The 57140-nt window shown below is 71.9% G+C and carries 54 protein-coding genes and 1 pseudogene (1 of these 55 running past the window's edge); 30 read left to right on the plus strand and 25 right to left on the minus strand.

Annotated elements, in window-relative coordinates; all coding sequences use genetic code 11:
- Nucleotides 1–108 precede the first annotated feature (108 nt).
- The 4 genes and pseudogenes from ASG70_RS07995 to glpX all read right to left on the minus strand — a co-directional run.
- Nucleotides 109–457 (minus strand): annotated as a pseudogene (locus ASG70_RS07995) (beta-class carbonic anhydrase); the annotation flags it as partial.
- Nucleotides 458–585: 128 nt separating this feature from the next.
- Nucleotides 586–2292 carry a fumarate hydratase gene (locus ASG70_RS08000; RefSeq protein WP_056883331.1) on the minus strand — a complete coding sequence of 569 codons (1707 nt, stop codon included), beginning with the start codon at nt 2290–2292 and terminating at the stop codon, nt 586–588.
- Nucleotides 2293–2327: 35 nt separating this feature from the next.
- Complete coding sequence (locus tag ASG70_RS08005) at nt 2328–3245, minus strand: PfkB family carbohydrate kinase (protein ID WP_056883332.1); 918 nt, start codon at nt 3243–3245, stop codon at nt 2328–2330.
- The gene (gene glpX / locus ASG70_RS08010) at nt 3245–4294 is read right to left on the minus strand and encodes a class II fructose-bisphosphatase (RefSeq protein WP_056883333.1); all 1050 of its coding nucleotides are present in this window, start codon (nt 4292–4294) and stop codon (nt 3245–3247) included. The genes ASG70_RS08005 and glpX overlap by 1 nt, the downstream gene beginning before the upstream one ends.
- Nucleotides 4295–4392: 98 nt before the next feature.
- Here glpX and ASG70_RS08015 point away from each other — a divergent pair, with 98 nt between their 5' ends.
- Nucleotides 4393–4947, plus strand: coding sequence for a DUF4245 domain-containing protein (locus ASG70_RS08015; RefSeq protein ID WP_056883334.1), 555 nt, complete (start codon nt 4393–4395; stop codon nt 4945–4947).
- A gap of 39 nt (nt 4948–4986) precedes the next feature.
- Here the strand turns inward: ASG70_RS08015 and ASG70_RS08020 are convergent, their stop codons facing one another.
- Together ASG70_RS08020 and xseA are read right to left on the minus strand one after the other, a co-directional pair.
- Entirely contained in the window at nt 4987–5235 is a 249-nt protein-coding gene (locus ASG70_RS08020; RefSeq protein WP_056883335.1) for an exodeoxyribonuclease VII small subunit, read from the minus strand.
- 11 nt (nt 5236–5246) lie between these two features.
- Nucleotides 5247–6509: an exodeoxyribonuclease VII large subunit gene (gene xseA / locus ASG70_RS08025; RefSeq protein ID WP_056883336.1), complete on the minus strand. Its 1263-nt coding sequence runs from the start codon at nt 6507–6509 to the stop codon at nt 5247–5249.
- Between the two features lie 84 nt (nt 6510–6593).
- Here xseA and ASG70_RS08030 point away from each other — a divergent pair, with 84 nt between their 5' ends.
- Together ASG70_RS08030 and ASG70_RS08035 are read left to right on the plus strand one after the other, a co-directional pair.
- On the plus strand, nt 6594–7619 hold the full coding sequence (locus tag ASG70_RS08030) for a 4-hydroxy-3-methylbut-2-enyl diphosphate reductase (protein ID WP_056883337.1): 1026 nt from the start codon (nt 6594–6596) through the stop codon (nt 7617–7619).
- A gap of 80 nt (nt 7620–7699) precedes the next feature.
- The gene (locus tag ASG70_RS08035; protein WP_235531401.1) at nt 7700–8977 is read left to right on the plus strand and encodes a cytochrome P450; all 1278 of its coding nucleotides are present in this window, start codon (nt 7700–7702) and stop codon (nt 8975–8977) included.
- Here ASG70_RS08035 and ASG70_RS08040 read toward each other — a convergent pair.
- The gene (locus ASG70_RS08040) at nt 8917–10110 is read right to left on the minus strand and encodes a DNA recombination protein RmuC (RefSeq protein ID WP_056884070.1); all 1194 of its coding nucleotides are present in this window, start codon (nt 10108–10110) and stop codon (nt 8917–8919) included. The two genes, ASG70_RS08035 and ASG70_RS08040, sit on opposite strands and share 61 nt — an antisense overlap.
- Before the next feature lie 65 nt (nt 10111–10175).
- Here ASG70_RS08040 and ASG70_RS18850 point away from each other — a divergent pair, with 65 nt between their 5' ends.
- The 5 genes from ASG70_RS18850 (at nt 10176) to ychF (ending at nt 16480) form a co-directional block, all read left to right on the plus strand.
- A complete protein-coding gene (locus ASG70_RS18850; protein ID WP_082590333.1) occupies nt 10176–11084 on the plus strand; it encodes an NUDIX hydrolase in 909 nt (302 codons plus the stop codon).
- 160 nt (nt 11085–11244) lie between these two features.
- On the plus strand, nt 11245–11919 hold the full coding sequence (locus ASG70_RS08050) for a hypothetical protein (protein ID WP_056883338.1): 675 nt from the start codon (nt 11245–11247) through the stop codon (nt 11917–11919).
- Between the two features lie 21 nt (nt 11920–11940).
- Nucleotides 11941–14448 (plus strand): hypothetical protein, encoded by a 2508-nt coding sequence (locus ASG70_RS08055; protein WP_156399892.1) that lies wholly within the window; start codon nt 11941–11943, stop codon nt 14446–14448.
- Nucleotides 14449–14518: 70 nt separating this feature from the next.
- The gene (locus ASG70_RS08060; RefSeq protein WP_056883339.1) at nt 14519–15382 is read left to right on the plus strand and encodes a thioesterase family protein; all 864 of its coding nucleotides are present in this window, start codon (nt 14519–14521) and stop codon (nt 15380–15382) included.
- Nucleotides 15383–15394: 12 nt separating this feature from the next.
- Nucleotides 15395–16480: a redox-regulated ATPase YchF gene (ychF, locus tag ASG70_RS08065; protein ID WP_056883340.1), complete on the plus strand. Its 1086-nt coding sequence runs from the start codon at nt 15395–15397 to the stop codon at nt 16478–16480.
- Nucleotides 16481–16534: 54 nt separating this feature from the next.
- On the opposite strand, the gene ASG70_RS08070 is transcribed toward ychF, so the two are convergent.
- The 5 genes from ASG70_RS08070 to ASG70_RS08090 form a co-directional block, all read right to left on the minus strand.
- Nucleotides 16535–18268 carry an alpha/beta hydrolase gene (locus tag ASG70_RS08070; protein ID WP_156399893.1) on the minus strand — a complete coding sequence of 578 codons (1734 nt, stop codon included), beginning with the start codon at nt 18266–18268 and terminating at the stop codon, nt 16535–16537.
- Nucleotides 18269–18403: 135 nt separating this feature from the next.
- Nucleotides 18404–19252, minus strand: coding sequence for a glycosyltransferase family 2 protein (locus ASG70_RS08075; RefSeq protein WP_056883342.1), 849 nt, complete (start codon nt 19250–19252; stop codon nt 18404–18406).
- Complete coding sequence (locus tag ASG70_RS08080) at nt 19249–20271, minus strand: glycosyltransferase (RefSeq protein ID WP_056883343.1); 1023 nt, start codon at nt 20269–20271, stop codon at nt 19249–19251. The genes ASG70_RS08075 and ASG70_RS08080 overlap by 4 nt, the downstream gene beginning before the upstream one ends.
- The gene (locus ASG70_RS08085; protein WP_056883344.1) at nt 20268–21335 is read right to left on the minus strand and encodes a glycosyltransferase; all 1068 of its coding nucleotides are present in this window, start codon (nt 21333–21335) and stop codon (nt 20268–20270) included. The genes ASG70_RS08080 and ASG70_RS08085 overlap by 4 nt, the downstream gene beginning before the upstream one ends.
- Nucleotides 21323–22417, minus strand: a complete 1095-nt coding sequence (locus ASG70_RS08090) for a glycosyltransferase family 1 protein (protein ID WP_156399894.1) — start codon at nt 22415–22417, stop codon at nt 21323–21325. Before ASG70_RS08090 ends, ASG70_RS08085 begins: the two co-directional genes overlap by 13 nt.
- 279 nt (nt 22418–22696) lie before the next feature.
- Between ASG70_RS08090 and ASG70_RS08095 the strand changes: the two genes are divergently transcribed.
- Nucleotides 22697–23338 carry a GNAT family N-acetyltransferase gene (locus ASG70_RS08095; RefSeq protein WP_056883345.1) on the plus strand — a complete coding sequence of 214 codons (642 nt, stop codon included), beginning with the start codon at nt 22697–22699 and terminating at the stop codon, nt 23336–23338.
- Between the two features lie 42 nt (nt 23339–23380).
- Here the strand turns inward: ASG70_RS08095 and ASG70_RS08100 are convergent, their stop codons facing one another.
- The gene (locus ASG70_RS08100; protein ID WP_056883346.1) at nt 23381–23719 is read right to left on the minus strand and encodes a helix-turn-helix transcriptional regulator; all 339 of its coding nucleotides are present in this window, start codon (nt 23717–23719) and stop codon (nt 23381–23383) included.
- A gap of 43 nt (nt 23720–23762) precedes the next feature.
- Here ASG70_RS08100 and arsM point away from each other — a divergent pair, with 43 nt between their 5' ends.
- From arsM to ASG70_RS08150, 10 genes are all read left to right on the plus strand, one after another.
- Entirely contained in the window at nt 23763–24701 is a 939-nt protein-coding gene (arsM, locus tag ASG70_RS08105) for an arsenite methyltransferase (protein ID WP_235531402.1), read from the plus strand.
- A 17-nt stretch (nt 24702–24718) separates the two neighbouring features.
- Nucleotides 24719–25792 carry an ACR3 family arsenite efflux transporter gene (gene arsB, locus ASG70_RS08110; protein WP_156399970.1) on the plus strand — a complete coding sequence of 358 codons (1074 nt, stop codon included), beginning with the start codon at nt 24719–24721 and terminating at the stop codon, nt 25790–25792.
- Nucleotides 25785–26204, plus strand: coding sequence for an arsenate reductase ArsC (locus ASG70_RS08115; protein WP_082590337.1), 420 nt, complete (start codon nt 25785–25787; stop codon nt 26202–26204). Before arsB ends, ASG70_RS08115 begins: the two co-directional genes overlap by 8 nt.
- Before the next feature lie 58 nt (nt 26205–26262).
- Nucleotides 26263–27102, plus strand: a complete 840-nt coding sequence (locus ASG70_RS08120; RefSeq protein ID WP_056883349.1) for a pyruvate, water dikinase regulatory protein — start codon at nt 26263–26265, stop codon at nt 27100–27102.
- Nucleotides 27103–27174: 72 nt separating this feature from the next.
- Entirely contained in the window at nt 27175–29568 is a 2394-nt protein-coding gene (gene ppsA / locus ASG70_RS08125; protein WP_056883350.1) for a phosphoenolpyruvate synthase, read from the plus strand.
- On the plus strand, nt 29558–30277 hold the full coding sequence (locus tag ASG70_RS08130; RefSeq protein ID WP_056883351.1) for a VOC family protein: 720 nt from the start codon (nt 29558–29560) through the stop codon (nt 30275–30277). The genes ppsA and ASG70_RS08130 overlap by 11 nt, the downstream gene beginning before the upstream one ends.
- A 126-nt stretch (nt 30278–30403) precedes the next feature.
- Nucleotides 30404–31495, plus strand: a complete 1092-nt coding sequence (locus ASG70_RS08135; RefSeq protein WP_082590339.1) for a DUF1524 domain-containing protein — start codon at nt 30404–30406, stop codon at nt 31493–31495.
- Between the two features lie 118 nt (nt 31496–31613).
- Nucleotides 31614–31850, plus strand: a complete 237-nt coding sequence (locus ASG70_RS08140) for a PLD nuclease N-terminal domain-containing protein (protein ID WP_056883352.1) — start codon at nt 31614–31616, stop codon at nt 31848–31850.
- 4 nt (nt 31851–31854) lie between these two features.
- Nucleotides 31855–32799: an ABC transporter ATP-binding protein gene (locus tag ASG70_RS08145; RefSeq protein ID WP_235531404.1), complete on the plus strand. Its 945-nt coding sequence runs from the start codon at nt 31855–31857 to the stop codon at nt 32797–32799.
- Nucleotides 32789–33589, plus strand: a complete 801-nt coding sequence (locus ASG70_RS08150; RefSeq protein ID WP_056883353.1) for an ABC transporter permease — start codon at nt 32789–32791, stop codon at nt 33587–33589. The genes ASG70_RS08145 and ASG70_RS08150 overlap by 11 nt, the downstream gene beginning before the upstream one ends.
- Before the next feature lie 69 nt (nt 33590–33658).
- On the opposite strand, the gene ASG70_RS08155 is transcribed toward ASG70_RS08150, so the two are convergent.
- The 7 genes from ASG70_RS08155 to ASG70_RS08185 form a co-directional block, all read right to left on the minus strand.
- On the minus strand, nt 33659–34387 hold the full coding sequence (locus ASG70_RS08155) for a VIT family protein (RefSeq protein WP_056883354.1): 729 nt from the start codon (nt 34385–34387) through the stop codon (nt 33659–33661).
- The gene (locus ASG70_RS08160) at nt 34380–34688 is read right to left on the minus strand and encodes a 4a-hydroxytetrahydrobiopterin dehydratase (RefSeq protein ID WP_056883355.1); all 309 of its coding nucleotides are present in this window, start codon (nt 34686–34688) and stop codon (nt 34380–34382) included. The genes ASG70_RS08155 and ASG70_RS08160 overlap by 8 nt, the downstream gene beginning before the upstream one ends.
- Nucleotides 34689–34833: 145 nt before the next feature.
- Nucleotides 34834–35991 (minus strand): ABC transporter ATP-binding protein, encoded by a 1158-nt coding sequence (locus ASG70_RS08165; RefSeq protein WP_056883356.1) that lies wholly within the window; start codon nt 35989–35991, stop codon nt 34834–34836.
- A complete protein-coding gene (locus ASG70_RS08170; RefSeq protein ID WP_056883357.1) occupies nt 35988–37022 on the minus strand; it encodes an ABC transporter ATP-binding protein in 1035 nt (344 codons plus the stop codon). The genes ASG70_RS08165 and ASG70_RS08170 overlap by 4 nt, the downstream gene beginning before the upstream one ends.
- Nucleotides 37023–37030: 8 nt before the next feature.
- Complete coding sequence (locus ASG70_RS08175; RefSeq protein ID WP_056883358.1) at nt 37031–38044, minus strand: ABC transporter permease; 1014 nt, start codon at nt 38042–38044, stop codon at nt 37031–37033.
- A 6-nt stretch (nt 38045–38050) separates the two neighbouring features.
- On the minus strand, nt 38051–39061 hold the full coding sequence (locus ASG70_RS08180) for an ABC transporter permease (RefSeq protein ID WP_056883359.1): 1011 nt from the start codon (nt 39059–39061) through the stop codon (nt 38051–38053).
- A gap of 98 nt (nt 39062–39159) precedes the next feature.
- Nucleotides 39160–40836: an ABC transporter substrate-binding protein gene (locus ASG70_RS08185; RefSeq protein WP_056883360.1), complete on the minus strand. Its 1677-nt coding sequence runs from the start codon at nt 40834–40836 to the stop codon at nt 39160–39162.
- A gap of 177 nt (nt 40837–41013) precedes the next feature.
- On the opposite strand from ASG70_RS08185, the gene ASG70_RS08190 reads away from it, so the two are divergent.
- From ASG70_RS08190 to ASG70_RS08215, 6 genes are all read left to right on the plus strand, one after another.
- Nucleotides 41014–41451: a (deoxy)nucleoside triphosphate pyrophosphohydrolase gene (locus ASG70_RS08190; RefSeq protein ID WP_056883361.1), complete on the plus strand. Its 438-nt coding sequence runs from the start codon at nt 41014–41016 to the stop codon at nt 41449–41451.
- A gap of 64 nt (nt 41452–41515) precedes the next feature.
- On the plus strand, nt 41516–43399 hold the full coding sequence (gene typA / locus ASG70_RS08195; RefSeq protein ID WP_056884076.1) for a translational GTPase TypA: 1884 nt from the start codon (nt 41516–41518) through the stop codon (nt 43397–43399).
- A 16-nt stretch (nt 43400–43415) separates the two neighbouring features.
- On the plus strand, nt 43416–45152 hold the full coding sequence (locus ASG70_RS08200) for an ABC transporter substrate-binding protein (RefSeq protein ID WP_056883362.1): 1737 nt from the start codon (nt 43416–43418) through the stop codon (nt 45150–45152).
- A gap of 4 nt (nt 45153–45156) precedes the next feature.
- Nucleotides 45157–46083, plus strand: coding sequence for an N-acetyl-1-D-myo-inositol-2-amino-2-deoxy-alpha-D-glucopyranoside deacetylase (gene mshB, locus ASG70_RS08205; RefSeq protein WP_056883363.1), 927 nt, complete (start codon nt 45157–45159; stop codon nt 46081–46083).
- Nucleotides 46080–46574, plus strand: coding sequence for a flavin reductase family protein (locus ASG70_RS08210; RefSeq protein ID WP_369818889.1), 495 nt, complete (start codon nt 46080–46082; stop codon nt 46572–46574). The genes mshB and ASG70_RS08210 overlap by 4 nt, the downstream gene beginning before the upstream one ends.
- Nucleotides 46575–46579: 5 nt before the next feature.
- Entirely contained in the window at nt 46580–48256 is a 1677-nt protein-coding gene (locus ASG70_RS08215) for a VanW family protein (RefSeq protein WP_056883364.1), read from the plus strand.
- Nucleotides 48257–48259: 3 nt separating this feature from the next.
- On the opposite strand, the gene ASG70_RS08220 is transcribed toward ASG70_RS08215, so the two are convergent.
- Nucleotides 48260–48667, minus strand: a complete 408-nt coding sequence (locus tag ASG70_RS08220) for a VOC family protein (protein ID WP_056883365.1) — start codon at nt 48665–48667, stop codon at nt 48260–48262.
- 42 nt (nt 48668–48709) lie between these two features.
- Nucleotides 48710–49783 (minus strand): GNAT family N-acetyltransferase, encoded by a 1074-nt coding sequence (locus ASG70_RS08225; RefSeq protein WP_156399896.1) that lies wholly within the window; start codon nt 49781–49783, stop codon nt 48710–48712.
- Nucleotides 49784–49804: 21 nt separating this feature from the next.
- On the opposite strand from ASG70_RS08225, the gene fdxA reads away from it, so the two are divergent.
- The 3 genes from fdxA (at nt 49805) to ASG70_RS08240 (ending at nt 52647) form a co-directional block, all read left to right on the plus strand.
- A complete protein-coding gene (fdxA, locus tag ASG70_RS08230; protein WP_056883366.1) occupies nt 49805–50131 on the plus strand; it encodes a ferredoxin in 327 nt (108 codons plus the stop codon).
- Nucleotides 50128–51246: a succinyldiaminopimelate transaminase gene (gene dapC / locus ASG70_RS08235; protein ID WP_056883367.1), complete on the plus strand. Its 1119-nt coding sequence runs from the start codon at nt 50128–50130 to the stop codon at nt 51244–51246. Before fdxA ends, dapC begins: the two co-directional genes overlap by 4 nt.
- A gap of 102 nt (nt 51247–51348) precedes the next feature.
- On the plus strand, nt 51349–52647 hold the full coding sequence (locus ASG70_RS08240; protein ID WP_056883368.1) for a citrate synthase: 1299 nt from the start codon (nt 51349–51351) through the stop codon (nt 52645–52647).
- 180 nt (nt 52648–52827) lie between these two features.
- Here ASG70_RS08240 and ASG70_RS08245 read toward each other — a convergent pair whose 3' ends face one another.
- The 3 genes from ASG70_RS08245 to dapD form a co-directional block, all read right to left on the minus strand.
- The gene (locus ASG70_RS08245; protein ID WP_056883369.1) at nt 52828–53727 is read right to left on the minus strand and encodes an endonuclease domain-containing protein; all 900 of its coding nucleotides are present in this window, start codon (nt 53725–53727) and stop codon (nt 52828–52830) included.
- Nucleotides 53728–53888: 161 nt separating this feature from the next.
- Entirely contained in the window at nt 53889–54785 is an 897-nt protein-coding gene (locus ASG70_RS08250) for a hypothetical protein (protein WP_235531405.1), read from the minus strand.
- 2 nt (nt 54786–54787) lie between these two features.
- On the minus strand, nt 54788–55720 hold the full coding sequence (gene dapD / locus ASG70_RS08255) for a 2,3,4,5-tetrahydropyridine-2,6-dicarboxylate N-succinyltransferase (protein ID WP_056883370.1): 933 nt from the start codon (nt 55718–55720) through the stop codon (nt 54788–54790).
- Between the two features lie 56 nt (nt 55721–55776).
- Between dapD and dapE the strand changes: the two genes are divergently transcribed.
- Complete coding sequence (gene dapE / locus ASG70_RS08260; protein ID WP_056883371.1) at nt 55777–56895, plus strand: succinyl-diaminopimelate desuccinylase; 1119 nt, start codon at nt 55777–55779, stop codon at nt 56893–56895.
- A 115-nt stretch (nt 56896–57010) separates the two neighbouring features.
- A protein-coding gene (locus tag ASG70_RS08265) for a TIGR00730 family Rossman fold protein (protein WP_056884079.1) crosses the window boundary here: on the plus strand, nt 57011–57140 show its 5' portion. The gene runs 590 nt beyond the window's last position; only the first 130 of its 720 coding nucleotides appear in the window; the start codon lies at nt 57011–57013; the stop codon falls past the right edge of the window.

Here is a 57140-nt window from a genome sequence, read left to right on the forward strand (position 1 = left end):
ACGCAGAGGGCGGGGTACGGCGCGTGCTCACCACGCGCCGTACCCCGCCCTCCGTCGTGTGCCGGGCCCTCAGAAGAGCTGTTCGATCAGGCCGCTGTCGACGTCGTNAGAGAAACCCGCCGACCTTGATCGTGTCGGGGATGAGTGGGTGGCTGCGCACGGCGGCCACGTCGGCGGCGAGGGCGGTCCGCTGGTCGGTGACGACGTGGAAGCCCTGCCACGAGGCGTCCTGCCCGGCGGACGCCCCGACGCGCTCGCGCAGCTCCTGCTCGGAGCTGCTGGCCATGGCGCATCGGGTGTGGGGGACGATGAGCACGCGCTCGACGCCGAGCAGGTGCACGCCGAGGACCAGCGCCTCGAGGGCGTTGAGCGTCACGCGGCCACCGGGGTTGCGGAAGATCTTGGCGTCACCGGGCTTGAGGCCGACGAGTCGCAACGGGTCGATGCGCGAGTCCATGCAGGTGACGATGGCGACGCCCGCATGGGCGATGCCGTCGAACCCGCCGGTGGTGAACTCGGTCTCGGCGTACCGCTGGTTGGCAGCGATCAGGTCGTCGAAACCCGTTGCCTTGGTGGATGTCTCGTTCACAGCAGGCCCGCTCTCTTCGGGATGGACATGGCCATCGGCTTGGTGGTGGACGCGAAGAAGTCGTTGCCCTTGTCGTCGACGACGATGAAGGCGGGGAAGTCCTCGACCTCGATCTTCCAGACGGCTTCCATGCCGAGCTCGGGGTACTCGAGGACCTCGACGGAGCGGATGCAGTCCTGGGCGAGGCGCGCCGCAGGACCGCCGATCGACCCGAGGTAGAAGCCGCCGTGCCTGGCGCAGGCGTCGGTGACCTGCTTGGAGCGGTTTCCCTTGGCCAGCATGACCATCGAGCCGCCGGCAGCCTGGAACTGGTCGACGTAGGAGTCCATCCGGCCGGCCGTCGTCGGGCCGAACGAGCCGCTGGCGTAACCCTCGGGCGTCTTGGCCGGGCCGGCGTAGTAGACGGCGTGGTCCTTGAGGTACTGCGGCATCCCGTCGCCGGCGTCGAGGCGCTCCTTGATCTTGGCGTGCGCGATGTCGCGGGCGACGACGAGGGGTCCACTGAGCGAGAGCCGTGTCTTCACAGGGTATTTCGCGAGCTCTGCACGGATGTCGTCCATCGGCCGGTTGAGGTCGATCCGGACGACGTCGTCCTCGCCCTCGAGGTGCTCCTCGGCCGTCTCGGGCAGGAAGCGGGCCGGGTCCTTCTCGAGGACCTCGATGAAGACACCCTCGGGCGTGATCTTGCCGAGGGCCTGCCGGTCGGCGGAGCAGGAGACTGCGATGGCGACGGGGAGCGACGCGCCGTGGCGGGGGAGCCGGACCACGCGGACGTCGTGGCAGAAGTACTTGCCGCCGAACTGCGCGCCGATGCCGAAGTTGCGCGTCAGCTCGAGCACCTGCTCCTCGAGCTCGGTGTCCCGGAAGCCGTGGGCGCTCATCGAGCCCTCGCGAGGAAGCTCGTCGAGGTACTTCGCGCTCGCGTACTTGGCTGTCTTCAGGGCGAACTCGGCACTCGTGCCGCCGATGACGATGGCCAGGTGGTAGGGCGGGCACGCCGCGGTGCCGAGCGAGCGCAGCTTCTCGTCGAGGAACGCGAGCATGCGCTCGGGGTTCAGGATCGCCTTGGTCTCCTGGTAGAGGAAGGACTTGTTGGCGCTGCCGCCGCCCTTGGCCATGAAGAGGAACTTGTAGGCGTTCTCGTGGCCCTCGGCGGTGTCGGCGTAGAGCTCGATCTGCGCGGGGAGGTTGGAGCCGGTGTTCTTCTCCTCCCACGTGGTGAGGGGCGCCATCTGGGAGTAGCGCAGGTTGAGCCGGGTGTAGGCGTCGCTGACGCCGCGCGCGATGGCCCGCTCGTCGGTGCCGGCGGTGAGGACGTGCTGGCCGCGCTTGCCCATGACGATCGCGGTGCCGGTGTCCTGGCACATCGGCAGGACACCGCCGGCGGCGATGTTGGCGTTCTTGAGCAGGTCGAGCGCGACGAACTTGTCGTTGTTGCTCGCCTCCGGGTCGTCGATGATCCGGCGCAGCTGGGCGAGGTGCGCGGGTCGGAGGTAGTGCGCGATGTCGTGCATGGCCGTGTCGGTCAGCAGCCGCAGCGCCTCCGGCTCCACCTGCAGGAAGGTGCGGCCGCCCGGGCCCTCGACCGTGCTCACGCCCTCGGTCGTGAGCAGGCGGTACTCGGTCTGGTCGGGGCCGATGGGCAGCAGGTCCTCGTAGGGGACCCCGGCCTCCGGGTCGAACTCCGGGTCGAACTCCGGCATGGTGCTCCTGTTCCTCGGGTCGCCGCGGCGGGCGACTACAGCTCGTCGAGGCTGGGGGCGTAGGCCCCGGCCCTGCCGACGGTGACTCCACTCGTGGCGAGGCCGCGCTCGATGGCGGGCCCCACGTCCTCCAGTGTCGCGTCGTGCAGCCGCTGCCGTGCACCCGGGTCGCCCAGGAGGCCTGCGGCCACGAGGCCGGACACCAGTCCGGCCATGAACGAGTCGCCGGCGCCGACGGTGTCGACGACGCCCTTCACCCGCGCGCGCTCGCGGCCGGTGCGCTCCTCGGAGGCGACGCGGAAGGCGACGCCGTCGGCACCCAGGGTGACGACCGCCAGGCCGGCGCCGAGCCCCACCCACCGGGCCATGACCTGCTCCGGCGACTCGGCGGGGTACAGCAGCGCGAGGTCGTCCTCGCTGGCCTTGACCACGTCCGAGAGGGCGACCAGCTCCTCCACGCGCAGCCGTACGGCGCCGAGGTCGCCCATGATGCTCGGGCGGATGTTGGGGTCGTAGGAGACGGTGCCCTGCTCACGGACCGCGCGCAACACTGACGTGACACTGTCGGCGCCCGGCTGCAGCACCGTCGCGATCGAGCCGGTGTGCACGTGCCCGGTGCCCTGCGGGAGCGCCACCTCGGGCAGCTCCCAGTGCAGGTCGAAGTCGTAGGTCGCCGCGCCGGACTGGTCGAGCCTGGCTGCCGCCACCGACGTGGGCGAGGAGCCGAAGCTGTCGGCCAGCACGGTGACGCCATGGCGGCGCAGGTGGGCGGCGATGCGCTCGCCGCGCTCGTCATGGCCGAGCCAGGTGGCGAAGTCGACCGGGTGGTCGAGCCGGGCGAGGCCGACCGCGACGTTGGCAGGGCTGCCGCCGACGTGCTCGGCGGACTCGCCGCTGGCGTCGGTGACGATGTCGACCAGGGCCTCGCCGACCACCAGCAGCCGGGGGTGCATCAGGCGTCCTGGGCCGAGGGGATGGCGTGGTCGAAGTCGATCGAGCTGTAGGCCCGCAGCTTGGCCAGCTGGTGGTGGCTCTCGATGAGGCGGATGGTCCCCGACTTGGAGCGCATGACCAGCGAGTGGGTCGTCACCCCGCCGGCGCGGTAGCGGACGCCCCGCAGCAGCTCGCCGTCGGTGATGCCGGTGGCGACGAAGAAGCAGTTCTCGCCCCGGACGAGGTCGTCGGTGGACAGCACGCGGTCGAGGTCGTGCCCGGCGTCGACGGCCTTCTGGCGCTCCTCGTCGTCGCGCGGCGCGAGCCGGCCCTGGATGACGCCGCCGAGGCACTTGATCGCGCAGGCGGTGATGATGCCCTCCGGGGTGCCGCCGACCCCGAGGAGCAGGTCGATGCCGGTGTCGTCACGGGCCGCCATGATGGCGCCGGCCACGTCACCGTCGGAGATGAAACGCAGCCGGGCGCCCGCGCTGCGCACCTCGGCCGCCAGCTTCTCGTGGCGCGGACGGTCGAGCATGACCACCGTGACGTCCTCGACGGTCTGGCGCTTGGCCTTGGCGACGCGGCGGATGTTCTCGGCCACGGGGAGCCGGATGTCGACCGAGTCGGCGGCCTCGGGCCCGGTGACGAGCTTGTCCATGTAGAACACGGCGGACGGGTCGTACATGCTGCCGCGGTCGGCGACGGCGAGGACGGCGACCGCGTTGGACTGGCCCTTGGCCGTGAGGGTCGTCCCGTCGATCGGGTCGACCGCGACGTCGCACTCGGGGCCGTTGCCGTCGCCCACCTCCTCGCCGTTGTAGAGCATCGGGGCGTCGTCCTTCTCGCCCTCGCCGATGACGACGACGCCCTTCATGGAGACCGTGGAGATGAGGGTGCGCATCGCCTCGACGGCGGCGCCGTCGGCGCCGTTCTTGTCGCCCCGGCCCACCCAGCGGCCACCGGCCATGGCGGCGGCCTCGGTGACGCGGACGAGCTCGAGGGCGAGGTTGCGGTCAGGCGCCTCGACGCCGACCCGCAGGGCGGAGGGAAGGTGCTGCTCGGACACTGGTTCTGATCCTTCACGCGGCGGCGGGTGAGTGCCCGCAGACTACCGGGGGCGGGGGCAGTTGGCGCCGACCGGTCTGCGTCAGGGACGATGGGCACGTGAGCACCCCGGCCCCCCGCAGTTCGTACGCCAACGGCTCCGTGGCCAACATGGTCCGTTCGCTGCTGGTGATCGGTGCGCTGGTCGCCGTCCTCGTGGCGGTCGTGCCGCGCGTCAACAACGTCAGCCAGCCGCCGGTGGACGTGACCGGGGCGTCCGTGGAGGTCGCCCGCGACAGCGGCTGGGCCATCGAGCGCCCGGAGGGCCTGCCGGACGGGTGGAAGGCCACCAGCGTCCGCTACGTCCGCTCCACCGACGGCCTCATGACCTGGCACGCCGGCTACCAGTCACCGACCGGCAACTACGTCGCGATCGAGCAGACCAAGGACGCCACCTCCGGGTGGGTGGAGGCGCAGACCAACCGGGCGGCCAGGACGGGCACGACGCAGGCCGGTGGCCGGACGTGGGACACCTACGTGCGCAACGGCAAGGTGCAGAACAGCCTGGTCAACAAGGGCGCCACGGGGCAGCTCACCACGATCGTCACCGGCACGGGCACGTTCCCCGAGCTCACGGCCTTCGCCGACAGCCTTCGCCCCGTCCCCAAGAGCTGACCGACCGGTGCGGGCTGGTCCCGCGACCGTGGCGCGCCCCTACTTCGGGTCGTCCTCGGTGAGCGCGGCCTCGGCGCCGTCCAGCCAGGTGCTGCAGTGGGCGGCCAGGGCCTCGCCCCGCTTCCACAGCCGCATGCTCTCCTCGAGGCCGACCTGGCCGCCCTCGAGCTGGGCCACGATGTCGATGAGCTCGTCGCGGGCCTGCTCGTAGGACAACTCGGCGACGTCCGCGAAGTCGTCGGCGCCCCCGGACGCGGCAGCGGACGGCTTCTGCTCTCCCTTGGCCATGGGGAAGGAGCCTAACCGGCGTCGGCGGCCAGCCCCACGACCCGGGTCGCGAAGTCGCCGCGGGCCACGCGGACGCGCAACAGCTCGTCGGGCACGACCTCGTCCTGGTCCATGACCACGCGGCCGTCGCGGTGCTGCACCACGGCATACCCACGCTCGAGGGTGGACAGCGGGGAGAGCGTGCGCACCTGCGCCCGGAGGTGGCCGACCTGGTCGGCCGCCCGGTGCACCGACCCGAGCACCCGGCGGGTGGCGCGGTCGGTCAGGGCGTCGAGCTCGGCCCGCCGGGCGTCGATCATGGCGGCGGGGTTGGCCACCACGGGGCGCGAGCGCAGCGCGACGAGGTGGCGGCGCTCGCTGGACACGTGGGCGGCGAGGGCTCGCCGGGCGCGGGCCCGGGCCTGGCGTATGCCGTCGCGCTCGGCCTGCGCGTCCGGCACCACGCGCTTGCCGGCGTCGGTCGGGGTGGAGGCGCGCCAGTCGGCGACGTGGTCGAGCAGCGGGGTGTCGACGTCGTGGCCGATGGCCGACACCACGGGGGTCCGCGCCGCCGAGACGGCCCGCAGGAGGGCCTCGTTGCTGAAGGGGAGCAGGTCCTCGACCGACCCGCCGCCGCGAGCGATCACGATGACGTCGACCCCGTCGAGGCCGTCGAGCTCCTTCAGGGCGCCCATGACCTCCTGCACCGCCGCGGGACCTTGCACAGCGACCTCGCGGATCTCGAAACGCACCGTCGGCCAGCGGCGACGGGCGTTCTCGACGACGTCCTTCTCCGCCGCACTGGCGCGGCCGCAGACGAGCCCGACGGTGCGCGGCAGGAACGGCAGGGGGCGCTTGCGCCGGGGGTCGAACAGCCCCTCGGAGGCCAGCGTGCGCTTGAGGTGCTCCACCCGGGCGAGCAGCTCGCCGACGCCGACGGGACGGATCTGGCGGGCGTCGAGCATGAGCGAGCCGCGCTGGGTCCAGAACACCGGCTTGGCCTGCAGGACGACGCGCGCGCCCTGCGCGACCGGCACGGGCATCGCGTCGAGGGCGTTGGTCGAGATCGCCACCGACAGCGACATGTCGACGTCGGGGTCGCGCAGCGTGAGGTAGGCGGTGCGCGAACCGGGGCGGCGGGTCAGCTGCACGACCTGGCCCTCGACCCACAGCACCGACATCTTCTCGACGTACTCGGCGATCTTCATGCTGAGCAGCCGGACCGGCCAGGGCGACTCGGCAGTGGTGTCGCCGGCTCGCTCCGGGAGGTCGGGGCGCTGGTCGGGGCCGGTCACGGGCCCACTCTAGGAGGTGGAGCGTGGCCCTCCGCCGCACGACGCGGATTGGGGTGGCAGAGAGGCGCCACCTACCATGGAGGCATGACTGAGACCACCGAACGACCCACCAAGCGCGTGCTGCTGGCCGCGCCCCGCGGGTACTGCGCGGGCGTCGACCGCGCCGTGGTCACGGTCGAGAAGGCCCTCGAGCTCTACGGTGCCCCGGTCTACGTCCGCAAGGAGATCGTGCACAACAAGCACGTCGTGACCACCCTGGAGAAGCGCGGCGCGATCTTCGTCGAGGAGACCGACGACGTGCCCGAGGGCGCCACCGTCATCTTCAGTGCCCACGGGGTCGCCCCGGTGGTGCACGAGGAGGCGAAGGCGCTGAGCCTGAAGACGATCGACGCCACCTGCCCACTGGTCACGAAGGTGCACCGCGAGGCCGTCCGCTTCGCCGGCGACGACTTCGACATCCTCCTCATCGGCCACGAGGGCCACGAGGAGGTCGTCGGCACCGCAGGTGAGGCACCCGACCACATCACGCTGGTCGACGGACCGGACGACGTCCCCAACATCACCGTCCGCGACCCCGAGAAGGTCGTCTGGCTCTCGCAGACCACGCTGTCGGTCGACGAGACCATGGAGACCGTGCGGCGCCTGCGCGAGCGGTTCCCCGCGCTGCAGGACCCGCCCAGCGACGACATCTGCTACGCCACCCAGAACCGCCAGCTCGCGGTCAAGCAGATGGCTCCCGAGTGCGACCTCATGGTCGTCGTCGGCTCGCGCAACTCCTCCAACTCCGTGCGCCTCGTCGAGGTCGCCCTCGAGCACGGCTCCCGGGCAGGGCATCTCGTGGACTACGCCGACGAGATCGACGACTCGTGGCTCGACGGCGTCACCACCGTCGGTGTCACCTCCGGCGCCTCCGTGCCCGAGGTGCTCGTGCGTGACGTGCTCACCTACCTGGCCGAGCGCGGGTACGGCGACGTCAGCCCTGTGGTGGCGGCCGAGGAGAGCCTGCTGTTCTCCCTGCCCAACGAGATCCGCCGCGACCTCAAGGCGCGTGGGCTGGGCGACAAGATGCGCCACGACGCGAGCTTCGAGGAAGCCGGCTCCCTGCACTGACCCGCTCCGCCGGGTACGGCGTGCGGCCGGTACGGCGCGGGTCCTGTCGATCCGGGGGCACCGCCGGTAGCGTCGGGACCGTGATCGACCTGGCGACGACGCGGCGGCGCGTGCTGCAGCGCCTCGTGGCCCGCAGCCCCGGCGTGGTCGACCTGTCGACGCTCGACTCGGTGCCGCGCCGGCTGCTGCGCCCCCTGCGTCGCGACGGGCTCGACCCGGTGGCGCGGCTGGGGACGACCGTGCCCGATCCGGTGCACCGCCTCGCGCACATGTTCGGGATGAACATCTGGCTGGTCTCCGGTCAGGAGGAGGGACGAGCGGTCCTCGCCGAACAGTCCCGCTTCAGCAACGACCTGCGCCCGTACGTCGGCAGCAGCAGCTCCAACGTCGGCGGCCTGGGCTTCACCGACCCCCCGGAGCACACCCGGCTGCGCTCGCTGCTCACGCCGGAGTTCACCATGCGCCGGATCAACCGGTTGGCCCCCCGCATCGAGCAGATCGTGGACGCCCAGCTCGACGAGCTGGCGGCCGCCGGCCCCGAGGCGGACCTCGTCGGCGGGTTCGCCTTCCCCATCCCGTTCCTCGTGATCTGCGAGCTGCTCGGCCTGCCTCCTGAGGACCGCGAGCGGTTCCGGGCGCTCAGCCACGCCCGGTTCGACGTCTCGGCGGGGGGCGCGGGCGCCTTCGGGGCGATCTCGTCCTCGCGGAGCTTCCTGCTCGAGGCAACCCGCCGCCAGCGCGAGAGCCCGGGCGACGGCCTGCTCGGCCGGATCATCGCGGCGGTGGGCGACGAGGTCGGCGACGAGGAGATCGCCGGCCTGGCCGATGGCGTCTTCACCGGTGGCTACGAGACGACCGCGAGCATGCTGGCGCTGGGGTCGCTCGTGCTCCTGCGCGACCGGCAGCACTTCGACCTCATCCGTGACGACGACGCCTCGGTGGACCCCGTGGTCGAGGAGATGCTGCGCTACCTGTCAGTGGTGCAGATCGCGTTCCCCCGGTTCGCGCTGGAGGACCTCGACCTGTTCGGCCGCCGCATCCGCAAGGGCGACGTGGTCGTGGTCGCCCTGAGCCGCGCGGACCGCGACGGGCGCATCGGCCCCGACCTCGACCGCTTCGACCCGACCCGTCCGCCGTCGCCGCACCTGGCCTTCGGGTACGGGTTCCACCGCTGTGTGGGCGCCGAGCTGGCGCGGCTCGAGCTGCGGACAGCGTTCCCGCGACTGGTCCGCCGCTTCCCCGAGATGCGCCTGACGGTCGACCCGTCGTCACTGCGCTTCCGTGACCAGTCGATCGTCTACGCGGTGGACTCCCTGCCCGTCCACCTCGGCGCCGACTCCGCCTCCAGGTCGAGCTGAGGCCTGGCGTCCTGCGCGGTGGCCGCGTCGAGGAGCTCGACGGCGGTGAGCACCCGTGGGCCCGTCTCAACAGGTCGGGGTGTGGCCAGGGTGTCCTCGACGATGTCGAGCTCGTGCATCTTGCGGGCGGTGACCAGGACCCGTGACTCCAGCGCCCCGACCAGCTGGTTGTAGGTCTCGACCGAGCGCTGCAGGGCGGTCCCCATCCGCGCGGCGTGACCCCCCAGGGTGCCGAGGCGGTCGTAGAGCTCGCGGCCGACCGTCATGAGCTCGCGCGCCCCGGCGGTGAGCGCGTCCTGCTGCCAGGTGAAGGCCACCGTGCGCAGCAGGGCCATCAGCGCACCGGGGCCGACGAGCACCACCCGACGGGCCATGGCGTCCTCGTGCAGGCTCGGGTCGGCGGCCAGGGCGGCGGAGAGCATCGCCTCGCTGGGCACGAAGCACACCACCATCTCCGGGCTGCTCTCGAACGCCGACCAGTAGTCCTTGGCCGCCAGGGCCCGCGCGTGTCCCTGCAGGGTCGTGGCGTGCTCGCGCAGCAACCGGGTGCGGTCCTCCGCGGACAGGTCGTCGGCCTGGGCCCGCAGGAACGCGACCATGGGTGCCTTGGAGTCGACCACGAGGTACTTGTCGCCGGGCAGCCGGACGACGACGTCCGGGCGCACCTGGCGGTCGTGACGGCTGACCCGGTGCACCTGCTCGTCGAAGTCGCACCGGGCGAGCAGGCCCGCGTGCTCGAGGACGCGGCGCAGCTGGACCTCCCCCCAGGCGCCCCGCACGGTCGAGGCGTTGAGGGAGCCCGCCAGGCTCTGGGTCTGGCGCCCGAGCGCCGTGGTGGACGCGTGCACCTGGGCGATGGTCTGCTCCAGTGCCGCGAACTGGTGGGTGCGGTCGCGCTCCAACGTGCCCACCTGCTGCTCGACCCGACCGAGCGCGTCGCGCAGGGGCGCCAGGGCGGCGGCGGTCTGGGCGTCGTCGGACAGGGCAGCCTCGAGGTCGACGACCCGCTCGCGCAGCAGGTCCCGCTCCGCGGCCACGCCGGCGGCACGCGCCATACCGAGCTGGTGCACGACGAACGCTGCTGCGGCGGCGCCGAGGGCGAGTCCGGCGAGGAGGGCGAGGGCGAGTTCCATGGCGAGGACCATGCCACCCCCCACCGACAGGATGGCGCAGGGGCCGCGGAGGTAGCGTGCCGGACATGCCCGACCACCTCCCCGCGCCGGAGCCCCTGCTCGTCGACGACGACCTCGTCCTGCACGGGCTCGACGACGAGACCGTGGGTGACGGCGTCGTCGCCTTCGAGGCCATCTGGCAGCACGAGCGGGTCGGTCGCGTCGAGCTGCTGCACGGCGATGCCGGCGACGCCGAGCTCATCTGGCTGTTCGTACCCGAGTACCGCGCCGTCGGCGTCGTCGAGCGGGCCCTGCGGCTCGTGCTGCGCTGGGGGTTCGACGAGCTCGGCCTGCGCCGGGTCGAGACCCGCGTCGAGGACGAGGACCGCGGCGCGGTGCGCTCCGCCATGCGCGCCGGGCTGCGCAAGGAGGGTGTCAGCCGGGCCGTCACCGTCCCCGGCGGTCGCGGCGACGTCATGGTGCTCAGCGCCCTGGACGACGACGCCCCGCCGCACACGCGCGAGGGCTTCATCGCCCAGCTCAACGCCGCGCTGCCCACCAAGCGGGCCATCGCCCAGGGCGTGGTGCGGGACGCCGCTGGACGGGTGCTCCTGTGCGAGCTGGTCTACAAGAACGAGTGGGACCTTCCCGGCGGGGTGGTCGACCCGTACGAGTCGCCGGCGCAGTGCGTGGTCCGCGAGGTCCGTGAGGAGCTCGGCGTCGAGGTCGAGGTGCGCTCGCTGCTGGCCGTCAACTGGCTGCCCCCGTGGCGCGGGTGGTCCGACGCCACGGCCTTCATCTTCGACCTGGGCGTCGCGGACGAGGAGCTCGTCACGCGGGCCACGTTGCAGCCCAGGGAGATCCGCGCGCTGCACTGGGTCGGCGAGGAGGAGCTGGAGAGCCGTGTGGCGCCGTACAACCAGCGGCTGCTTGCCTTCCTGCTCGGGCACCGGGGCCCCACGGCCTACCTCGAGGACGGCTTGCCGGCCCTGTGAGGTGAGCCCGCGCCCGGCGGCCAACCGTGCGCCGCGTGGGAACGCCCGGTAACGCATTCCTGCAGGTCAGCCGCTCGTTCGACGTGCGCGGCTCGCCACACCCCGCTACTGTCGCGACGTCATCTTGCCGGGGGAATTCGTTCGAAACACGGAGTGCACCATGACTGACTCGACCATGCCGCCACTGTCCGCGGAGGAGCTGGCTGCCGAAGGCACCACCGCCCTCCCCGACAAGGAGGTGATCAGCCTGCTCGACCTCAACGCCGACCTCGACATCGGTCTGGACGCGGCAGCGCCCATCGACCTCGCAGTCGCGGCCAACGCCAACGTCGCGGCGCCGATCGACGCCGCGGTCGGGGCCAACGTGCTCTCGGTGGGCTCCGAGGCCCAGGCGCTCTCAGACCAGGGCGTCCTCATCGACCAGGGCATCACGGGCGAGGCGGTCGCCGAGGGCGGCCAGGACTCCACCATCGACCAGGCAGACGCAGCCCCGGCTCCGGCCGACACGGCGGCCCAGGCGCCTGCCGCGGACTCGACGGTCCCGGTCGACGGCGCCTCGTCGACCGACGCGGTGGATGCGGGCGGCTCCCTCGACGGCCCCCTGCTCAACGTCGACGTCGACCTCGCCGCGGACCTCGACCTCGCGGCTCCGATCGCCGGCGCCGTCGCAGCGAACGCGAACGTCGCGGCGCCGATCGACGCATCGGTCGCTGGAAACGTCGGCTCGATCGACTCCGACGCCGTGGCCATCTCGCAGCAGGACGCCATCATCACGCAGGACATCGACGCCGACGCCAGTGCGTCGACGGACCAGACCTCGGACATCTCCCAGTAGTCGGCGCGAGGACGCACTGACGTGACTCCCTTCGAGGGGCCTGGGGCCCCAGCCGGGCGCGAGCCTGCCCCCGAGCCAGCCGGCTCCGGGGCGGCCCTCGCACCGGGGGCCGACGACCGGACCGACGACCGGACCGACGAGCCGGTCCCCGTGCGGGCCGACGGCGTCCAGCTGCTCGGTGAGGTGCCGGGGTCCGGCTACCGCGTGGCGCCGGCCCTCGTGCGCCGCGGCGACGGGCAGACGATCCAGCTGACACCCCTCCTGTACGCCGTCCTGGAACAGGTGGACGGCCGGCGCACGACGGCCCAGATCGCCGAGGCGGTCGGGGCCGCGATCGGCCGCCAGGTGCGCGCCGAGGACGTCGAGTCGCTGTGTGACTCCAAGCTCCGCACCATCGGGGTGCTCAAGAGGGTCGACGGCTCGGACCCCGAGCTGAAGCGCTCAAACCCCTTGCTGGCACTGCGGTTCCGCTATGTGGTGACGGATCCGAAGCTCACGCGGAGCATCACGGCGCCGTTCGCGCTGCTGTTCGCCCCCGTGGTCGTGGCCCTGCTGGTCGTCGCGTTCCTCGCGGTGTGCGGGTGGGTCATGATGCACAAGGGTCTGGGGTCGGCGACGCACCAGGCCTTCGACCAGCCTGCGCTGCTGCTCGCCGTCTTCGCGCTGACCGTGGTGTCTGCGGGGTTCCACGAGTTCGGCCACGCTGCCGCCGCGAGGTATGGCGGCGCCACCCCGGGGGCGATGGGTACCGGGTTGTACCTGGTGTGGCCGGCCTTCTACACCGACGTCACCGACAGCTACCGTCTCGGCCGCGCCGGCCGAGTACGCACCGACCTCGGCGGTCTCTACTTCAACGCCATCGTCGCCGTCCTGATGTTCGGCGTGTGGTGGGCGACCGGGTGGGACGCCATCCTGCTCATCATCGCCACCCAGGTGCTCCAGATGGTGCGCCAGCTCGCTCCTCTGGTCCGGTTCGACGGCTACCACGTGCTCGCGGACGTCACCGGCGTCCCCGACCTCTACCACCGGATCAAGCCGACGCTGGTCTCCCTGCTGCCGAGGCACTGGAACGATCCCGAGGCCAAGGTGCTCAAGCCGTGGGCCCGCGCGGTCGTCACCACCTGGGTCCTGGTCGTCGTGCCGGTGCTGGCCTTCTCGATGGTGATGATGGTGCTCAGCTTCCCACGGGTCGCCGGCACGGCCTGGGCGTCGGTGGCACGGCAGTGGGCCCGGCTGGAGACGCAGGCCGCCGACGGGGACGTGCTCGCCGTGGTCGTCCGCGTGCTCTCGATCGTGGCCATCGCGCTGCCGGTGTTCGGGGTGGCGTTCATCGTGTCGCGCCTGGTCCGCCAGGTGGTGCTCGGCACGTGGCGCAGGACGAGTGGACACCCAGTACGGCGCACTGCCGCGGGGATCGTGGCAGCCGCCGTCGTCGCGGGCCTGGCCTGGGCCTGGTGGCCGCAACCGGGCACCTACCGGCCCGTGCAGGCGTACGAGCGGGGGACGCTGGCCGACGCGGTCCACACGACCTTCACGCGCACCGGGCTCGTGTCACCGGCCCAGCAGCGGCTGCAAGAGGGTCGGCAGGCCACCGGTCGCACGATCTGGCGCAGGGGAGCGGCACTTCCCACCGCCGATGCGCCAGTGCTCGCGGTGGTCATGGCGCCGCGGCCCGGCCAGACCGCGCCGGACGGGTCGGCACTGCCCACCTGGGTGTTCCCGTTCGACCGCCCGCTCCCTCCCGGCGAGGGTGACAACCAGGCCTTGGCCGTCAACACGACCAACGGGTCCTCCGAGTACGACGTCGCCTTCGCGCTCGTGTGGGCTGACGGCAACAGCGTCGCGAACACCAACGAGGCCTACGCCCTGGCGTCCTGCACCGACTGCCAGACGGTGGCGGTCGCCTTCCAGGTCGTCGTCATCATCGGTGACGCACACGTCGTCGTCCCCGAGAACATCGCCGCTGCCGTCAACTACAACTGCGTGCAGTGCGTGACGCAGGCCCTGGCGACCCAGCTGGTCGTCACTCTCTCCGGCCCCTTGGACGCCCGCAGCACGGCGGAGCTCAACGCGCTGTGGGCCGAGATCTCTGCCTTCGGGAACCACGTCCAGGACGTCCCGCTGAGCGAGCTCCAGGGACGGCTGGCCGACTACGAGCGCCAGATCCTCGCCATCCTGCGCAAGGACCCGGCGTGGGTCGAGCCGCGCGGCGGCGACTCGTCCACTGCGACGTCGACCACCCCCACGACCAGCTCCACGACCAGCTCCACGACCAACCCCACGACAGTGCCCACCACGACCGGCCAGGCCCCCTCCGGCTCGACCAGCTCCGGGGCGCAGCCTTCGCCGACCTCGGGTGGTGCCGCGTCCACCGGGACGACCCCGTCGTCGACCTCCGGCTCAGCGAGCTCGACCGCCCCGAGCGCGTCCAGCACCTCGGGAAGCCCCACGACCTCGACGGCCGGCGCGAGCTCCTCGTCGGCGCCGGTCCCTGGCGAGGAGGTGGCGTCGACCACCTCTGCGCCGTGACTCGCCCCGTCGCGGCATACGCTCTCGTCCCGAGAGTCGGTGCGGTGCAGTGAGGACGTGAGGACGAGCGATGGACGCGCAGCTCAGCGAGTTCGACGAGGGTTCGGCGGTTTCGGCGCGTGCTAGTGAGTCGGGGGTCTATGACGCCGCCCTCGGCGAGGGGTGGCGCATCGGGGGAGGCGTCAACGGGGGCCTGCTGCTCTCGGTCGTCGGCCGTGCCCTCTCGCAGGAGCTCGGCAAGGCGGAGGGCGACCGACCGGCGCACCCGCACCCGCTGGCCATCAGCGCCTACTACCTGACGCCCGGCGTGCCCGGCCCTGCGACGGTGCGGACGTCGGTCCTGCGCCGCGGCCGGGCGGTCTCCAACGGGCAGGCCTCGCTCGTGCAGCCCGACGAGGCGGGCGGCGAGGTCGAGCGCCTCCGGGTGCTCGCGACGTACGGCGACCTCGCCACGATGGACGCGGACGCGAGCACCACCGCGGTGCCACCGGAGCTGCCGCCCGTGGACCGCTGCGTCTCGGCCGCGCAGGCGCCGCCGCAGTTCCTCAAGCACGCCTCTCTCCTCGAGCGCCTGGACCTGCGCCTCGACCCGGCCACGACCGGCTGGGCCATGGGCAAGCCGTCGGGCAACGGCGTGATCCGCGGGTGGCTGCGCATGGCCGACGACCGCGAGCCGGACCCGCTGCTGCTCCTGCTCGCCGTCGACGCCCTGCCGCCGGTAGCCTTCGAGCTCGGGCTGCCCGGCTGGGCGCCAACGCTCGAGCTGACGGCCCACGTGCGGGCCCGCCCGGCGCCCGGCTGGCTGCGCGTCGTCCTCACCAGCCGCACCATGTCGGGCGGTTACCTCGAGGAGGACGCCGAGGTCTGGGACAGCGAGGGCAGGCTGGTCGCGCTCTCCCGTCAGCTGGCGAGGGCCGCGACACCGCGACGGTAGACTCTCGGCCTTGTGGCTCTCACTATCGGAATCGTCGGCCTGCCCAACGTGGGCAAGTCCACGATGTTCAACGCCCTGACCAAGAACAACGTGCTCGCGGCGAACTACCCGTTCGCCACCATCGAGCCCAACGTCGGGGTCGTCCCCCTGCCGGATGCCCGCCTCGGCAAGCTCGCGGAGATCTTCTCGTCGGAGAAGATCCTGCCCGCCACGGTGTCGTTCGTGGACATCGCGGGCATCGTCCGCGGCGCCTCCGAGGGGGAGGGGCTGGGCAACAAGTTCCTCGCCAACATCCGTGAGGCGGACGCGATCTGCCAGGTCGTCCGCGCGTTCGAGGACGGCGACGTCGTCCACGTCGACGGCAAGGTCTCACCCGCGTCCGACATCGATACCATCCACACCGAGCTCATCCTCGCCGACCTGCAGACCCTCGAGAAGGCCGTGCCGCGCCTCGAGAAGGAGTCGCGGATCAAGAAGGAGAGCAAGCCGCTGCTCGACAACGCGGTCGCCGCCCAGAAGGTGCTCGAGGAGGGCAGGACCCTGTATGCCGCGGGCGCGGCCGCCGGTGTCGACCTCGCCGAGGCGAAGCAGCTGGGCCTGCTGACCACCAAGCCGTTCATCTTCGTGTTCAACCTCGACGAGGACCAGCTCGGCGATGCCGAGCTCCACGCCTCGCTGCGCGCCCTGGCGGAGCCCGCCGACGCGGTGTTCCTCAACGCCAAGCTCGAGATGGACCTCATGGACATGGAGGCCGACGAGGCGATGGAGCTGCTCGAGTCGTTCGGGGCCACCGAGTCCGGTCTCGACCAGCTCGCCCGCACCGGGTTCCACACCCTCGGCCTGCAGACCTACCTCACCGCAGGTCCCAAGGAGTCCCGCGCGTGGACCATCGGCCGCGGCTGGACCGCGCCGCAGGCCGCCGGCGTCATCCACACCGACTTCCAGCGCGGGTTCATCAAGGCCGAGATCGTCTCCTTCGACGACCTCGTCGAGGCCGGCTCGATGGTCGCCGCGAAGGCCGCCGGCAAGGTCCGCATCGAGGGCAAGGACTACGTCATGGCCGACGGCGACGTGGTGGAGTTCCGCTTCAACGTCTGACCGTGGTCACGGTTCGGGCGGGCACCCGGACAGCCGGGTCCGGTGCGCGAGTTCTCACCGCCGGGGCGCCCGCGGCAGGCCGGAGAGCACGATCGCCCGCGCCCGCTCGATACCCGCCGCACGCGCGTCCGTGGCGCGAGCAGCAGCTGAGCCGGCGTCCTCGAACGGCACGTCGTCGAACGAGCAGCGCGTCCCCTGGACCGGCAGCACCCGGCTCACGAGGTACCGACCGACCACTGTCGTGGCACACGTGCTGTAGCCGAGCGAGGTGTGGCCCCAGCCCGCGACCGTGAGCAGGCGCGAACCGGCAAGGAGCCTCGTCACCGTCTGGGCCCCGGCGTACGGGGTGGCAGGGTCGTAGGTGTTGCCGACCACGAGCACCGGAGCCGACGTCTTCGCCGTCCACGGGCCGGTGTAGCGGTCGTCGGCCCGGCCGGGCCAGGTGGCGCACCCTGCCGACGCCCAGGTCCAGGCCCTGCCGAAGTACGGGGCCAGCGCGTCGCGTGCGATGCCTGCGTCCCACCAGGCCTCGCGAGAGGTGGGGTTCACGGAGTCCGAACAGGCCACCCCCTCGAAACCCTCGAAGGTCTGCGGCATCGGCTCCCGCTTGGCGAACGCGGAGGCCGCCGCGGCAGCTGCCGACGACGGCGAGGTCGCGGCGACCGGCGCCACGCCGACGGCCGCGGCCACCAGGCTCACGCCCGAGGCGAGGTCGCCCCATCCGTACGGTGAGTAGAAGGTTCCGAGGCTGGCTCCCACCACGTCCTGGTAGGAGACCGGCTCCGGGCCGTCGCCGAAGTCGACCTCGACCGGGCCCTTCCGCCGCAGCGCTGCAAGCGTGGCGTCGTACACCGTGCGCGGGTCTCCCTGGGCGGCGAGGGCACAGACGTCGGGGCCGGCCCGTCCGCACAGGGAGAAGAACTGGCCCAGGGACGCGCTCGCACCGAGGTCGCTGCCGAGTCGCGACGAGAACGGGAGTCGACGGTCGGCTGCGCTGCGACCGGTCGTCCAGGCGACGGGGTCGAGCACGCCGTCGACGACCAGGGCCCGTACGTTGCCGGGGAACAGGTTCGCGTAGACGCTGCCCAGCTGTGTCCCGTAGGAGTAGCCGGCGTAGGTCAGGCCACGGTCGCCGACGGCACGGCGCAGGAGGTCGAGGTCACGGGCGACGTCGGCGGTCGACATGTGATCCAGGACCGGGCCGCCGTTGCGCTCGCAGAGCGAGGTGTAGGTCGTGTAGGCGGCATCGACGGTGCGGTACTCGGACCGGGTGAGGGGGAAGGCCGGGACACCACCGAAGACGTTGTCGAGCTGTTGGAAGGAACGGAAGCAGACCAGTGGGTTACTGCGGGCGACGCCACGGGGGTCGAAGCCCACGACGTCGAACCTGTCCAGCACGTCCTGGGGGAAGAGGGCCCACGCGAAGGAGGCGAAGTCGACGCCCGAGCCGCCCGGGCCGCCGGGGTTGATGAACAGGGTCCCGATCCGCCGCGTCGGCTGACTGGCCTCGAGCCTCTTGAGCGCGATCCGCAGCGTCTGGCCCTGCGTCCGGTCGTAGTCGAGCGGGACCGTGGCCCACGCACAGGAGAACGTCGCTCCGGGTGGCCCCTCCGAACCCCCGAAGTCGTCACCGCACGGGCCCCAGTCGAGCACCGGGACGGCGGCGTTGGCCGTACCCCCGCGGTCAGATGGGAAGGCGGCAGGGGCAGCAGAGCCGCTGGTGGCCGACATCCCGAGTGAGACGGCTCCGGCCAGGACGATGGCAACGATGCGTGAGCGTCTGGACATGACGTCCTCTTCCACCCCGTGCCGCTCGCCCCCGACGACGGACGGCGTCTGTCCACGGTAGGGGTCCTGCGGCGCCTCGCACAAGGTCCCGTACACCGTTGGCGTCCCGGTGCCTGCCAACGGGCCGGCCCGTGGTCAGTGGGAGACGACCCACCTGCCCGACGACGGGTCCATACGGGCCAATCCGAGTTCCGCGAACCCGTCGAGCCATCCCTGCATGGGGAACCATCCCCAGATGTCGCGGAACACGTTGGCGTTGTTGACGATCGAGTGCAGGTGCTGCGTCGGCGGCGAGCTCGTGGGGTGGTGCTGGTGGTATGCCGCTGCGCCCCCTGTCCACACGAGGCTCCCGCCCGCGGCGGCGAGCCGCTGACCGAAGTCGGTGTCCTCGGCGCCATACCCCGTGTAGTCCTCGCTGAACCCGCCGAGACGCCGCCAGTGGTCCGCGGTCACGCCGAAGGAGAGCGACCAGAACAGCCGGACGTCGCCGTCCTCGGCCACCTCCCGGGGGGCCAGCCGGGGACGGGCCGGGTGGGGGTCGGCGAGGTCGCAGAGCCCCGGACGCCGGTAGTCGGCAGGATGGTCAGCCGGTGGCAGGTAGGCCACCTCGCCGCACACCACCACCGGGAACGGGCGTGCGGACACGCCCTGCAGGACCTCGTCGTAGCGGGCGACGGTCCCCTCGGCTGGGATGCAGTCGACGTCGAGGAAGACCAGGCGGTCGGCTCCCGCCTCGAGCGCGACGGCCGCCCCGACGTTGCGCGCGGAGGCGAGCGGCAGGTCGGCCCCTATGGCGTCCATGAAGGACGTGTGCACCCCGGGCAGGACCTCCCGGGCCACGGTGACCACCTCGGGGTCGCCCATCGACACGACGACGTGCAGGTCCGCGGGGCGGGACTGCCTGCGCAGGCCCCACGCCTGCCCGCGCAGGTGCTCGTGGCGTCCCCGGGCGATGGTGACGACGGCTGTCCGGTGGGTGCTCACGACCCTGCGCCCGGGACGAGGTCGCCGGCCAGCCGGTCCAGGTGGGCCGCCGCCCGGGCGGCGCCGTCGCCCGTCGACCAGCGGGACCACCGCTGCCCGCCGCGTGCCAGGGCGCGGTCGAGCAGCTCGGGCCACTCGCGGGGAGACGGCCACGACGCGCACCCCACGGCGATGCGCCAGTCGTCCACCCTGCGTGCCGTCGCCACCTGCTCGTCGTGGGGCCGGGGCTGGGCGACGACGACCGCGGGCCGGCGGGCCGCGGCGACCTCGGCCACGGCGTTCTGGCCGCCGTGGGTGACAACGACGTCCGCGGCCTGCAGGTCGGCCCACAGGTCCCCGGACGCGCCCCGACCGGGCGACCGCTCCACCCACGTCCAGTCCGGGGTGGCCGCTCGGGCCTGCTCCACCTGGGCGGCCGTCGTGGAGTGGCCACCGGCACCCCAGAGGACCAGGACCGTGCGACCCGGGTGGGCTGCGGGGACCGGGTCCGGGAGGCTTCGGTGGTCGAACCGCGAGATGGCGCCGACGAACCACGCCTTGGCGAACCAGCGGTCCGGCCAGTGCAGGTCGTGCGCACCCCGCGGCCACGGCGCCAGTAGGGCGTCGGCCGTGTCGTAGGCCAGGCGGTGGGGGCGGTCGTCGCGCCGACCGGGCATCGCCACGACGACGGTGGGCACCCCGCAGAGCCGGGCGAGGAGCGTCACCTCGACGGAGACGTCCACGACCAGGGCGCTGGGGCGCTCCTCGGCCGCCCACCGGGCGATCTGGGCCGACCGGCGGGCCAGCCCCTCGTGGTGCGTCGGGGCCCAGTGCAGCACCCCGTGGGCGGTCGGGTCGCGGTCCGCCAGGGCGCCGGGGTGCGGGTCGTCGTCGCGCGCCAGGGTCGTCCAGCCGCCCTCCCACCCAGGCGGTGGCGCGGCGGAGCTCAGGCCCCAGACAGGTTGATCGAGGGCGGCCGCGATGCCGCGCATCCGTGTGAGGTGACCCGCCCCCTGGTGGTGGGCGTAGTACCCGATCACGCGGCCACCTCGGGAGCCAGGAGCAGGTCGCCGTAGGCCGCGACGTAGGCGTCGACCATGGCGTCGAGCGAGCAGTGGGCCACCGCGTGGGCGCGGGCCCGCGCACGGTCCATGGCACAGACCTCGTCCACCGCCGCCGCGGCCGCCGCCACGTCGCCGGGCTCGACGAGCGTGCCGCAGTCGGCAGGGACGAACTCGGGGAGGCCCCCACGCCGGTACCCCACGACCGGTGTCCCGCAGGCCATCGACTCGGCGGCGACGAGGCCGTAGGGCTCGTCCCAGTCGGGGGTGACGACCAGGGCGGCGCTGCGCCCCACGAGGTCACGCAGAGCCGCGACCTCGAGGTGGCCGACGTACTGCGCGTGGTCGCCGAGGAGCGGCTCGAGCCGGTCGCGGAAGTAGGCGACGTCGCCGACCGGGCCGGCCAGGCGGATGCGCCGTCCGCTGGCGGCGGCGATGCGCACGGCCTCGTGAGGGGCCTTCTCGGGGACCACCCGTCCCATCCACACGAGCTCCTCGCCGCCGGGGCCCGGGGTCCACCTGGCGGTGTCGACCCCGTTGTGCACGACGGCGGCTCGGGTCACGTGGCCCCACTGGCGGGCGGTGTGCTCGCTCACGGCCACGAAGCGGCTGCGGCTCTGGTCCATGAGCGCGATCGCGGGCTCCAGCCACGGGGTCGGTGGCGTGTGCAGCGTCGTCAACATCGGGGCCGGGCAGGACTGGGCGAGGGCCACGGGCAGGTAGTGGAGGCTGTTGTTGTGGATCACGTCCACGTCGCCCCGTCGCTGCAGCTCGAGCATCACCTGCAGGTAGGCGTGGTGCTCAGCCAGCCACGTCTCCGGCGGCATGCTGACGTCACCGCGCGCGTCCTCGCTGAGCACCAGGGGGTCGACCGTGATCTCCCGGGCGTCGAGCGCCGGGTCGCTGCCGGCTCCGGCGAACAGGGTCACCTCGATGCCTCGAGCGCGCAGGCCGCGCACGAGGGCCCAGGTCAGGGACTCGAGTCCGCCGGCGAAGGGCTGGCGCAACGGGTGCTTGGCGGCCCCGAGGATCACGACGTGCACGCGAGCCTCCGCTCGAGCGCCGTGGCGTAGACGTGCTCGTGCGCCGCGGCCAGCTCGTGGCGCTCGGCGGCTCGCGCCGGCCAGGTGGCCCTGGGCGCCGTCAGGCCTGCCTGGTGGCGACGGTGCGCCACCCGGACGGCCGCGGTGAGGGTCGCCGCGCGCTCGGCACCGTCTGCCGAGTAGGACAGGACGGGTCGCTGCTCGGCGTAGAACCCGCAGTCGGGGGCGACCACCCACGTCCCGAGGTCGTGACAGGCCTCGAGCCAGCCGGAGTGGGTGCCGAAGCGGTAGGGGAGCACGGACACGTCGAGTCCCTGGAGGTAGGCCCAGAGCTCGTCGTCGGTGAAGTAGTCGTGGACGTGCAGGTCGACCTGCCCGCGGCGAGCCAGGTCGTGGACGTGCGCGGCGAAGCCGGGGTCGTGGTGGCGCATCCCGGGTGTCATGACGTCGGTGTGCACGTCGACGCGCAGGACGGCGTCCGGCACACCGGTCAGGGCAGTGACCACGGCGTCGAGGTCCGCGACGGGGTCCATGTTGGCGCGCAGGCTCTTTGCGTGCAGGCCCACCACGAACGCCGATCCCGTGGGTCGCGGGCGCTCGACCCAGGCCTGTGGCACCACGTGGGGGTGGGGCAGGACGGTGGCTGTGCGACCCCAGCGCGCGGCGATCGTGTCGGCCGCGCCTCGGGTGAGCGTGATGAGGTGGTCGGCTGCGTCGACGAGCACCGCGAGCTGGGCGTCGTGGGCGTCGGCCGTGGTGTGGTGCGGGTTGCGCAGGTCGTGGACAGTCAGCACCAGCGGCTTGTCGTGCTCGCGCAGGGCCGTGACGACGTCGCGCAGGTCCTGCGGGGAGAGCGCGTCGAAGCCGAAGTGCACGTGCATGACGTCGAACTCGGCGGCGTGGGCACGAACCCACTCGGCGGTGAGCATGCGCGGGGGCCACCACGGAGAGTCGGGGGAGTCACCCGCCGGCGGGTCGGCGAGCCGGCTGACCGCAGCGGGGCCAGGGCCGGCCCCGGGGACGGGGGACAGGTGCCGGACGTAGACGTGACCGGACGGGATGGAAGCCACAACGATGCTCAAGACATCCTCCAGGGGAAGGCGTCGAGCGTGCGCCAGCACAGCCCGACAGGGCAGCTGGCGCATGTTTTGACCGGCTCGTGGTTACTGACCTCAACGTAACCCGGACCACCGAAGACGGCGACCCCCGCGACGGCGACCCTCGCGACGGCGACCCTCGCGACGGCGACCCTCGCGACGGGGCCCTGACGACGAGGTCGCGACGACAGGCCCCGGCGCCAGGTCCTCGCGGTGACCCGATTCCGGTGGTCGAGCCGCGGGGGCCCGTGAGAGGGTCGCCGGATGCTCAACGACGTCTGGCCCCTCTTCGGACTCACGATCCGCACCCCTCGGCTCGAGCTGCGGCTCCCGCGCGAGGAGGAGCTCGCCGAGCTGGCGCAGCTCGCAGGGCTGGGGGTGCACGAGCCCGGCCAGCGCCCGTTCCTCACCCCGTGGACCGAGGGCAGCGCCGAGGAACGCGCGCGCTCGGTGCTCCAGGGGCACTGGGACCGGCTCGGTGCGTGGGAGGTCGACGACTGGCGCCTGGGCCTGGGCGTCTTCGAGGGCGACCGACCCGTGGGCGTGGTCACGCTGCGCGCCACGGACTTCCCGGTCGTGCGAGAGGTGGCCACGACCTCGTGGCTGGGCCTCGCGCACCACCGACGAGGACTGGGTACGCAGGCCCGTGAGGCCGCGCTCAGCCTCGCCTTCGACCACCTCGGCGCCGAGGCCGCGCTCACCGAGGTCTTCCAGGACAACGCCGCGTCCCAGGGGGTGTCCCGCAAGCTGGGCTACGAGCACGACGGGATCTCGCGTGACGCCCGCGGAGACGAGGTCCTGGTTTCCGACCGGCTGCGGCTGACCCGCAGCGGGTGGCAGTCGCGGCCCCGGCCCGAGGTCACGGTCGACGGCCTCGCGCAGTGCCGGTCGTTCTTCGGCGCCTGACCCCATCCGGTGCCCTCACCGACGAATGGCCGGGCAGGGCCCTCAGGCGGTGAGGAGTGCGGACAGGGCGGCGAGCGCCTCGGGTCGGACCCAGTAGTAGACGAAGGTGCCGCGGCGCTCGCAGTCGACGAGACCGGCCTGGCGCAGGGTCTTGAGGTGGTGGGAGATCGTGCCCGAGGAGAGGTCGAAGGCGGGCGTGATCTCGCAGACGCACAGCTCCGGCTGGGCGGCGATCATCGAGGCCATCTGCAGCCGGACCGGGTCGCCCAGCGCCTTGAACATCGGCGCCAGCCGCTCGGCGTCCTCGGCGGTGACGGGTGAGGTCGCGAGGCCGCAGCAGCTGGCTTGGCGGACCTTCGGCTCTGACTCGAGGACGGGCATGCGACTATCTTGACAGATGTCAAACCAGCGCACCATGCTGGACGTGCTGATTCGACAGTTCTCAAATCAAGGAGTGGCCATGGCCGACGTGCAGATGAGTGACGAGCAGGTCCGTGAGGCGGTGCGCGAGCGCTATGCCGCCGCGGCCACGACCCTTCTGGGCGAACCGACCGGCGACCCGTCGGCCCGGGAGAGCTCGGCACAGGAGGCACAGAACGGGTGCTGCGGCGGTGGTGGCTGCTGCGGAGGCACCAGCGCCCAGGCGGTCGACCCGATCAGCAGCGGCCTGTACGACGCGGACTCCGTGCCGTCAGGCACGGCCCTCGCTGCCTCCCTGGGCTGCGGCAACCCGACCGCGCTGGCAGAGCTCCGTCCCGGCCAGGATGTCCTCGACCTCGGGTCGGGTGGCGGCCTGGACGTGCTGCTCTCGGCGCGACGGGTCGCCCCGGGCGGCACCGCGTACGGCCTGGACATGACCGACGAGATGCTGGAGCTGGCCAGGCGCAACCAGGCCGAGGCGGGGATCGACAACGCCACGTTCCTGCAGGGCGCCATCGAGGACGTGCCGCTCCCGGACGCCTCCGTCGACGTGGTCATCTCCAACTGCGTCATCAACCTCTCCACCGACAAGGACGCCGTCCTGCGCGAGGCGTTCCGGGTGCTCCGGCCGGGTGGGCGCTTCGCCGTCTCCGACATCGTGCTGCTGCGCCCGATCCCGACCGAGCTGCAGGGCGTCGTCCGGCTCTGGACGGGCTGCATCTCCGGGGCCCTGCGCAGCGAGGAGTTCGTCGACAAGCTCGCGGCGGCCGGGTTCGAGGACGCCGAGGTCGAGGTGACGCGCGGCTACACGCGCGACGACCTGACAGGCATGGCGGAGGTCACCGACGCAATCGAGCTGCCCGAGGGCATGGGTCGTTCAGAGCTCGTCGACGCGCTGGACGGCGCCTTCGCGAGCGCGTTCGTCCGGGCGCGCAAGCCGTGACGTCGCCCACCACCGGGGTGCGGTCGCCCGCGGTAGCCGCCCGGCTCTCGACGCTAGACCGCTTCCTGCCGGTCTGGATCCTGGCGGCCATGGCGCTCGGGCTCCTCCTGGGGCGGCTCGTCCCCGGCCTGTCCGACGTGCTGTCCGCGGTGCAGGTCGACGGGGTCTCGCTGCCGATTGCCGTCGGCCTGCTCGTGATGATGTACCCCGTGCTGGCCAAGGTGCGCTACGACCGGCTCGACACGGTGACGGGGGACCACCGCCTGCTCGTCTCGAGCGTCGTGCTCAACTGGCTGGTCGGGCCGGCGCTGATGTTCGCCCTGGCGTGGCTGCTGCTCCCCGACCTCCCGGAGTACCGCACGGGGCTCATCATCGTCGGGCTGGCGCGGTGCATCGCCATGGTCGTCATCTGGAACGACCTGGCCTGCGGCGACCGCGAGGCGGCGGCCGTCCTCGTCGCGCTCAACTCCCTGTTCCAGGTCGTGGCGTTCGCGGTCCTCGGGTGGTTCTACCTGTCGGTGCTGCCCGGGTGGCTCGGCCTCGACCGGTCGAGCCTCGACGTCTCGCCGTGGAAGATCGCCGGCAGCGTCCTCGTCTTCCTCGGTGTCCCGCTGCTCGCCGGCTACCTCAGCCGGCGCCTCGGCGAGCGCAGCGTCGGCCGCGACCGCTACGAGCGTTCCTTCCTGCCCAGGATCGGTCCGTGGGCGTTGTACGGGCTGCTGTTCACGATCGTGGTCCTGTTCGCCCTCCAGGGCGAGCAGGTCACCAGCCACCCTCTGGACGTCGCGCGGATCGCGCTGCCCCTGCTGGCGTACTTCGCCCTGATGTGGGGCGGCGGCTACCTGCTGGGCCGGGCCCTGGGGCTGGGCTACGAGCGGACCACGACCCTGGCCTTCACCGCCGCCGGCAACAACTTCGAGCTGGCCATCGCCGTTGCCATCGCCACCTTCGGGGTCGCCTCCGGCCAGGCCCTGGCGGGCGTGGTCGGCCCCCTGATCGAGGTGCCCGTCCTCGTGGCCCTCGTCTACGTCAGCCTCGCCCTGAGGAACCGGTTCCCGCACCCCACGCCCGAGGAGGCCCCCCGTGCCTGACCCCCGCCCTTCCGTGCTCTACGTGTGCGTCCACAACGCCGGGCGCTCCCAGATGGCCGCGGCCTACACGACCCACCTCTCCGCAGGACGGGTGGAGGTGCGGTCCGCGGGCTCGGCGCCGGCGGACAGCGTCAACCCCGCGGTCCAGGACGCCATGCTCGAGGAGGGCATCGACCTCAGCGCGGAGACGCCCAAGCTGCTGACCCCCGAAGCGGTGCAGGCGTCCGACGTCGTCATCACCATGGGGTGCGGCGACGCGTGCCCGTTCTACCCGGGGAAGCGCTACCTCGACTGGCAGCTCGACGACCCGGCCGGGCAGGGCGTCGACGCGGTGCGCCCGATCCGCGACGAGATCAAGCGCCGGGTCAGCGCGCTGCTCGAGGATCTGGGCATCCCCGTCACCGGCGTGTGAGGTTCCGGGTGGAGGAACCCTGCTTGCCGACCGCTGACGCGCACGCCAAGGTGTGTGCGTGACCTCCGACGTCGAGACCAGCCCCCACAGCACACCGGTCTTCTTCGTCGCGGGCGGCACCGGCATCTCGGCCGAGACGCTGGGCAACCTCATGCTCCAGCAGTTCCCCTCGGTGACGTTCCAGCGGCGCAAGTTCCCGTTCGTCACGACCATCGAGCGGGCCCGCGAGGTGCGGGGGATCTTCGACGAGGCCTGCACGGGCTCGGTGACACCTCTGGTCTTCTCGTCGGTCTCCGACGACGAGGTCCGCAAGGAGCTGCAGGAGACGCGGTGCGCGTTCATCGACCTCTTCGGCACCCACCTCGACACCATCGAGCGGGTGCTGCGCGTCAACGCCACCCACGGCGGCGCCCCGCTCCACGGCCTGGGGGACACCCGCCGCTACGACGCGCGGATGAAGGCGATCGAGTACGCGATGGAGCACGACGACGGCGCCAGCCTCCGGCACCTCGAGTCCGCCGACCTCATCCTCGTGGCGCCGTCGCGGTGCGGGAAGACCCCGACCTCCATGTACCTCGCGCTGCAGCACGGCCTCAAGGTCGCCAACTACCCGCTGGTCGAGGAGGACTTCGACGTCGGCGGCCTGCCCCGGCCGATCCGGGGCCTGGTCGACCGGTGCTTCGGCCTGCTGTCGACGCCTGCACGCCTCAGCCAGGTCCGCGGCGAGCGCCGCCCGGGCTCGGTGTACGCCAGCATGGGTCAGTGCAGCTACGAGCTGCGCCGGGCCGAGGCGCTCTACCGGGCACACCGCATACCCTCCATCAACTCGGCCTCCATGTCGGTGGAGGAGATGGCGGCCGTCATCATGCAGAGCACCAACCTCAACGGGCTCCTCTGACGGGGTCCCCGGGAACCTGCTCTAACCTCTGACGCACCGCGGCAACGGCGCCGCACGTCGAAAGGAACGCCCGTGACCGGCAGCACCCCCAACGTCGCCTGGTTCGCCGACCTCGGTCTCACCGACGTCGACGCGGTCGGAGGCAAGAACGCGTCGCTCGGCGAGATGGTCCAACACCTCTCGGCCGCCGGCGTCCGGGTGCCCGACGGGTTCGCGACCACGGCCGACGCCTACCGGCGCTTCCTCGAGCACGAGGGCCTGGCCGACCGCATCAACGGGATGCTGTTCTCCCTCGACGTCGAGGACACCCGCGCCCTCGCGGACGTCGGCGGGCAGCTGCGTGAGGCGGTGGAGCGCCAGCCCTTCCCCCCGGACCTCGAGGCGGACATCCGTACGGCGTACGAGCGGCTCGTGGGGGAGCACGTCGACGAGGTGAGCTTCGCGGTCCGCTCGAGCGCGACGGCGGAGGACCTGCCCGACGCCTCGTTCGCCGGACAGCAGGAGACGTTCCTCAACGTCCGCGGCATCGACAGCGTGCTGCTCGCGATCAAGCGGGTCTTCGCCTCGCTCTACAACGACCGCGCCATCGCCTACCGCGTGCACAGCGACTTCGACCACTCGGTGGTCGCGCTCTCGGCCGGCGTGCAGCGGATGGTGCGCTCGGACATCGGTGCCTCGGGCGTCATGTTCACCATCGACACCGAGTCCGGGTTCCCCGACGCGGTGTTCATCACCAGCAGCTACGGCCTGGGCGAGGCCGTGGTCCAGGGCGCGGTCAACCCGGACGAGTTCTACGTCTACAAGCCCGCCCTGCGCGCCGGCCGCCCGGCCGTCCTCAAGCGCGGCGTCGGCGACAAGGCCACCAAGATGGTCTACACCGACGACGCCGAGGTGGGACGCACCACCGAGTTCGTCGACGTCGACCCGGCCGAACGGGTGCGGCTCAGCCTCACCGACGACGAGGTCACCGAGCTGGCACGGCACGCGCTGGCCATCGAGGAGCACTACGGCCGCCCGATGGACATCGAGTGGGGCCGCGACGGGCTCGACGGCGAGCTCTACATCCTCCAGGCGCGCCCCGAGACGGTGAAGTCCCGCCAGGGGAGCACCAGCCAGCAGCGCTTCACCCTCGACGAGCGCGGACCGGTGCTCGTCGAGGGCCGGGCGATCGGCCAGAAGATCGGCGCGGGCCCGGTGCGGATCCTCGCCTCCGCCGAGCAGATGCACGACTTCGAGCCCGGCAACGTGCTGGTCGCCGACATGACTGACCCCGACTGGGAGCCGATCATGAAGCGGGCCAGCGCGATCGTGACCAACCGTGGTGGCCGCACCTGCCACGCCGCGATCATCGCCCGCGAGCTCGGCATCCCCGCCGTGGTCGGCACCGGCTCGGCGACGACCGCGCTCGCCGACGGGCAGGAGGTCACCGTCTCGGCGGCCGAGGGCGACACCGGCCGGGTCTACGAGGGGCTGCGCAGGTTCACGGTCTCGGAGACCGCGCTGGGCGACATGCCAGAGCTGCCGGTCAAGATCATGATGAACGTCGGCACCCCGGACCAGGCGTTCGAGTTCTCCCGCCTGCCGCACCGCGGTGTCGGGCTCGCCCGCCTCGAGTTCATCATCAACCGCCAGATCGGCATCCACCCCCGCGCGCTGCTCGAGCTCGAGGACCAGGAGCCCGGGATCCGCGCGGAGGTCGAGGCCCTCATCGCCGCGTACGACAGCCCGCGCGACTTCTTCGTCAAGCGCGTCGCCGAGGGCGTGTCCATGCTCGCGGCCGCGTTCGCGCCCGAGCCGGTGATCGTGCGCATGTCCGACTTCAAGTCCAACGAGTACGCGGGGCTGCTGGGCGGGCAGCGCTACGAGCCCCACGAGGAGAACCCGATGATCGGGTACCGCGGCGCCGCGAGGTACCTGTCCGAGGACTTCGCCGAGTGCTTCGCCATGGAGGCGGAGGCGCTGCGCCACGTGCGCGACGAGATGGGGCTCACCAACGTCAAGGTGATGATCCCGTTCGTGCGGACCGTGACCGAGGCGAAGGGCGTCATCGACCTGCTCGCCGAGCACGGCCTGCGCCGCGGCGAGAACGACCTCCAGGTCGTGATGATGTGCGAGATCCCGTCCAACGCAGTGCTCGCCGACGCCTTCCTCGACCACTTCGACGGGTTCTCCATCGGGTCCAACGACCTGACCCAGCTGACCCTCGGCATCGACCGCGACTCGAGCCTGGTCGCCGAGGGCTTCGACGAGCGGGACCCGGCGGTCAAGCGGATGCTGTCGATGGCCATCGAGGCGTGCCGGGCCCGGGGCAAGTACGTCGGCATCTGCGGGCAGGGTCCCTCGGACCACCCCGACCTCGCCGAGTGGCTGCTCGACCAGGGCATCGAGTCGATGTCCCTCAACCCCGACACCGTCGTCGACACCTGGCTGCGCCTGGCGAAGCGGGGAAGCGGCAATGACGAGTGACCTCGAGGCGCTGGTCGTCGCCGCGGACGACCCGGCCGGGCTGGCGTCGTTCTGGTCCGGGGTCCTGCGACGCCCGCTCGGTGTCGGCACGGCGGTCCTGCCCGTCACCGAGACCGAGTTCCCGATCCGGTTCGTGCCGACGACGGCGCCGAAGGACGTCCCCAACCAGATGCACTTCGACCTGACCAGCTCCTCCCTCGAGGACCAGCAGGAGACGGTGGACCGAGCCCTCGAGCTGGGCGGCAGCCACCTCGACATCGGCCAGGGCCCGGACGCCGAGCACGTGGTGATGGCCGACCCGGAGGGCAACGAGCTCTGCGTGATCCCGCCGGGCAACAACTTCCTCGCCGGTACGGGGACGATCGGCGCCCTGTCGAGCGACGGCTCGCAGGCGGTGGGCTACTTCTGGAGCCAGGCCCTGGGCTGGCCGCTGGTCTGGGACCAGGACGAGGAGACGGCCATCCAGTCGCCGCGTGGCGGGTCGAAGATCTCCTGGGGTGGTCCTCCGGTGCGGCAGAAGACGGCCCGCAACCGCCTCCACCTGCACCTGTCGCCGGTGGGGGACGACGGCGTGACGGCGGAGGTGCAGCGCCTCGTCGCGCTCGGCGCGAGCCGCGTCGACCCCGCCCTGGCTGACCCGGCGTGCCTGGCGGAGGAGTGGCTGCCGCTCCTGGACCCCGACGGCAACGAGCTCTGCGTGCGCGCCTGAACCCGGCGTCGGCCGTTCGGCCAGGGTTCGTGCGCCGTGCGTCCGAACGAGGGCTGATCGCACCCCGCCGGACCCACGGCGGCATACGGTGGGCGCACCCGACACCGAAAGCGCCTGTCCTGACTCATGATCCACCGCCCTGACTTCTCCTGGCCGACTGTCCTCGGACCGCTCGTCATCACCCTGGCCGTCTCCGGATGTGTTCCGGCCAGCGCCGACCCGGGGTCCGACTCAGGGTCCGCGTCCGGGCGCTCGACGACCTCGAGCCCGGCGGCCACCCGGGCGTTGCCTGCCTCGGACCCGTCGACGACGGAGCCCGTGGCCGAGCCCGCGGCGTCGAGCGAACCGGCCGGGACCGCGACCTCCACCACCTCGACCCCTGCCCCCTCGCCGAGCCCGACCTCGGTGCGGCCGGGCACCGCGGTGACCACCCTGGCCGCCATCCCGGTCAAGGGTCGCGCGCCCCGCACGGGGTACGACCGCGCCGAGTTCGGCCAGGCCTGGGCCGACGTCGACCGCAACGGCTGCGACACCCGCAACGACATCCTGCGCCGCGACCTGCGCCAGCTCGTCCTCAAGGCCGGGACGCGCGGCTGCCTCGTCCTGCGCGGCACCCTGCACGACCCGTACACCGGCACCACCATCCGCTTCGTCCGCGGGCAGAGCACCTCCACCGCCGTCCAGATCGACCACGTCGTGGCCCTTTCCGACGCGTGGCAGAAGGGCGCCCAGAAGTGGACGTCCCAGCAGCGCACCGCCTTCGCCAACGACCCCCTCAACCTCCTCGCCGTGGACGGTCCCAGCAACCAGCGCAAGAGCGACGGTGACGCCGCCACGTGGCTCCCGCCCCGCAAGGCCACCCGGTGCAGCTACGTGGCCCGACAGGTCGCGGTGAAGCGCCGCTACGGGCTGTGGGTCACCAGCGCCGAGCGCGCGGCGATCCTGCGCGTGCTGGACTCCTGCCCCACGCAGGGCCTCCCCAGCGGCGGCGTGGTCCGGCTCGGCGGGGGAACCGTGGAGGCGGTCGCGCCGGCTCCCACCCGGTCGACGGCGCCGAAGCCCAGCGTGGCGCCGCCCGCAGCCTCCGCCACCGACCCGCGGTTCGGCACCTGCAGGGAGGCCAACGCCGCGGGCTACGGCCCGTACCGGCGCGGCGTGGACCCCGAGTACGACTGGTACCAGGACCGCGACCACGACGGGCTCGTCTGCGAGCGCTGAGCCCGCCCCACCAGCCCTCTGATCGCCGTGGCCGGCCGGCGCGACACGGCCCTTCGTCCCTAGTGGGCGCGCCTCCTCTCTGGTGCAGTGGTCTGACCGCGAGGGATCGAGGAGACGCATGAGGCAGCGCAAGTGGTCCGAGCTGAGCACGACCCAGCGGGTCGCTGTCGTAGTCGGTGGCAGCCTGCAGCTCGCGCTGCAGGCGTATGTCGCGCGAGACCTGCGGCGCCGCAGTCGTGAGGAGGTGCGGGGACCCCGGTGGGCCTGGGCCCTGGCCGACCTCGTGAACCCCGTCGGGCCGCTGGCCTACCTGGCCGTTGGTCGCCGCAACGCCCCTCGTCCACCGTTGGAGTAGTGCCGTGTCGAGCGCACCCGTCGAGCGCGACGACGCCATCCGCGCCGAGGCGGTCATCGAGACCCATGGCCTGAGCAAGAGCTTCGGCCACGCGGTCGCCCTGCGCGACCTCGACCTCACCCTGGCCCGGGGTGAGGTCTTCGGCTACCTCGGACCCAACGGCGCCGGCAAGACGACGACGCTGCGCCTGCTCATGGGGCTGCTGCGCCCGACGCGCGGCAGCGCCCGGGTCTGCGGGTACGACGTGTGGCACGAGTCCACGTCGGTGCGCCGCCACGTGGGGTTCCTGCCGGGGGAGCCGGCGCTCTACCCGACCCTCACCGGCCTTCAGCACGTCGACTACCTCAGCCACCTGCGCGGCGCAGACCCGTACCCCCGGGCGCTGGTCCTCGCCGAGCGCCTCGACCTCGACCTCGACACCCCCTCGCGCGACCTCTCCAAGGGCAACCGGCAGAAGCTCGCCGTCGTCCTGGCCCTGATGCCCCAGACCCGCGTGCTGGTCCTCGACGAGCCGACCAGTGGCCTGGACCCCCTGGCGCAGCAGGAGCTGCACACCCTGATGCGCGAGCACGTCGACGGCGGTGGCACGGTCCTGCTCAGCTCGCACGTCCTCGGGGAGGTGCAGCGGGTGGCCGACCGCGTCGGCCTGCTGCGCAAGGGTCGGCTCGTCGCGGTCGACCGGCTCGACGCCCTGCGCGCGCGCTCGCTGCACCACGTGCACGCCACGTTCGACGCCCCGGTGCCGGTCGCGGCCTTCGCCGGCATCGACGGGGTCCGCGAGCTGTCCGTGGTCGACCACACGCTGACCTGTGCCGCCCCGGAGGCCTCCCTCGACCGCATCGTCAAGGCGCTGGGGCAGTTCCCGCTGCGCGACCTCACGTGCACCGAGGCCGAGCTCGAGGAGACCTTCCTCGCCTACTACGGCCGGGGTGAGGACGATGCTGCATAGCGTCGCCCTCAAGACCCTCCACGACCAGCGCCGCAGCCTCGTCGGCTGGGTCGTCGCGGTCGTCCTGCTCGTGCTCATGTATGCCGCGATCTGGCCGAGCATCCGCGACCAGCCGTCGATGAGCGACTTCCTCGACCAGATGCCCGAGGCGTTCCGGTCCCTGTTCGCCACTGCAGGGGCCGACATGTCGACGCCCGTGGGCTACATCCAGATCGAGCTCATGAGCTTCATGGGCCCGACCCTGCTCATCCTGTACGCCGTGGGGCAGGGGAGCTCCGCGGTCGCTGGCGAGGAGGACCGCCACACCCTCGACCTGCTGCTGGGCTCGCCCGTCAGCCGCGCCCGGGTCGTCCTGGAGAAGGCCGGGGCCATGGTGCTCGGGACGCTCGGGCTGGCCGTGGCCACCGGCGCCGCCCTGGTGCTCGTGGGCCGGCTGTTCGACCTGAGCCTGCCGGCCGGGCGCACCGCGGCGGCGATGCTGCACCTGGCCCTGCTGGGGCTGGTGTTCGGCGCCCTCGCCCTGGCGGTGGGGGCCGCCACCGGCAGCCCGGGCCGCAGCAGGGGAGTGGCAGCCGCGGTCGCGGTCCTGGCCTACCTCGTCAACGGCCTGGGCGGCCTCGTGGACTGGCTGCGCCCGTTCCAGCGGCTCTCGCCGTTCTACCAGTACGCCGCCCACGACCCGCTGCGGGCGGGGGTCTCCTGGCCCGCCGTGGTCGTGGCGGTCCTGACCGTCGCCGTCCTGGTCGCGGCCGCGGTGTGGGGCTTCGGCCGGCGGGACGTCCGCGGCTGAGCGACGGCCACCAGAGGACGAGGGGCTGGGGCGCGTGCAGGCGGCCGGCGCCGGGCACTCACCTGGCGACTAGAGCTGGGTGCCCACCAGGGCGCCGATGCCGTAGGTCACGGCCATCGCGAGCACGCCACCGGCGACGTTGCGCAGCACCGCCCGCTGCCTCGGGGCACCGCCGAGCTGGGCGCTGACCCAGCCGGTCGCAGCCAGCGCCACGACGACCGCCCCGGCGGTGATGGCGACCCGACCTCCGGGCGGGGGCAGCAGGATCGCGATGAGCGGCAGCAGCGCGCCGACCGTGAACGCCGACATCGACGCCCAGGCCGCGTGCCAGGGGTTCGTCAGGTCGTTGGGGTCGATCCCGAGCTCGGCCTCCGCGTGCGCGCCGAGGGCGTCGTGCTCGGTGAGCTGGACGGCCACCTCACGGGCGAGCTCCGGGGTCAGGCCCTTGCCGGCGTAGATCTCGGTGAGCTCGTCGAGCTCCTGCTCGGGCATCTCCCGCAGCTCGCGGCGCTCCTTGGCCAGCAGGGCCTTCTCGGTGTCGCGCTGGGTGCTCACCGACACGTACTCGCCGGCCGCCATGCTCATGGCCCCCGCTGCGAGACCCGCGACCCCGGCGGTGACGATGGCGCTGCGCTCGCTGGTGGCGGCGGCGACGCCGATGACGATGCCGGCGGTGGAGACGATGCCGTCGTTGGCTCCGAGGACTGCCGCGCGCAACCAGTTCAGGCGCGAGCCGATCGCGGCGTCGTGGGCCTCACCCTCGTGCGGGACGACCTCGGGGCTCTCGAGCTCAGCCACGGGCCCGCGCCCCGAACCGGCCCGCGGCCTGGGAGATGCGGTGGGCCAGCTCCACGTCGAGCTGGGTGAGGCCGCCCTTGTCGTGCGTCGAGAGCGCGAAGTGCACCGTGCGCCAGCGGATGTCGATGTCCGGGTGGTGGTTCATGCCCTCCGCCTCGGTGGCGACCTCGTCGACGAGGCGGATGGCGGTGGGGAAGTCGGGAGCCTCGAAGCCGGCCAGGATCTGCGTGCCGTCGACCGCCCACCCGGGCAGGTCCTGCAGCTGGCGGTCGAGCTCCTCGTCGGTGAGCAGTCGGGACATGTGCACACTCTCGCAAGGAACCGGGTGCGCTGTCACCGAAGGCCAACCTCACCTCGCAGCCACCCGGCCCAGGACGTGGTGTGCCGCGTGCGCTGGGCGCGCACGCGGCATACCGGAGGGGGCCTGTCGGGCCCGGGTCAGCTCGTCAGAGGGCTTCCTGGACCGAGGCGGGTCCGAGGAAGTCGTCGCCACCCTGGGCCGTGTCGGACTGGGAGGTGATCTGGGCGGTGACCGTGTGCATCTGCAGCTCGCCGGACTCGATCTGCTCGGCCCAGTGGCAGGCGACGCGGTGCGAGGACGGCACCCCGGCGATGTCGAGCGTGCGCAGCTGCGGGCGCTCGGTGTCGCACTTGGTCTCCTGCCGCCACGGGCACCGCGTGTGGAAGCGGCAGCCCTTCGGCGGGTTGGCAGGGGAGGGCAGGTCGCCCTGGAGCAGGATGCGCTCGCGACGGTCCTCGATCACCGGGTCCGGCACCGGCACCGCGGACATCAGCGCCCGCGTGTAGGGGTGCAGCGGCTTGGTGTAGAGGTCGTCGGCGGCAGCCTCCTCGACGAGCGCCCCGAGGTACATGACCCCGATGCGGTCGCTGATGTGGCGCACCACGGCCAGGTCGTGCGCGACCACCAGGTAGGTGAGGTCGAACTCGTCCTGCAGCTGCTCGAGGAGGTTGATGACCTGGGCCTGCACCGACACGTCGAGGGCGGAGACCGGCTCGTCGGCGACGATGAGCTTGGGGTCGACCGACAGCGCGCGGGCGATGCCGATGCGCTGGCGCTGGCCGCCGGAGAACTCGTGCGGGTACTTCTTCAGCGCGGCGGCGGGCAGGCCGACGGCCTTGAGCAGCTCGCGCAGCCGGGCGGACGCCTGCTTCTCGTCCTTGGCGAGCCCGTGGGCCTTCATGCCCTCCAGGAGGAGCGACTCGACCGACTGGCGCGGGTCGAGGCTGCCCATCGGATCCTGGAAGACCATCTGGATGTCCTTGCGCTTGCGGCGCAGCTCCTCGCCCTTGAGCGAGGCGATGTCGACCCCGTCGAACTCGACGCTGCCCTCGGTGGGCGGCTCGAGGTTGAGGATCGCCCGGCCCAGGGTGGACTTGCCGCAGCCGGACTCGCCGACCAGGCCGTAGGTCTCGCCCTGGCGGATCTGCAGGTCGACCCCGTCCACGGCGTAGACGTGGCCGACCGTCCTGTCGAAGATGACGCCCTTCTTGATGGGGAAGTGCACCTTGACGCCCTTGACGTCAACGAGCACCGGGCGGTCGCCGGCGGTGGTGGCCGGCGTGGTCTCGGCAGTCGCCGTCATCGGGACACCTCCGGGGAGTGGGTGACGGGGTTGAAGCAGCGCAGGGCCCGCGGGCCCTCCTCCACCAGCTGGGGCATGTGCTGGACGCACTCGTCGACGGCGTTGGGGCACCGCGGGGCGAAGGCGCACGCGCTGGCCCACGGGAGGTTGTCAGCCACCGAGCCCGGGATGGGGTTGAGGCGCTCGCCGCGCGACCCGTCGAGGCGGGGGATGGAGCCCAGCAGCCCCACGGTGTACGGGTGCCTCGGCTCGGCGAACAGCGGGTGGCGGTCCCCGCGCTCGACGATCTTGCCGCCGTAGAGCACGTTGACCCGGTCCACCATGCCCGCCACCACACCGAGGTCGTGGGTGATCATGATGAGCGCCGTCCCGGTGTCCTCGACGAGGTCCTTGAGCAGCGCCAGGATCTGCGCCTGGATGGTGACGTCGAGCGCCGTGGTGGGCTCGTCGGCGATGAGCAGGCGGGGTTCGCACGCGAGGGCCATGGCGATGAGCGCGCGCTGGCGCATGCCGCCGGACAGCTGGTGCGGGTAGTCCTTGAGCCGCCGTTCCGGGTCGGGGATGCCGACCTTGTCGAGCATCTCGCGGGCGATGGGTGTGGCCGCCTTGCGGGACAGGCCGCGGTGCCGCTCGAGCACCTCGGTGACCTGCAGGCCGATCGGGACGACCGGGTTCAGCGACGACAGCGGGTCCTGGAAGATCATGCCCAGGTCGCGGCCGCGCCGGTCGCGCATCTGGTCGCGCGACTCCTTGAGCAGGTCGGCGCCGTTGAAGAGCACCTCACCCTCGACGCGCACGCCGCGGGTGGGCAGCAGGCCCATGATCGCCAGCGACGTCACGGACTTGCCGCAGCCGGACTCGCCGACGAGGCCGACGGTCTGGCCGGGGCGGACGTCGAAGCTGACCCCGTCGACGGCCACGAACGGCTCGTCGCCGGAGCGGTGGAAGGTGACGGTCAGGTCGCGGACCGACAGCAGCGGCTCGCTGCCGTCGCCGCGAGAGGTTCGGGTGTTCTCGATGAGCTCAGTCATGAGTCGGGTTACCTCCGGCTCTTGGGGTCGAGGGCCTCGCGCAGGGACTCACCCATGAGGGTGAAGCCCAGGGCCACGATGATGATGCACAGGGCGGGCCAGACGGCGAGGGCCGGGTGGTCGTAGATGTACTCCTGGGCGGCGCCGAGCATCTGGCCCCACTCCGGCTGGCGGTCGTCGGGGTTGCCGACACCGAGGAAGGACAGCGCGGCCGCGTCGATGATGGCGCCGGCGAGCACGAGGGTCGCCTGCACGATGACCGGGCCGAGGGCGTTGGGCAGCATGTGCCGGAACACGATGGCCGACCGCTTGACACCCAGGGCCCGCGCGGCGAGCACGTGGTCGCTGGAGCGCTGGGCCAGCAGCGAACCGCGCAGCAGCCGCGCGAAGATCGGCACCTGGACGACCGCGATGGCGATGATGACCGTCCACTGGCTCGGCTTGGACGCCAGCGCCGCGATGGACACGGCGAGCAGCAGCGACGGGATCGACAGCATCACGTCGACCAGGCGCATGACGAGCGAGTCGACCCAGCCGCCGAAAGCACCGGAGAGGGTGCCGAGCGTCAGTCCGCCCGCGAACCCGAACAGCGTCGCCAGCACGCCGACGATGAGGGTCTGCCGGCTGCCGACGATGAGCCGGGAGAGGATGTCGCGCCCCACCGAGTCGGCTCCCAGGGGGTATCCGGGCTGGGAGCCCGGGATGGGGTTGCTCTGCGGTCGCACCTGGTCGATGAGCAGGCGGGCTGTGGGGTCGTGCGGCGCCAGCAGCGGGGAGAAGATCGCGAGCAGGACGAACAGCGCGCTGATCGTGGCCCCGAGCAGGAAGACCGGGTTGCCACGCAGCCGGCGCCAGGCGCTGGCGATGAGCGAGACGCCGGCGGACTCCTCCACGTGCCCGGCGTCGGCGACCGAGCGCTCGGCCACGGCCACGCCGCCACCTGCCGGTCCCTTGCCGGCCGTGGAGGCGGCGAGGTCGTCGATCCGCTGCTTGCGGGTCTTGGGGTTGAGGGGGTTGGGCACCTCAGGTCACCTCGTCCGGATTCGGGGGTCGATCACGGCGTACGCGATGTCGACCAGCAGGTTGATGACGACGAAGGTGATGGCGAACATCAGCAGCAGCACCTGGAGCACTGCGTAGTCGCGGCGCTCGAACGACAGGGCCGTCGCCTCGCCGAGGCCGCCCCAGCTGAACACGCGCTCGGTGAGCACCGCGCCCACGAGCAGGCCGCCGGTCTGCAGGCCGATGGTCGTCACGACGGGCAGCAGCGCGTTGCGCAGGACGTGGCGACCGCGGATGACCCGCCGGGTCAAGCCCTTGGACTCCGCCGTGCGGACGTAGTCCTCGTCCATGACGTCGAGGACGGCGGCACGCGTGATGCGGAAGATCACCGCGAACGGGATCGTCGCCAGCGCCAGGCCCGGCAGGATCAGGTGCTTGATGGCGTCCCACGCGGAGTCCCACTCGCGGGTGAGCACGCCGTCGAGCACGAAGAACCCGGTCACGCGGGTCGCGTCGATGCCCGAGTCCTGGCGCCCGGAGACGGGCAGCCAGTGCAGCTGGATCGCGAAGAAGTACTTGAGCAGGAAGGCCAGGAAGAACACCGGCACGGCCACGCCGATCAGCGACCCGACCACCGAGAGGTTGTCGAACCACGACGCGCGCCGGCGCGCGGCCAGGTAGCCCAGCGGGATACCGACGATGATCGCCAGCACGATCGAGAAGAGCGCGAGCTCGATCGTGGCGGGGAACCGCTGCATGAAGATGTCGAACGCGTCGGTGCCGGCCTGCACCCCCGTGCTGGCTCCGAACTTGCCCTGCAGGGCCCGCTTCACGAACTCCCAGTACTGCACGTAGATCGGCTGGTCGAGGCCCAGGGCCTTCTCCAGCGCGGCCCGCCGGGCGGGGGTGGCCCGCTCGCCGAGCATGGCGGACACGGTGCCGCCGGGGAGGGACCGCAGCCAGAGGAAGACGAGCATCGAGAGCACGATGACCACCCCCACCATCTGGAGCAGTCGTCTGAGGATGAATCTGAGCACGGGGGGTCGATCTCCTTCAGTCGCGACTGTGGCCGTCCCAGCGATTCTGCTGGGACGGCCACAGTCTTAGGAAGAGCTGTCCGAGGTCAGTCCTCGGCTCACTTGCTGACGGTCACCGTCGAGAAGGTCTCCGCGGTGAGCGGGCTCGGGACGAGACCCTTCACCTTGTCGCTCACGACGAGGGCCGGCGGGGAGTGGCTGATCGCCAGGCCCGGCAGGTAGTCCTCCTGGATCTGCTGGTTGATCTTCTCGTAGGCGGCGGACCGCTGCCCCTCGTCGACGATCGAGTCGGCGGCTTCGAGGTCCTTCGTCAGCTGTGCGCCGTAGGACGTCGCGCTGGTGTGGAAGTCGTTCGCCTTGAGGTTGGAGAAGAACGTGCCGATGAAGTTGTCGGCCGAGTTGTAGTCACCGGTCCAGCCGAGCAGCCACGCGTCGTAGCCGCCGTTGTCGACGGTGTCGAGGTAACCACCGTTCCACGGCTTGGTGCTGACGTTGACCTTGATGCCGACCTTCTCGAGGTCACCGCGCAGGGCCTCGTAGATCTTCTGCGGGTTCGGCATGTAGGGCCGCGACACGTCGGAGGGGTAGGCGAAGTTGAGGGTCATGCCCTCGGCGCCGGCCTCCTTGAGGAGGCTCTTGGCCTTCTCCGGGTCGTACGGGTAGGCCTGCAGGCTCTTGTTGTAGCCCGCGACGGTCTCCGGCATGAACTGCGTCGCGACCATGGCGCCCTCGGGCAGCTGGGTCTTGACGAGCTGGTCGCGGTTCATGGCGTAGTAGAGCGCCTGACGGACCTTGAGGTCCTTGAGCTTGGGGTTCTTCGCCGGGTTCAGGCCGACGTAGAGGATGTTGAACGCCGGGCGGATCAGCAGCTGGTTGCCCGAGTCCTTCAGGCCCTTCCAGTCGGCCGGGTTCGGCAGGTCGTAGCCGTCGATGCTGCCGGCCTCGAGCTCCTGGCGACGGGTCGACTCGTCGGGGATGATCTTGAAGACGATCTTCTTGGTCTTCGGCTTCTCGCCCCAGTAGGAGTCGTTGGCGACGAGCGTGACCGTCTTGTTGGCCTCGTCGAACTTCTCGAGCTTGTAGGGGCCGGTGCCGACCGGGTTCTTGGAGTACGCCGGGTAGCCGAAGCCCTCACCCTGCTTGGTGACGTTGTTGGCGTCGCCCGCCTTGAGCGCCTTGGGCGACTGCATGGAGAACGAGTCCAGCGACAGGGCGGTGGGGAACTTCGAGGTGGGGCGGCTGATCTTGATGACGGCCGTCATGTCGTCCTTGGCCGTGCAGCCCTGGTAGAGGGCGTTCTTGGCGTCGGACTTGAACGAGCCCATCACGTCGGCCCAGTAGCCGGCGGGGCCACCCGCGGCGACCTCGTTCTGGTCGAACATGCGCTCGAAGTTGTAGCAGACGGCCGCCGCGTTGAACGGCTCGCCGTCCCAGAACTTGACGCCCTCGCGCAGCGTGAACGTCCACTCCTTGCCGTCCGAGGAGGCCTCCCACTTGGTGGCCAGCTCCGGCTCGATGTCGGCGGTCCCGGGCTTGATGCCGACCAGGCCCTCCATCATCTGCCGGGTGACCCGGAAGGTCTCGCCGTCGGTGGCGTAGAAGGGGTCGAAGAGCTCCGGGGCTCCGGCCGCGCCGAAGGTGATGGTGTCCTTGTTGTTGCTGCCGCTGCCCGACGAGCCGCTGCCGCTGTCCCGGTTGGACTGCGCGCAAGCAGCAAGGGTGAGGGCCAGCGTCGTCGCCAAGACGACCGGGGTCGCCTTCCGCGTGAGCTTCATGAATACCTCGCTTGGTGTGCGAACGTTGGTCGACCCGGTCGGGCGCCAAAGGTGGTGCTGGTGAAGCCGCCCGCAGGGGCGCGCCGAGGCGCAAACCTTCTACGGTTGGTCGCAGACCCTAGCGAGAAGTGCGGTGGGTGAACCCCCACGCCGCGGAAATTAACAAAAGTGAGACCCATGTCCGGAAGAGCCCAGCTGCCCCCCGTACGGGCCGTCGTCGGTGCCGCCCTGGTCGACGACCTGGAGGCGCCCACGAGGCTTCTCGGTGCGCGCCGTACGGAGCCCTCGGCCCTGGCGGGCGGCTGGGAGTTCCCGGGCGGGAAGGTCGACCCGGGCGAGTCTCCGCAGGAGGCGCTGCACCGCGAGCTCGGCGAGGAGCTCGGCGTGTCGGTGGTGCTCGGGGAGCAGCTGCCGGGCCCGCTGGAGGACGGCCGCTGGCCGTTGGGGGACGCCTACGCCATGACGGTCTGGTGGGCCGTCGTGGTGGACGGCGAGCCGGCGCCGCTGGAGGAGCACGACGAGGTGCGGTGGCTGACCGCGCAGGACCTGTACGGCGTGCCCTGGCTGGCCGCGGACCTCCCCATCGTGGACGCGGTCGCCGCCCGCCTGCGCTGAGCCTCGAACGAGCCCCCACCCCGGGTGGTCGGGAGCACGGCCAATTCCTGAGACAATGGTGCTCATGCCCATGAAGACCCGCGGTGACATCCGCAATGTCGCCATCGTTGCCCACGTCGACCACGGAAAGACCACGCTGGTCGACAAGATGCTCTGGGAGGCCGGCGCCTTCGGCGAGCACCAGCACGTCGACGAGCGCGCGATGGACTCCGGTGACCTCGAGCGGGAGAAGGGCATCACCATCCTGGCGAAGAACACCGCGATCCACTACGCCGGCAAGGCGGCCGCCGACGCGGGCCTGTCCGACGGCGCCACCATCAACATCATCGACACCCCCGGCCACGCCGACTTCGGTGGCGAGGTCGAGCGCGGCCTGTCGATGGTCGACGGTGTCGTGCTCCTCGTCGACGCGTCCGAGGGCCCGCTGCCGCAGACCCGCTTCGTGCTGCGCAAGGCGCTCGCGGCCAAGATGCCCGTCGTCCTGTGCATCAACAAGGTCGACCGCCCCGACTCGCGCATCGCCGAGGTCGTCGACGAGGTCTACGAGCTGTTCATGGACCTCGACGCCGACGAGCACCAGATCGAGTTCCCCATCGTCTACGCCTCCGCCAAGAACGGTCGCGCCTCGATGACCCGCCCGGACAACGGTGGCCTCCCGGACGCCGACAACCTCGAGGCCCTGTTCGCGACGATCCTGTCGACGATCCCCGCCCCGACGTACGACGACGAGGCGCCGCTGCAGGCCCACGTCACCAACCTCGACGCCTCCAACTTCCTCGGCCGCCTCGCGCTGCTGCGCGTGCACAACGGCACGATCAAGAAGGGCCAGCACGTCGCGTGGTGCAAGGTCGACGGCACGGTCGAGCGCGTCAAGATCACCGAGCTGCTCATGACCGAGGCGCTCGAGCGCAAGCCCGCCGAGTCGGCCGGCCCCGGCGACATCATCGCCATCGCCGGCATCCCCGAGATCATGATCGGCGAGACCCTGGCCGACGCGGAGAACCCCATCCCGCTGCCCGTCATCACCGTCGACGAGCCCGCCATCTCCATGACCATCGGCACCAACACCAGCCCCATGGTGGGCCGTGTGCGTGGGTCGAAGGTCACCGCGCGCATGGTCAAGGACCGCCTCGACAAGGAGCTCATCGGCAACGTGTCGCTGCGCGTCCTCAACACCGAGCGCCCCGATGCCTGGGAGGTCCAGGGCCGTGGCGAGCTGGCGCTCGCCATCCTCGTCGAGCAGATGCGCCGCGAGGGCTACGAGCTGACGGTCGGCAAGCCGCAGGTGGTCACCCGGGAGGTCGACGGCAAGACGCACGAGCCGGTCGAGCGCCTCACGATCGACACCCCCGAGGAGTTCCTCGGGCCGATCACGCAGATCATGGCCGCCCGCAAGGGCCGCATGGAGCAGATGACCAACCACGGCACCGGCTGGATCCGCATGGAGTTCCTCGTGCCGTCGCGCGGGCTCATCGGCTTCCGCACCGAGTTCCTCACCGAGACCCGCGGCACCGGCATCGCCCACCACGTCTTCGAGGACTACGAGCCGTGGTTCGGCCCGATCGTGACCCGCACCAGCGGCTCGCTCGTCTCGGACCGCACCGGCGTCGTCACGGCCTACGCCATGGTCAACCTCCAGGAGCGCGGCACGCTGTTCGTCGAGCCGACCACCGAGGTCTACGAGGGCATGATCATCGGCGAGAACTCCCGCGCCGACGACATGGACGTCAACATCACCAAGGAGAAGAAGCTCACCAACGTGCGCGCCTCCTCCTCCGACAACTTCGAGAAGATCGTGCCCCCGCGCAAGCTCAGCCTCGAGCAGTCGCTGGAGTTCTGCCGCGAGGACGAGTGCGTCGAGGTGACCCCGGAGGCCGTCCGCATCCGCAAGGTCGAGCTCGACCAGACCCTGCGCGCCCGCGCCGCTGCCCGGGCGCGCAACGCCTGACCTCGGACGGGTGCCGGTGCAGACCGACCACCGTCACAGGCCACCAGCGCGGCTGACCGCCGCGCTGGTGGTCCTCGTCGTCGCGGTGCTGGCGGCCGCCGGCTGCAGCCGGGGCTCGAAGGAGGAGGACGCCGGCGGCGTACCCGGCCGGCTGTCCGTGCTCTCCCTGGGGCCGGTCGCCACGTGGGACCCCCAGCGGCTCGCCACACCCCAGGACATCGCGTTCGCGGGGCGCACGTTCATCCGCACCCTGACCGCCCACCCGGCCGGCCCCGACGCCGCAGCCCGGCGCGAGGTGGTCGGTGACCTCGCCACCGACGCCGGCACCCACGACAAGACCCTCAAGGTCTGGTCCTTCACCCTGCGCGACGGGGTGACCTGGCAGGACGGGACGCCGGTCACGTGTGCCGACGTCAGCTACGGCGTCTCACGGTCCTTCGGCAAGCCGTTCGCCACCGAGGGCCTGAACTACCCCCTGGCCTACCTCGACATCCCGCGCAAGGCCGACGGGACCTCGACCTACACCGGTCCGTGGCAGGGTGCCGGCCAGGCGTCGTACGACAAGGCCGTGAGCTGCAAGGGCTCGACGGTGACCTTCCGGCTCAGCACGCCGATGGTGGACTTCAACCAGGTGGTGGCGCTGTCGGTCTTCGCACCGGTCAAGAAGGCCAACGACCGCGGGTCCAAGGACCCGTACGCGGTGTTCTCCAGCGGGCCCTACCAGCTCAAGGGCGGCTGGGACCCGAGCGCCGGCGGCACCTTCGTGCGCAACCCCCACTGGCAGCGGGCCTCGGACCCCATCCGCAAGGCGGGCCCCGACTCGGTGGAGTACGTCGAGGGCACGGAGTCGCAGACGGCCGTGCAGCAGGTCATCAACGACGAGGGCGACCGCAAGCAGGCCGTCACCCTCGACTCGGCCCCGCCGGCGATGCAGCAGCACGTGCTGTCCGACGACGGCCTGCGCCGCCGGGCCATCAACCCCACCGCGCAGTTCGTCGACTACCTCGCGCCGTCGACCGGGTCCGGGGTCATGCGCAGCCCCGAGGTGCGCAAGGCGCTCGCCCTGGCCACCAACCGGGAGGGCTACATCACCGCCCTCGGTGGCCCGAGCGCGGCCGAGCCCGCCTACAGCCTCATCGGTCCCGCCCTGCCGGGCCACAGCGACGCCGACGTCATCGGCGGCGGCCCCACGGGCGACACTGCCCGGGCCCGCACCGAGCTGGCGGCCTCCGGGCTGACGCTGCCGGTGAGGATCCGGGTGGCCTACCGCTCGACCCCGACCGCCGACAAGGCGATGGCCGCCCTGAGCAACGGGTGGGAGGACGCCGGCTTCTCCGTGCAGCTGCAGCCGGTCGAGAAGGACTACTTCGAGACCATGTCCCGCCCGGGGCAGGCCAAGCGCACCGACGTGTTCTGGGCCAACTGGGCGCCGGCGTGGCCCTCGGCCTCCACGGTCATCCCGCCCCTGTTCGACAGCCGGCTCAACCTCACCCCCAGCGGCACCGGCCGCGACCTCGGGGGCTTCGCCGACGCGGCCGTCGACCGGGAGATCAGCCGGATCTCCACCGTGGCCGACCCGGCGGCACAGGCCGCGGCGTGGGCCGAGCTGGACGCGCGCCTGGCGTCGCAGGGGGCCTTCGTGGCCCTCGCGCAACGGCGCTCGATGTTCGTCGCGGGCACGTCCGTGACCGGGCTGTCCGCCAACGAGGCGCTGGGCGGCTTCGTCGACCTCGCGACCGTGGGTGTGGGATAGGCAGGTGACCACCCCCGCCACCGAGGCCCGGCCGGCCCTGCTGCTCGTCCACGCCCACCCCGACGACGAGACCCTGACGACGGGCATCACCATGGCCCGCCACGTCCGCGACGGGCACCGGGTCCACGTGCTGACCTGCACCCTCGGGGAGGAGGGGGAGGTCATCCCGGCCGAGCTGCACCACCTCGACGCCCAGCACTCCGACGCGCTGGGTGCGCACCGGCGTGAGGAGCTGCGGGCCGCCATGGCCGCGCTCGGCGTGACCCACGAGGTGCTGGGGGAGGACCCCGCTGCCGGCCGGCTCTCGGTCTTCCGCGACTCCGGCATGGCGGGGGTCGACCTACCGCCCCGGCCCGACACGTTCGTCGGCGCCGACCTCGGTGCCGCTGCCGCCATGGTCGCCGACGTCCTACGCCGCGTGCGCCCCGCCGCCGTCGTCACCTACGACGAGCACGGAGGCTACCTCCACCCCGACCACGTGCAGACCCACCGGGTCACCTGCGCGGCCGTCGCCTCGCTGCCTGCCGACGAGCGTCCCCTGCTCTACGCGGTCCTCACGCCGGCCTCGTGGGCGAGGGAGGACCGCGAGTGGCTGCGGGCGCACCCTCCGGCCGAGCCGTGGAGCCTGCCCGACCCCGATGGCGACTACCCGCCGTCGGTGGTCGACGACGCCGTGGTCACCCACGAGGTCGTGGAGCCCGGGCTCGTGGAGGCGCAGGCCGGGGCGCTGCGCCACCACGTCACCCAGGTGACCGTGGGCGCCGACGGACACACCTTCGCCCTGTCCAACGACATCGCGGCGCGGTTGTCCGGCCGCGAGGGCTTCGCCCTGCTCGACCCGGAGACGGGGCGCCCCGTTCCCGGAGTCGGCGGCGCTGGCGGCGACCCCGCCCCGGCCCGACGCACCCACCTGCTGGAGGAGTCCCTGTGAGCGACGCGGTCGACCGTGACCAGTTCCGCCTGGCCATGGGACGGTTCGCCACGGGCGTCACCGTCCTGACGACGCTGGCCGGCGGTCACGACCACGCCATGACCGCCAACGCCATCACCTCGGTGTCGATGGACCCGCTGCTCGTGCTCGTCTGCGTGGAGGTCGACGCCAGGTTCCACGACGCCGTGACGGAGGCAGGGGTCTGGGGCGTCAGCATCCTCGGCGCCGAGCAGCGCGCCGTCGCCCAGTGGCTCTCGACCCAGGGCCGGCCGCTTCACGGCCAGCTCGACCGGGTCGCGCACCACCGTGGAGGAGCGACGGGTGTCGCGCTCCTCGACGGTGCCCTCGCCACGATCGAGTGCCGGACGACGGACGTCCACCCCGCAGGTGACCACAGCATCGTGGTCGGCGAAGTAGTGTCCCTGACGAGCAACGAGCACCCGACGGCCGCGCTGGTCTACTACCGCAGCCGCTACGAGGTCCTGAGGTGATGGGAGTGGGCGTGAAGGAAGGCGGCTCCGCCGGGCTGAGGCTCGGTGTCGCGGTGGCGGTCCTGCTCGCGGGGTACCTCGGGCTGGCGTGGTTCCTCGGGCGGCACGTGCCTGCCAACACCTCCGTGGCGGGCGTGCCCATCGGCGGTATGGCGCCGGCCTCCGCCGAGAGGACGCTGCAGCGCGCGCTCGCGCCCAAGGAGAAGGCCAAGCTCACGCTGAGCGCCGGGGACAAGTCCGTGCAGCTCGACCCTGCCGCCGCCGGGCTCCGGTTCGACCTCGCCGGCACGGTCGACGGCCTGAGCGGGTTCAGCCTCAAGCCGGCCGACCTGTGGGACCGCCTCACCGGCGGCCAGGAGGAGCAGCTGAAGACCTCCGTCGACCGGCAGCAGCTCGAGAACGCCGTCAAGGGCGTCCAGCCCCGGCTCGAGACGCAGGCGGTGCAGGGCGGCATCACGTTCCCCTCGGGCAGGGTCTCGGTCGTGCGTCCCGTCGTGGGCCAGAAGCTCTCCGTGCCGGGCACCGCCGACGAGGTCGCCGCGCGCTGGCCCGCCAAGGGCGCCGTGGCCGCCAAGCTCGACACCCTGGCGCCGTCCGTGTCCGCCGACGAGGTCGTCCGGGCGGTGAAGGAGTTCGCGACGCCTGCAATGTCGGGACCGGTCACCATCGCCGTGGGGTCCAAGCGGTTCGCGCTCAAGCCCGCGCAGTACGCGCCGGCGATCGCCATGAAGCCGGGCGAGGACGGCCGCCTCGCGCCCGACGTCGACACCACCAAGCTGCTCGCCTCGGTCCACGCGGCGGCGGCCACCGCGGGCGTGGAGACCAGGGCACGGGACGCGAAGATCCTGTTCCGCGGCACGAAGCCCACCGTGGCGCCGGCCGTCACGGGGGTGGGCCTCGACGACAGGTCCGTCGTCGCCGCGTTCGTGCCCGCCCTGACCTCGGCCACGCGCACCGCCACGGTGAAGAGCACCGTGGTCCAGCCGAAGCTGACGACCGCGCAGGCGGTCAAGATCATGCCCAAGGAGGTCATCTCGACCTTCACGACCAACCTGCCGTACAACCCGCCGCGCACGGAGAACATCCAGATCGCCGCGCGGACGCTCAACGGCACCTACGTCGGCCCCGGCGAGCAGTTCAGCCTCAACAAGGTGCTGGGCCAGCGCACCGCCGCGAAGGGCTACAACGAGGCTCCGGTCATCGTCAACGGACGCCTGACGAAGGACTACGGCGGCGGCATCTCCCAGCTGTCCACCACGACCTTCAACGCCGCGTTCTTCTCCGGTGTGCGCATCGAACAGTACCTGCCGCACAGCTTCTACATCTCCCGCTACCCCGAGGGCCGCGAGGCGACCATCTCCTGGCCCGACGTCGACCAGAAGTGGACCAACGACACCGGCTACGGGATCCTCATCCAGGCCGTCGCCACGGACAAGACCGTCACGGTGACGTTCCACGGCACCAAGGTCTGGGACGTCGAGGCCGTGAAGGGCCCGCGCCGCAACGTGATCCAGCCCAAGCGCATCGTCGACGACAAGAAGGGCTGCGTCCCGCAGACGCCGACCCCCGGGTTCGACGTGACGGTCTCCAGGATCTTCAAGAAGGCGGGGAAGGTGGTCAAGACGTCGCAGTTCTCGACGCACTACATCCCCGAGGACGACGTCGTCTGCACCAACCCGTAAGGGTCAGCTGACGAGGTGGGCGTACGGGTCGGGGCGCTCGGACTCGCTGCGCAGCACGCAGAACTCGTTGCCCTCGGGGTCGAGCATGGTGACCCACCCGCCGCCGCCCTCGACCCGCAGGTCGGCGAACACCCGCGCGCCGAGGCCCAGCAGGCGCTCGACCTCCTCCTCCCGGGTCGCGTCGGTGGGGGAGAGGTCGAAGTGCAGCCGGTTCTTGACGACCTTGCCCTCGGGCACCTCGATGAACAGCACGCGCTGGCGCCCGTCACTCGAGAAGATCATGCACTCCTCGTGCCCCGGCAGGTTGGGGTCGCGCGGGTCCTCGCCGAACCCGAGCACCTGCCCCCACCAGACGGACTGGGCGTAGGCGTTGCTGGAGTCGACGGTGGTGTGGGAGATGCGTGACGTCATGGCTCCCACTGTCGTGGGCCGCCGCGGTCCGGCGCCAGCCCTTTACGACGATGCGTCCGGTGGGGTGGCGGGGCCCGGCTCCTGCGGCGAGGTCAGGTAGGCGTAGGAGGAGTGGTGGGCGAAGCCGAGCCGCTCGTAGAGGCGGATCGCCGTGGCGTTGTCGTGCTCCACCTGCAGGTGCAGGAGGCTGACCCCCTCGCGCAGGGCCGCGTCCGCCAGCCGCGCGGTCAGGTGCGCCGCGAGCCCGCGCCCGCGGTAGGCCGGGTCGGTCCAGACCGCGCCCAGCCCGGCCCAGCCGGCGCCGAACCCCAGCCGCGCCAACGCGATCGGGGTCGTCCCCGCGGCGTCACGCGCCCGCAGCCCGAGCTGCTGCGACAGCCCGCCGCCGGGCAGCACCGAGCCGAACAGCTGTCGGGGGCTGCCGGTGAGGACGCCCCGGGCCGTCTCCGGGTCGCTCCTGCGGGTGCCGTGGTAGGCCCGCAGCCACGCGTCGCCGGGCGTCGGCTCGATGGAGACGGACGGGCCGCCGGGGTCGGCAGCGGCGACCGTCGCCGCCGAGGCGGTCAGCACGAGGGTGAGGCTGCCGACGGTGTAGCCCCGGGCGAGCAACAGCGCACCGAGGGGGTCGTCGCCCACGTCGAAGCCCTCGGGCCCGGCGAGGGCGAGCTTCGCCGGGAGCTGCCGCGCGGCGTACCACTGCTCCACCCGCTCGACCGCTGCCTCGAGAGGCATGCCGGGGCTGCCCACGGGCACGGTGGAGTTGCCGCGCTGGGTGAACCCGCGCGACGCCCGCAGCGCCCAGTCGCCGAGCTGTTCGCGCTCGAGGGCGCCCCACGAGGGCACCACGGCGCCCTGGAGGTCCTCGATGGACGTGGCCAGGTGGGCAGCGCCCCGGCGAGAGGGCTTCGGCGGCACCTCCTTGGCAGCCACGACGCGGGCTCGCTCGATGCGCACCGGGCCCCTCGCCGTGAGCACCTCGAGGTGGGTGGCGTCGGTGCCGGTCAGGGTGCCGACGCTGTCCGTCAGGGTCGCGCCCGAGGCCGGGTCCGGCTGTGCCAACCGCCACCTGACCACGACACGTGACCCCGGGGGGAGGTTGCTGACGTCGGCCGACATGAGCCGCATAGTATGTGCGCCATGACGTACGTGATCGCCCAGCCTTGCGTTGACCTCAAGGACAAGGCCTGCATCGAAGAGTGCCCGGTCGACTGCATCTACGAAGGTGAGCGGTCCCTCTACATCCACCCCGACGAGTGCGTCGACTGCGGTGCGTGCGAGCCGGTCTGCCCCGTCGAGGCGATCTACTACGAGGACGACGTCCCCGAGCAGTGGGCCGACTACTACAAGGCCAACGTCGAGTTCTTCGACGACCTCGGCAGCCCCGGCGGCGCCGCCAAGCTCGGCCTCATCCCCAAGGACCACCCGATCATCGCGGACCTCCCCCCGCAGGAGCACGACGAGTGACGGTCCGCTCGCTTCCTGACTTTCCCTGGGACTCGCTCGCTCCGTACAAGGAGCGGGCGAGTTCTGTCTCCGGCGGGATCGTCGACCTGTCGGTCGGCACCCCGGTCGACCCGACCCCGGCGGTGGTGCAGGAGGCGCTGCGGTCGGCCGCGGACGCCCCCGGCTACCCGCTGACGTATGGCACCGCGCCGCTGCGGGAGGCCGTGGCGGCGTGGTTCGCCCGCCGGCGCGGGGTGCCGGACCTCGACCCGGACGGCGTGATGCCGACCATCGGGTCCAAGGAGCTCGTGGCCTGGCTGCCGACGCTGCTCGGCCTCGGCCAGGGGGACGTCGTCGGCTTCCCGGGCGTCGCCTACCCGACCTACGACGTCGGCGCCCGGCTCGCCGGCGCGACCCCGAAGGTCGTGGACGGCCTCGCGGCGCTCGGCCCGCTGACGCCCTCCACGACGCCAAAGCTGTTGTGGCTCAACAGTCCCAGCAACCCGACCGGTCGCGTTCTCGGCATCGAGCACCTGGCGAAGGTCGTCGCCTGGGCGCGCCAGCACGGCGTCGTGGTCGCCTCCGACGAGTGCTACGCCGAGCTCGACTGGCGCAAGGACTCGACCGAGCCGACGACCCCCAGCATCCTCGACCCCCGCGTGACCGGTGGGTCGCACCAGGGGCTGCTCGCCGTCTACTCGCTGAGCAAGCAGTCCAACCTCGCCGGCTACCGGGCGGCCTTCGTGGCCGGTGACGTCGCCCTGGTCCGGCAGCTGCTCGAGGTCCGCAAGCACGCAGGGATGATCGTGCCCTGGCCGGTGCAGCAGGCCCTCACCGCGGCGCTCGGTGACGACGCCCACGTGGCGGAGCAGAAGGCGCGGTACGCGGCGCGTCGCACCCGGCTGCGTACGGCCGTCGAGTCTTTCGGCCTGCGCGTCGACCACTCCGACGCGGGCCTCTACCTCTGGGCGACCCGGGGCGAGGACGCCTGGGCGACCATCGACGCCCTGTCCCGGCGCGGGATCCTGGCCGCCCCCGGGACCTTCTACGGACAGGCCGGCCGGGAGCACGTGCGGATCGCCCTCACCGCCACCGACGAGCGCATCGCGACCGCGGTGGAGCGCCTCCGCTCCTGACGGGCCCGTTTTCAGGCCCTGCGGGGTTCTGGGGTAGCGTCGAGCGTGCGCGAGGCACGCCGTGTGAAGGTGCCCGCCCAGGACACTGGAGGATGGTTACACATGAGCAAAGACGGATCCACTGGCGCCACGCTGAAGACGGGCGACAAGGAGATCGCCCTTCCACTGGTGAAGGCAGCAGAGGGCAACAACGGCTACGACATCAGCAAGCTGATGAAGGCGACCGGCAACACCACCCTCGACATCGGTTTCGTCAACACGGCCTCGTGCAACAGCGCCGTCACCTACATCGACGGTGACCAGGGCATCCTGCGCTACCGCGGCTACCCGATCGAGCAGCTGGCCGAGAAGTCGAGCTTCCTCGAGGTGTCCTACCTCCTCATCTACGGCGAGCTGCCGACGCAGGCCGAGCTCGACGACTTCGACCAGAAGATCCGTCGCCACACCCTGCTGCACGAGGACCTCAAGGCGTTCTTCAGCGGCTTCCCGCGCGACGCCCACCCGATGCCGGTGCTGTCCTCCGCGGTCTCCGCGCTCGGCACCTTCTACCAGGACAGCCTCGACCCGTTCGACAAGGAGCAGGTCGAGATCTCGACCGTGCGCCTGCTGGCCAAGCTGCCGACGATCGCGGCCTACGCCTACAAGAAGTCGGTCGGCCAGCCGTTCCTCTACCCCGACAACTCCCTGTCGGTCACCGAGAACTTCCTGCGCATGACGTTCGGCTTCCCGGCCGAGCCCTACGACCTCGACCCCGACATGGTCAAGGCGCTCGACCTCCTGCTGATCCTGCACGCCGACCACGAGCAGAACTGCTCCACCTCGACGGTGCGCCTCGTCGGCTCGGCGCAGGCCAACCTGTTCAACTCCGTCTCCGCCGGCATCCACGCGCTCTCGGGCCCGCTGCACGGCGGCGCCAACTCGGCGGTGCTGGAGATGCTCGACGGCATCGCCAAGAACGGCGGCGACGTCGACACCTTCGTCAAGAAGGTCAAGAACAAGGAGGACGGGGTCAAGCTGATGGGCTTCGGCCACCGGGTCTACAAGAACTACGACCCGCGCGCCGCGATCATCAAGAAGACCGCCGACACCATCATCAACAAGGACGGCGTCAAGGACCCGCTGCTCGACATCGCGCTCCAGCTCGAGCAGCGCGCGCTCGAGGACGACTACTTCGTGGAGCGCAAGCTCTACCCGAACGTCGACTTCTACACCGGCCTGATCTACAAGGCCATGGGCTTCCCGACGAAGATGTTCACCGTCCTGTTCGCCCTCGGCCGCCTCCCCGGCTGGATCGCCCAGTGGCGCGAGATGATCGAGGACCCGGAAACCAAGATCGGCCGCCCGCGCCAGATCTACACCGGCGCCACCGAGCGCGACTACGTGGACTTCAGCGCCCGCTGATCCCACGAGCACCCAGTACGCCGCGAGGCCCGGTTCCCCACGGAACCGGGCCTCGCGCCATACCCGCCCCGCCTCCGATGGTGGCAGGCCGGCTCGCGCTCCCCGCCGTCTTGCGCTCAGTGAGCGCAATGTGTCGGAATCCGTGCCCGTTGGCGACACTTCGCGCTCACTGAGCGCACGTCAGGTGAGCAGGCCCCGCAGCACGGCCAGCAGCTCTCGACGCGAGCGGGGGTCGTGCAGATCCGCAGCGGTGATGCGGATGACCTTCCAGCCCAGCGCCTCGAGCAGCCGGGTGCGGGCGATGTCGTGCTGCCACTGGCGTCGGTCGGTGCGGTGGTGGTCGCCCTCGTACTCCACCACCACCTTTGCGCTGCGCCACACGAAGTCTCCACGCGCGACGAACTGGCCGCCTTCGTCGCTGATGACCCCGTTGAGCTCGGGCTCCGGCAGGGACGCATCGGCGAAGACCAGCCTGGCCCGGGACTCCATCGGCGAGCCAGAGCCGACGCGCAACAGCGCGGCTGCCTGGCGCAGCGCTCGCACGCCACGGCGGACCTCCGTGCCCGCGGCGAGTGCGCGCAGGTCCGGCAGCAACGCGGGAACCCGCGCGACGAATGCGTCACCGGCGATCACGAGGTCGGTGCGCGAGATGCCGGGGAGCGACGCAAGGTCCGCCCAGGTCCATGCCTCTGACGTGACCCGGTGCCCACGCAGCTCGACCACCTCACGGTGCTCCAGGCCGCGGTGTCCCAACACGCCTGGCCGTCTCACCTGGGTCGCGGAGGTGGGTCGGCTCACGTGGAGCGGTTCGTCCAGGAACTCGCGCTTCGGCAGGGGCAGCCGGTAGAGCCGGGCAGCGGTCAGGTGGGACCAGGCCCACGGGTCTGGAAGGGTCAACGCCACCTGTCGGGCGCGCTGCTCGAGGTCGGTGGCAGCCACGAGGCTCCGCACGCCGCGGGTCGGGCGGTGGAGGTCTGTCCGCCGCAGCCTGCTGGCGGGCACGTCCAGGTCCCGCGCGTCCGCGACGCGGAAGGCTGCGTCGCGCAGGGAGGGCGGGAGCGGGGACAAGGCACGAGCCACACGGTCCAGCCTGACCGAGAGCCCAGCCCAAGGACCCGGGTTGTCCACACCCCCCGCTGAGTGAGCGCCAAGTGCCTGAATCGGGCCGCCATGGAGACACTTCGCGCTCACTGAACGCAGCGTGTTGAGCGCGGGGGAGCGGTACGGGTCAGCGCCGCGGGTCAGCGGGCGGCGGGGGTGGTGGCGAAGGTGACGGTCACGGTCGTGGCCGAGCCGCCCTTGGCCCTGGTCCAGGTCCAGCCCTCGGGGTCGCGCGTACGGGTCCACTGCCTGGCCCCGACGCGCACCTTCGTGACGCCGTACTGCGACGCCTTGGCGACGGCGTACGAGCCGGCGGTCCAGGCGCCGCGCTCACTGCCGGCGCGCACGGTGAGCGTGCGCCCGCTGACGGTGGCCTTGGTGCCGAGCTCCTTGGAGAGGGCATCGCGCAGGGCGCTCGGGGTGCCCTGGCCGGCTTGGTCGAGCCGGCACCCGAGGCCACCGGGGGAGTGGCCGCTGAGCGCGGAGGCCATGATGCGGCCCTCCTGCTCGTGGTCGGCGTAGGCCTCGGGGTAGGCCGAGCGCTGCACCTTCTGGGCGATCTCGGTGATGCGCATCTGCTCGTAGCCGTCGATCTTCACCAGCGCGTCGTAGAACTTGTTCGTGGCGTAGACCGGGTCGAGGATCTGCTTCTCGGTGCCCCAGCCCTGGCTCGGCCGCTGCTGGAACAGCCCGACGGAGTCGCGGTCGCCGTAGGTGAGGTTGCGGAGCTTGGACTCCTGGAGCGCCGTGGCGATCGCGATGGTGCCCGCCCGCGCGGGCAGGCCGCGTTTCTCCGCGATGGCCACCATCGTGGCCGCGTACGCGGTCTGGCTGGGGTCGAAGTCCACGCTCGTACCCAGCGCGGTGGCCTGGCAGCGGGGGCCGCCGAGGTTGTGCACCACGCCGCGCACGCCGACCCAGCCGGCGAACACGAGCCCTGCCGCGAAGAGCAGCAGGACGAGCCGGGTGACCAGGCGCCGGGTCCTCGACGGGGTCGACTGCTCGGCGAGGACCACCCCCCGCCTGGTGCGTGCCACGGCTAGTCGTTCGCGTGGAGTGCCGAGTTGAGGACGATGCCGTGCCCGTCGCGGGCCTTGGCCTCGACGGTGCCGCTCACCGAGTTGCGGATGAACAGCAGGTTGTCCTGGCCGGAGAGCTCGCGGGCCTTGACGACCCGGCCGTCGGCCAGGGTCACCTTGGTGCCGGCGGTGAGGTAGAGCCCGGCCTCGACGACGCAGTCGTCCCCGAGCGCGATGCCCAGGCCCGACTCCGCGCCGAGCAGGCAGCGCTCTCCGACGCGGACGCGCTCGGTGCCACCGCCGGAGAGGGTGCCCATGGTGGACGCGCCGCCACCGATGTCGGACCCGTCGCCGACGACGACGCCCTGGGAGATGCGGCCCTCGACCATGGAGCTACCCAGGGTGCCGGCGTTGTAGTTGACGAAACCCTCGTGCATCACGGTGGTGCCGGGGGCGAGGTGGGCGCCGAGCCGCACGCGGTCGGCGTCGGCGATGCGGACTCCTGCGGGCACGACGTAGTCGACCATGCGCGGGAACTTGTCGATCCCGAGCACGTTGACCGGCCCGCGGGCACGCAGGCGGGCGCGGGTCAGCTCGAAGCCGTCGACCGCGCAGGGGCCCTGGGTGGTCCAGACGACGTTGGCGAGGGCGCCGAAGATGCCGTCGAGGTTGATGCTGTTGGGCTCGACGAGGCAGTGCGAGAGCAGGTGCAGGCGCAGGTAGGCGTCGCTGGCGCCGGCCGGTGCGGCATCGAGGTCGACCTCGACGTCGACGACCTCACGCCGGACGCGGCGCACCTCGTCCTCGCCCGCCAGGGCCTCGAGCTCGGCCGGGGCAGCCGCGCCATCCGGTCGCGCGCCCAGCGTCGGCTGCGGGAACCACGTGTCGAGGACGGTCCCGTCGTCGGTCGTCGTCGCCAGTCCGAAACCCCACGCGCTGCGCCCACTGCTCATGGCGACCAGCCTAGGGGAGCAGAGGGGCCGACCCTGACGCTGGATAGGCTCACGGCATGGCGAACGACCTGGACGACAACCGCACGCACGAGGCCGCTCCGGGCGACCCCGCCCCCCTCGACCTGACCGCCGACGTCGTCAGCCTCACCGCTGCCCTGTGCGACATCGAGTCGGTCAGCCGGGACGAGCAGCGGGTCTGCGACGCCATCGAGTCAGCGCTCGAGCCGCTCGAGCACCTCACCGTCACCCGCATCGGCAACACCCTCGTGGCGCGCACCGAGCTCGGCCGCGACGAGCGCGTCGTCCTCGCCGGCCACATCGACACGGTGCCGCTGACGGTCGACCCGCCCAACCTGCCCACCCACCGCGAGGGCGACGACCTGTGGGGCCGCGGGACCGTCGACATGAAGGGCGGTGTCGCCGTGCAGCTCAAGGCCGCCCTGGTCGCAGAGCCCAGCCGCGACCTCACCTTCGTCTTCTACGAGGGCGAGGAGATCGACAGCGAGTACAACGGGCTTCTCCACATCCAGCAGCAGCGCCCCGACCTCATCGAGGACGCCGACTTCGCGGTGCTGCTCGAGCCGACGGGCTCCATCGTCGAGGGCGGCTGCAAGGGCACCCTGCGGGCCGAGGTCGTCACCAAGGGCATCGCCGCCCACAGCGCGCGACCCTGGAACGGGCACAACGCCATCCACGACGCCGCCGAGGTCCTGGCGCGGCTCGCGGAGTACCAGCCGGAGACGGTCGTGGTCGACGGCCTGGAGTACCGCGAGGCGATGAACGCCGTGGGCATCACCGGTGGCATCGCGGGGAACGTCATCCCCGACCGGTGCGTGGTGACGGTCAACTACCGCTACGCGCCCGACAAGTCCGAGGACGACGCGGCGGCCCTGGTCGACCAGCTGTTCAGCGGGTTCGTCGTCACCATCAAGGACAACGCAGGAGGTGCGCGCCCGGGACTCGACCTGCCGGCGGCACAGGGGTTCGTCGCGGCGCTGGGCGTCGACGTCGTCGCCAAGCAGGGCTGGACCGACGTGGCCCGCTTCGCCGCCATGGGCGTGCCGGCGGTGAACTTCGGACCCGGTGACCCCAACCTCGCCCACCACGACGAGGAGCGCTGCCCGGTCCCGCAGCTGGAGTCGGCAGAGGCGGCCCTGCTGCGCTGGCTCGCGTAGGTTGGCGCGCGTGAGCGACAAGCCCGAGCAGACCCGTACGGCCGGCGCGACCGAGCAGCCGGTCGAGGCGGGGAGCCCCGTCCGACCGCACGACTTCGACTACCACACGGGCCCGGTGACCCTGCGCGGCTCGCGCGTCCCGGCGAGCACGACCGACCAGCGCCTTCTCGACAGCCGCGGGTCCACCGAGTGGCTGCACACGGACCCGTGGCGGGTCATGCGCATCCAGAGCGAGTTCGTCGAGG

Source organism: Phycicoccus sp. Soil748 (genome assembly GCF_001428025.1).
In the GTDB taxonomy this organism is placed as follows: Bacteria; Actinomycetota; Actinomycetes; order Actinomycetales; family Dermatophilaceae; genus Pedococcus.

What these genes read in the sequence shown, in the direction of transcription:
- ASG70_RS08220 (WP_056883365.1), bottom strand. Translation starts at nt 48,667, where the DNA reads ATGACGTCACGCATCTCCCACACCACCGTCGACTCCAGCAACGCCTAC.
- ASG70_RS08130 (WP_056883351.1), top strand. Translation starts at nt 29,558, where the DNA reads ATGACGAGTGACCTCGAGGCGCTGGTCGTCGCCGCGGACGACCCGGCC.
- ASG70_RS08240 (WP_056883368.1), top strand. Translation starts at nt 51,349, where the DNA reads ATGAGCAAAGACGGATCCACTGGCGCCACGCTGAAGACGGGCGACAAG.
- ASG70_RS08190 (WP_056883361.1), top strand. Translation starts at nt 41,014, where the DNA reads ATGTCCGGAAGAGCCCAGCTGCCCCCCGTACGGGCCGTCGTCGGTGCC.
- ASG70_RS08160 (WP_056883355.1), bottom strand. Translation starts at nt 34,688, where the DNA reads ATGTCCCGACTGCTCACCGACGAGGAGCTCGACCGCCAGCTGCAGGAC.
- ASG70_RS08040 (WP_056884070.1), bottom strand. Translation starts at nt 10,110, where the DNA reads ATGGAACTCGCCCTCGCCCTCCTCGCCGGACTCGCCCTCGGCGCCGCC.
- ASG70_RS08000 (WP_056883331.1), bottom strand. Translation starts at nt 2,292, where the DNA reads ATGCCGGAGTTCGACCCGGAGTTCGACCCGGAGGCCGGGGTCCCCTAC.
- ASG70_RS08050 (WP_056883338.1), top strand. Translation starts at nt 11,245, where the DNA reads ATGACTGACTCGACCATGCCGCCACTGTCCGCGGAGGAGCTGGCTGCC.
- ASG70_RS08135 (WP_082590339.1), top strand. Translation starts at nt 30,404, where the DNA reads ATGATCCACCGCCCTGACTTCTCCTGGCCGACTGTCCTCGGACCGCTC.
- ASG70_RS08165 (WP_056883356.1), bottom strand. Translation starts at nt 35,991, where the DNA reads ATGACGGCGACTGCCGAGACCACGCCGGCCACCACCGCCGGCGACCGC.
- ASG70_RS08060 (WP_056883339.1), top strand. Translation starts at nt 14,519, where the DNA reads ATGGACGCGCAGCTCAGCGAGTTCGACGAGGGTTCGGCGGTTTCGGCG.
- ASG70_RS08185 (WP_056883360.1), bottom strand. Translation starts at nt 40,836, where the DNA reads ATGAAGCTCACGCGGAAGGCGACCCCGGTCGTCTTGGCGACGACGCTG.
- ASG70_RS08140 (WP_056883352.1), top strand. Translation starts at nt 31,614, where the DNA reads ATGAGGCAGCGCAAGTGGTCCGAGCTGAGCACGACCCAGCGGGTCGCT.
- fdxA (WP_056883366.1), top strand. Translation starts at nt 49,805, where the DNA reads ATGACGTACGTGATCGCCCAGCCTTGCGTTGACCTCAAGGACAAGGCC.
- ASG70_RS18850 (WP_082590333.1), top strand. Translation starts at nt 10,176, where the DNA reads ATGCCCGACCACCTCCCCGCGCCGGAGCCCCTGCTCGTCGACGACGAC.
- dapD (WP_056883370.1), bottom strand. Translation starts at nt 55,720, where the DNA reads ATGAGCAGTGGGCGCAGCGCGTGGGGTTTCGGACTGGCGACGACGACC.
- ASG70_RS08005 (WP_056883332.1), bottom strand. Translation starts at nt 3,245, where the DNA reads ATGCACCCCCGGCTGCTGGTGGTCGGCGAGGCCCTGGTCGACATCGTC.
- typA (WP_056884076.1), top strand. Translation starts at nt 41,516, where the DNA reads ATGCCCATGAAGACCCGCGGTGACATCCGCAATGTCGCCATCGTTGCC.
- ASG70_RS08170 (WP_056883357.1), bottom strand. Translation starts at nt 37,022, where the DNA reads ATGACTGAGCTCATCGAGAACACCCGAACCTCTCGCGGCGACGGCAGC.
- ASG70_RS08225 (WP_156399896.1), bottom strand. Translation starts at nt 49,783, where the DNA reads ATGTCGGCCGACGTCAGCAACCTCCCCCCGGGGTCACGTGTCGTGGTC.
- ASG70_RS08070 (WP_156399893.1), bottom strand. Translation starts at nt 18,268, where the DNA reads ATGTCCAGACGCTCACGCATCGTTGCCATCGTCCTGGCCGGAGCCGTC.
- ASG70_RS08100 (WP_056883346.1), bottom strand. Translation starts at nt 23,719, where the DNA reads ATGCCCGTCCTCGAGTCAGAGCCGAAGGTCCGCCAAGCCAGCTGCTGC.
- ASG70_RS08020 (WP_056883335.1), bottom strand. Translation starts at nt 5,235, where the DNA reads ATGGCCAAGGGAGAGCAGAAGCCGTCCGCTGCCGCGTCCGGGGGCGCC.
- ASG70_RS08150 (WP_056883353.1), top strand. Translation starts at nt 32,789, where the DNA reads ATGCTGCATAGCGTCGCCCTCAAGACCCTCCACGACCAGCGCCGCAGC.
- ASG70_RS08095 (WP_056883345.1), top strand. Translation starts at nt 22,697, where the DNA reads ATGCTCAACGACGTCTGGCCCCTCTTCGGACTCACGATCCGCACCCCT.
- dapE (WP_056883371.1), top strand. Translation starts at nt 55,777, where the DNA reads ATGGCGAACGACCTGGACGACAACCGCACGCACGAGGCCGCTCCGGGC.
- ASG70_RS08030 (WP_056883337.1), top strand. Translation starts at nt 6,594, where the DNA reads ATGACTGAGACCACCGAACGACCCACCAAGCGCGTGCTGCTGGCCGCG.